This window comes from Bacteroides sp. AM07-18 (genome assembly GCF_003602695.1).
Taxonomy (GTDB): domain Bacteria; phylum Bacteroidota; class Bacteroidia; order Bacteroidales; family Bacteroidaceae; genus Bacteroides; species Bacteroides uniformis.
In genome coordinates, this window is the sequence record NZ_QTLM01000008.1 from 107,263 (window position 1) to 162,266 (window position 55,004).

Sequence of the window (55,004 nt, forward strand, 5' to 3'; positions counted from 1 at the left end):
ATGCATTCAAGTTTTTTCGCTCTTCCTCTTGGACTTGAACCAAGGACCCTCTGATTAACAGTCAGATGCTCTAACCGACTGAGCTAAGGAAGAATGTTGTTTTTTCTCAAATGCGCTGCAAAAGTAATAGGATATTTTGAAATATGCAATATCTTTGCAAAAAAAATATCGAAGATGGATAAAATAATTGGGTTGGGCAATGCTTTGGTCGATGCGCTGGCAATCATTGAAGATGATAATATTTTGACGGAGATGCAGCTTCCGAAAGGAAGTATGACTCTGATTGATGAAGATAAGTTCTTGAAAATTAGTGAGTATTTCAGCCGGATGGAGACGCATCTGGCTAACGGAGGTTCTGCCGGAAACGCAATTCGGGCAATGGCATGCCTTGGTGCGGGTACGGGATTCATCGGAAAAGTAAGCAATGACTTTTATGGTAACTTTTTCCGGGATAGTCTGCTGGAGCATGGGACAGAGGCGGATTTATTGCTTTCCACTACCCTTCCGTCCGGTGTAGCCTCTACTTTCATTTCTCCTGATGGGGAGCGTACTTTCGGCACTTATTTGGGGGCGGCTTCTACATTGAAGGCGGAAGATCTTTCGCTGGATATGTTCAAAGGATATGCTTACCTATTTATAGAGGGGTATCTGGTGCAAGACCATGATATGATTCTCCGTGCCATTGAGCTGGCTAAAGAGGCCGGCTTACAAGTATGTTTGGACATGGCGAGCTACAATATAGTAGAAGGAGACCTTGAATTTTTCTCTCTGTTGGTCAACAAATATGTGGATATTGTTTTTGCCAATGAGGAAGAGGCAAAGGCCTTTACGGGTAAGGAACCGGAGGAAGCATTGGACATCATTGCCAAAATGTGTAGCATAGCCATTGTAAAGGTGGGTGCCCGTGGTTCTCTGATTCGCAAAGGTACAGAGATGGTGCAGGTACAAGCGGCTCCGGTAGAGAAAGTGGTGGACACTACAGGAGCTGGCGACTATTTTGCGGCAGGTTTCTTGTATGGACTGACGTGTGGCTACTCGCTGGAGAAATGTGGCAAGATAGGCTCCCTTCTCTCCAAAGATGTGATACAAGTGGTGGGTACGGAGCTTCAGGCAGCACAATGGGAAAAAATCAAGGAAGAAATTTTATTAATTAATTAATGTGCTGATGTGCCAATGTGCTAATTGGCTACGCAATATTTGTTTCGCTATTACGCTGCAGGTTATTAGCACATTGGCACATTGGCATATTAGCACATTATCATAATTATGAGAAGAATTTTAAAGATACGCTGGATGGTTACCTTGCTGATTGTAGCGGGAGCCGTTTGTTTTTGGGGGTTTAAGAGTGGTGATAGCCGCAGTTTCCAAATAGCAAAGAATCTGGATATATTCAATTCCATTGTGAAAGAGTTGGATATGTTCTACGTGGATACGATTGATCCGAACAAGACTATCCGTGAAGGCATTGATGCCATGCTCTACTCGCTGGATCCCTACACGGAGTATTATCCGGAAGATGACCAAAGCGAATTGGAGCAGATGCTGAAGAATTCCTATGGTGGTATAGGTTCTGTGATTACTTGGAATCCGAAACTGAAACGTTCCATGATATCTGAGCCATACGAGAATATGCCTGCTGCCGATGTAGGCCTGAAAGCCGGAGATATTTTGATGGAAATTGACGGAAAAGACCTTGCCGGAAAGAACAACCAGGAAGTCAGCGAGATGCTTCGCGGACAAGTGGGTACCAGCTTCAAGCTGAAAGTGCAACGTCCCGGTACAGAGAAACCGTTGGATTTCGACATTGTGCGCCGTTCCATCCAATTGCCGTTCATACCTTATTATACGGTGCTGGATAATAATATAGGTTATATCAATCTCAGCACCTTCTCGGGGAATCCTTCCAAGGAGTTCAAGCAGGCTTTTCTGGACTTGAAGAAGCGGGGGATGACTTCGTTGGTGATTGACCTGCGGAACAATGGGGGGGGCTTGCTGGATGAGTCTATAGAGATAGCCAACTTCTTTCTGCCTCGCGGAAAAACACTTGTGACGACAAAGGGTAAGATTAAGCAAGCCAGCAATACCTACAAGACATTGCGTGAACCGTTGGATTTGGAAATTCCTTTGGCTGTTCTGGTCAATGGCGGAACGGCTTCTTCGTCAGAAATCCTTGCGGGCTCTTTGCAGGACCTTGACCGTGCGGTCATTATCGGTAACCGTACTTTCGGTAAGGGATTGGTGCAGACCACCCGTCCGTTACCATACGGTGGTACCATGAAGCTGACGACTTCCAAATATTATATTCCCAGCGGCCGTTGTGTGCAGGCTATCGACTACAAGCACCGGAATGAGGACGGCAGTGTGGGACGTATTCCGGACAGCCTTACTACCGTGTTCCATACGGCTGCCGGACGTGAAGTGCGGGATGGTGGAGGCGTGACTCCGGACATTGCGGTGAAGCAGGAGAAGCTGCCCAACATTCTGTTCTATCTTGTCAATGACAATCTTATTTTCAATTATGCAACGGACTATTGCCTGAAACATCCTACCATCCCTTCAGCAGAGAAGTTTGAAATTACAGATGCCGATTATGCGGACTTCAAGGCGATGGTGAAGAAGGCGGACTTCAAATACGACCAACAGACAGAGAAGATGCTGAAGAACCTGAAGGAGATGGCCGAATTTGAGGGCTATCTGACTGATGCTTCGAAAGAGTTTGAAGCGCTGGAGAAAAAATTGTCGCATAATCTGGACCGTGACCTTGACCATTTCTCCAAGGACATCAAGGGCATGATTGCGGTAGAAATCATCAAGCGTTATTATTTCCAGCGTGGAAGCATTATCCAGCAGTTGAAAGATGATGATGACTTGAAAGAGGCTGTAAAGATACTGACTGCTCCGGCAAAATACAAGGAAATGTTGAGTGCTCCGACAGTGACGTCAATGTCTCTGCAACAAAGAAAGGAGGCAGCCCCGGTTTTTCTGAGTACCGCTACGAGAGCAAATGAGCATGTTTATGATGAAATAGTATAAGGGCATTCTTAAGAGGGTTCTTTTATTTGCTCCTTAATTTATACCGGATAGTCTCTGTATAAGCCTTTTATGCACGGCTATCCGGTTAAGTTGTTTGTAGGGTATTAACTTGTTTTATATTTTTGCAGGTGATAATGAAAATATTGACAAGGTTATGAAACGATTGAATTCTCTGAAAGTATGGCTGTCTGTGGTATTGTTGCTTTGCTTCTCTCTTTCCGGACAAGCCCAGTTCCTGCGCACTTCCTACTTTATGGAAGGAAGTAACCAGCGTATGCAACTCAATCCGGCCTTGATGCCGGGACGCGGTTATCTGAATATTCCCGTGATAGGTTCGTTGAATGCTACCGTCAACTCCAGTTCCCTGGGGTATAGGGATATTATGGACATTATTGAGAACAGTGATGACAGCGACTATTTCATGAGCAATGACTTTATGAACCGACTGGATGCTACCAATAACTTGAATGTGAATTTGAGTACCGACATTCTGTCTGCCGGGTGGTATAAAGGAAAGAACTTCTGGTCAGTCAATGTGGGGTTGCGTAATGATATCGGTGCCGCCATACCGAAAACCATGTTCCAGTTTATGAATAACATGAGCAGCCGGGAGTTTGGTGACAATATTTCTGACTATTTGGGCATTAACGAAACCATTAATGGACAGAAGCTTGAGATAAATTCCTATGCGGAAGTCGGCCTTGGCTTTGCAAGGAATATCACAGACCGGCTGGCTGTGGGCGGTAAGGTGAAGATGCTGCTGGGTATCGGTAACTTAAAGCTGAACATCAACCAGATTCATGTGGAAACTCCTTCTGTCGGCTCTTCAGGAGTGACGAGTAAAGCTTCCATTCAAGTGGATGCAACTTTGGAGAACTCGTCAAAGCTGTTAGAACTTCCCGAGAATGAGAATGGTGATTATATCGATGAAATCGATTTTGGCAGTTTTGGTTTTGCCGGATATGGTGGGGCTATTGATTTGGGAGTATCTTACAAGTTACTGGATAAATTGACACTTTCTGCTTCAGTTCTTGATTTGGGCTTTATCAAATGGTCTAAATCGAATACCAGTATAGCGCGAGCCAATGCGGAGCAGACTTATGATCTTCTTGATCCGGCCTCGCAGCAGGAATTCATGAATATTGTGAACAGCGGTGAGATTCTTAACTATGACATGTTGCAGCTCAAGACGGAGGAGGCTTCTGAGAAGAGCCGTACCCGTGGATTGACTTCTACAATGGTTCTTGGCGCTGAATATGCCTTACTGAATGATTGGCTGGTAGTGGGTGCCTTGTATACCGGTCGTTTTGCCAAACCGAAAACTTTGAATGAGCTGACTTTCTCTGCCTGCATCCGTCCGACGAATGCTTTCAATGTAGCTGCCAGCTATTCCGTACTTCAAGGAGCCGGTAAAACCTTCGGTCTGGCACTGAAACTGGGTCCTTTCTTTGCGGGAACAGACTATATGTTCTTTGGTAAGAATACGAAGAATGTCAATGCTTACTGGGGTGTTTCTATTCCTTTGGGAAAACAGAAAACTGCTGAAAATTAATAAATTGGATTTGGATATTATCGCGGATTATCTTTCTATAAAAGAGGATAATCTGCGATTTTGTTTTTACGAAAACGCAAAAAGCTTTATCTTTGCTGGTAAATACCTATAAACAGTACTCATGAGAATTGCAATAACGTTTTTCTTGTCTTTGGTTTTCAGTAGTTTGCTGCAAGCTTCACCCATACCTTTTTCTCCTATAGTGAGGAGCTATTCGGTGTCGGATTATAATGCCGGTATTCAGAATTGGGCCATTGCTCAGGACGAAAGAGGGGTGATGTATTTCGGTAATAACAGTGGGCTGCTGGAATTTGATGGAAGTGCTTGGCGGCTGTATGAATTACCGACAAAAGGAATTGTGCGTGCTATATATATCAGTGAAGATGGAAGAATTTATGTAGGCTCTTACGAAGAATTCGGTTATTTTGTTCATACTCCTTATAATACCCTTGAATATCACTCGCTAAAAGATGAGGTGAAGGACTTTACTTTTCATAACGACGAAATCTGGAACATTGTTTGCGTTCAAGGGGAAATTGTATTTCAATCGTTTGGTTCTCTCTTTTTTTATAATGGAAATTCTGTGGAAGGTATTCGGGTGAAGAGCCTTCCGAACTTATTTCAGGTTGGAAATACTTTTTATTCTCAAAGAATAAATGGTGGACTTTGTGTCTTTTCCGACAGGAAAATGGAAGAACTTATTCCCAGAAAGGTATTTGGAAATAGCGATGTCTTGGCTGGGCTTCCTTATGATGATGCCGTTTTAATGCTTACCCGTAATCAGGGAGGTTTTCTCCTCTATCGAGATGGGAGGGTAGAAAAATGGGAAACCGAATGTGATGATATATTCAGGAAGCATACCATTAATCGTGCGGTGATGACCAAAGACAGTTGCTACGTTGTTGGCACAATATCCGATGGTATATATGCGTTGGATAAAAAAGGAAAGCTGATTTGGAAGGTCAATACGGATAATAAACTACAGAACAATACTGTTTTGAGATTATATTGTGATGATGACAACAATATATGGACAGTTTTGGATGAAGGTATTGCCTATATACACAACAATTCTTTAATCTATTATTATGAACCTCCATTTCGTAAAATAGGCATGGTATATGATGTTCTGGTAAGGGAAAATGAAGCTTATATTGCTTCTAATCAGGGACTTTATTGGCTTAAGGATGGAAAGACTGAATTAGTTCCGGGTTTGGAAGAACAAGCGTGGTTCGTCGATGAATGGGGAAAACAGATTTTTTGCGGGCATAACAAAGGAACTTTCCTTATATCGGGGTTGAAGTCAAAGTTGGTATCTGATGTAAAGGGAGGGATGTGTATGGAAAAGATTGAATCGAAGGAAGAATCTTTTTTATTGGAAGGAACTTATGCGCTTTTAAATCTATATACGGAAGATACTTCGGGAGCATATGGTTTTATCCGGTCTCTGCGTGGATTCAGTCATATGGTCCGTCACATAGAGGTGGACCATCAAGGGAATATCTGGGCGAAACACTTAAGGAATGGTTTGTATCGTTTTCGGATTGATCCGGATATGAAGCAGGTAAAGGATGTACGGAAGTATGAGGGCCTGGGAGAAGTGAAAGGTGGGAGTTTTACTTTGTTCAAAATCAATGGTCGGGTAGTTTTTTCTAATGGGGAATATTTCTATACTTACGAAGATATGACTGATTCGATTGTTCCCTATGAAACAATGAATGAACAATTGATGGAATTGAAGGGAATCAAGACAGTGAGTCGTGCGAACGGAGATTACTATTGGTTTGTGGGTGATAGGATAGTGTATTTAGTGAAGTGTGCGATAAATACTTTCAATATCGAACTCCGGATTCCATATTCTTTGTTTGACGGTCTGACGGTGGAAGAACGGGGAAGCGTGGCTTATGACGTGAGGAATGGCTGTTCCTATCTTTGCCTGAACAATGCCATTGCCCGTATTGAGACGGACAGTTCCTCGTTATATAAATCTCGGGTCAGACGCTCTTTATGGATTTCGGGAATGCGGGTCATTGATGAATTCAGTGGTAAGCGGAAAACATTGGTCGTGCAGCCGGGAGCCAAGGTGGAGCCTGAGTTTAATACGGTGAATTTTACATTGTGTTATCCGGTTTATAGTAATTATACTTATAAGGTAAGGTATCGGTTGGAAGGATATTCTGACCAATGGGTACCGGGTGGACGCTATTTGCAGAAGAAGTATTCTCGGCTCTCCTATGGAAGTTATGTTTTTCAGGTGGAGATATATGATACCGATAGAGTTTTGGCATCGGTAGAGCTTCCTTTTGAGATTTTGCGTCCGTGGTATTTGTCTTATTGGGCTGTGGGAAGTTATATCTTGGCAGGATTGTGTCTGTTGGCTTTGTTGCAATATTTGGTCTACCGTTTCGTGAAGAAAAAGAAAGACCGTGTGATTGAACGGCAGCGCGTAGCCCATCAGGCAGAGCTTGAGCGGCAGGAGAAGAAGATTGTTGAGTTGGAAAAGGAGCAGCTTGAGGCCGATTTGCGTTTTAAAAGCAAGGAGTTGTCCGGTGTGGTAATGACAAATATTGCTCATCAGGAATTTCTGATTTCTTTGAAAGAAGAGATACAGCGGCAAAAGTTGTTAGGACAGTATAGCCGTAAAAACTTGGATAAGCTGCTCACTTTAGTTAATAGCAATATAGTGTCCGATGAAGAGAATTGGACTATGTTTCAGGCTAATTTTGACCGTATACACGAAAACTTCTTCCGTAATCTGAAACTTCAATATACAGATTTGACTTCAGGAGATTTGCGCTTTTGCGCATTGCTTCGCTTGAATATGCCGACAAAGGAGATAGCGAAGTTGCTCAACATTTCCACGCGTGGGGTTGATGCTGCAAGATACCGGTTGCGCAAGAAATTTAACCTGCTTCCGGAAGAAAGTCTGACTGATTTTCTTATAAACTTTAAATAGCTGTTTTACAGTGAAATGTTAATGGGGGAAGTACTAATATTGTACTTCCTCTTTTGTTTTTTAGTGATGGTTGTACTTTTGTTGTAGTACGGGATGTGGAGATTGTCGCATGCTTTTCTTTTATTTGCAGTAAAATAATATTTCTATCAATTAAAAGCATGAAAGACATGAAGCATTTACTTTTCAAGTTACAATTATTTTTAGTCTTGTTGGTGTTTACTGCCGTTAGTGCGTATGCACAGAAATCTCCGGTTGATATGGATCGTTTCATCGACGATTTAATGAAGAAGATGACCCTGGAAGAGAAAATAGGTCAGTTGAATCTGCCGGTTACCGGTGAGATTACGACCGGTCAGGCTAAAAGTAGTAATGTGGCCAAACGTATTCGTGCCGGTGAAGTGGGCGGGCTTTTCAATCTGAAAGGCGTGGAACGTATCCGCGATGTACAGAAGCAGGCGGTTGAAGAAAGTCGTTTGGGTATTCCTCTCTTATTTGGTATGGATGTTATTCATGGATATGAAACGGTGTTTCCCATTCCTTTGGGATTGTCGTGTACATGGGATATGAAGGCGGTTGAAGAATCGGCACGTATTGCAGCCATTGAGTCCAGTGCTGACGGTATTTGCTGGACATTCAGTCCGATGGTGGATATTTGCCGTGATGCCCGTTGGGGGCGTGTGTCCGAGGGCAACGGTGAAGACCCGTTTCTGGGAGCAGCCATTGCGCAGGCCATGGTACGTGGTTATCAGGGAAAGGATATGAACCGTAATGATGAGATTATGGCTTGTGTAAAGCATTTTGCCTTGTATGGTGCCGGTGAGGCAGGACGTGACTATAATACAGTAGATATGAGTCATCAGCGCATGTTCAATGAATACATGTTGCCCTATCAAGCGGCGGTTGATGCCGGTGTGGGAAGTGCGATGGCCTCTTTCAATGAGGTCGATGGCATTCCCGCTACTGGAAACAAGTGGTTGATGACGGATGTATTGCGTAAGCAGTGGGGGTTTGACGGTTTTGTAGTGACAGATTATACCGGAATTACAGAAATGACCGACCATGGCATGGGCGATACGCAGACTGTTGCCGCGTTGGCGCTGAATGCTGGTGTCGATATGGATATGGTGAGCGATGCATTTGTAGGTACGCTCAAGAAGTCATTGACAGAAGGAAAAGTGACAGAAGAAGCTATTAATGCGGCTTGTCGCCGTATTTTGGAAGCTAAGTACAAGTTGGGCTTGTTCGATAATCCTTATAAATACTGTGATGTGAAGCGTGCCAAGAAGCAAATCTTTACCAAAGAGCATCGTGCCGTTGCGCGTAAGATTGCTTCGGAGAGCTTGGTGTTGCTGAAGAACGAGGGTAATGTGCTTCCGCTGGCCAAGAAGGGCACTATTGCTGTGGTAGGTCCGTTGGCAGACAGCCGCAGTAATATGCCGGGTACTTGGAGTGTGGCTGCCGTATTGAAGAATGCTACTTCTTTGGCTGAAGGTTTGAAGGCGGTAGCAGGCGGTAAAGCCGAAATACTGACTGCGAAAGGCTGTAATTTGATGAGTGATGCCGAATATGAGAAACGTGCCACTATGTTCGGACGTTCTTTACACCGTGACAATCGTTCGGACAAGGAGTTGCTGGACGAGGCTCTTGCCGTGGCTGCCAAATCGGATGTTATTGTGGCTGCGCTCGGTGAGTCTTCGGAAATGAGTGGAGAGAGCAGTTGCCGCACGAATCTTGAAATGACGGACACCCAACGCATACTGTTACAGGAATTATTGAAAACGGGAAAACCTGTGGTACTGGTGCTGTTTACCGGTCGTCCGCTGGTACTGAACTGGGAGCAGGCAAACGTGCCGGCCATTCTGAATGTATGGTTTGCGGGCAGTGAGGCAGGTTTTGCCATCGGCGATGTACTGTTTGGTGATGTGAACCCGAGCGGAAAGCTGACTACGACTTTCCCGAAGAGCGTGGGACAGATTCCTTTGTTCTACAACCACAAGAACACGGGCCGCCCTCTTGCCGACGGTGCATGGTTCCAGAAATTCCGCAGCAACTATATAGACATAGACAATGAACCGCTTTATCCCTTCGGTTTCGGTTTGAGCTATACCACATTCTTTTATAGCGACGTGGCTTTGGACAAGACTAGCATGACGGATAAGGGCGAACTGACTGCTACCGTGACTGTGACCAATACCGGCAAGAGAGACGGTGCAGAAGTGGTTCAACTTTATATTCGTGACCTTGTGGGAAGTGTAACCCGTCCGGTGAAAGAGTTGAAAGGCTTTGAAAAGATTTTCCTGAAAGCCGGCGAATCTAAAAAAGTATCTTTCAAGATTACCCCCGAATTGCTGAAGTTCTACAACTACAATCTTGATTTTGTATGCGAGCCGGGTGACTTTGAGGTGATGATTGGCAGAAGTTGCCGGGACGTAAAAAAAGCAGCGTTCAAGTTACTCTAACTGATTCCCAAGGCGGCAATATGCAGCATTCGAGCCACTGCGTTGAGATGGCATTGTTGCTGCATATTGTCTGCATTTTCACTGCAAACGTTTTGCAGCGCTACTGCAAAGGTGTTGCAGCGTCATTGCAAAAGTGATGCAGTGCCACTGCAAACTATATGCAGTATTCTTGCAGTATTTGCTTGACTTGTGTAAGATAATATGATCTATTGAAAAACATGAAGAAAATATTTTTATTAATATTGTGTCTGTCCACCATGTACCCGGTTGTCAATGCTGGGCGGGTGGTTCAGAGTTTTAATGACGGCTGGTATTATGCCGCATGTGATGACAATCGGTTGCAGGAAGTGCAACGCCATGAAGAAGGTTGGCAGCAGGTACATCTGCCGCATACCTGGAATGCGGATGCCTATTCTACCCGTAACTACCGCAGGGCTTCTTCCTGGTATAAGAAAGAGTTCCGTACGGATGCCGCGCAGATGCGGGATAAACAGCTTTACCTGAAATTTGATGGTGTCAATTCTCTGGCAGATGTGTACCTCAACGGCGAGCTGCTCACTACCCACAAAGGAGGTTACTCTGCCTTTACCGTAGACATTACGGATAAAGTAAGGACCGATGCCCCGAATCTGCTGATGGTGCACGTCAATAATCAGAACGACCGGATACCTCCTTTGTCCGGCGACTTCACCATCTTTGGCGGCATCTACCGCAATGTGTGGCTCATCAGTGCTGCAAAGCAGCACATCAGCCTTACCGACTATGCCTCTACGGGCATTTATGTCGATTTGCCTTCCGTGAGTGAGGATAGGGCAGAAATCAGTGTGCGTGGGACTTTGGTGAACCGTGATGTGCGGCGTGCGGTGTTGAAGTTGGACGTCGAGGTGCTGGATACAGATGGGAAGACCGTAGCCCAATCTTTGCGCAGCGTCCGGATAGATGCCGACGGGGCGTTCGCCTTCGAGGAACGGTTACAGTTGGAAAAGCCACAGTTGTGGTCGCCCGATTCCCCTTATCTGTACAGCGTGAAAGTTTCTTTGAAAGATGTGCGTGGCAAGGTGTTGAAAGATGAGACACGTGTCCCTTTGGGGGTCCGCTGGTTCAGCGTGGATGCGCAGGAAGGCTTCAAGTTGAATGGGGAACCCCTGAAACTTATGGGAGCTTGCCGTCATCAGGACCAGATGCCGATGGGCATAGCGCTTTCGGATGAGATGCACCGCAGGGATATGCAGTTGCTGAAAGACATGGGTGTGAACTTTGTCCGTCTGGCACATTACCCACAGGACGATGCCGTGTTGCGTGCTTGCGACGAACTCGGCATGCTGGTATGGGAGGAGATTCCGGTAGTAGATTTGATAGCTTTGGGTGACGAGTTCCGCGCGAATGCCACAAGCGCCTTGCGCGAAATGATTCGCCAGCATTACAACCATCCGTCCGTCATTATGTGGGGGTATATGAACGAGGCTGTTATCCAGCTGCAGTATCGGGTGAAGAAACAACGGCTCAACGGTTTCTACGAGAATACCTTGGCGCTTGCCCGGCATCTGGAGGAAACTCTGAAGAGGGAAGACCCCTACCGTCTGAGTACGATGGCCTACCACGGCAATCAGATTTACAATAAAATCGGTCTCAGCAATATCACCGACATTTCCGGTTGGAACCTTTATCAGGGCTGGTATGAGAACGACTTCAAGTCTTTCGACCGCTTTGTGGACGAAGAGTATCGTAAATACCCGCACCGTCCGTTAATAATCAGTGAGTTCGGTGCCGGTTCCGACCCGCGCTTGCAGTCGCTCGATCCGCAGATATTCGATTTCTCCATGCAATGGCAGCAGTTGTACCTCGAATACTATCTGCCCGCTATCATGAAGCGACCGTTCATAGTGGGCGCCACGGAGTGGAACTTCATTGATTTCAGTTCTGCCAGTCGCCAGGAGGCTACGCCGCATATCAATAATAAAGGACTGATGTACAATGACCGCCGTCCTAAAGATGTGTTCTATTATTTCCAGGCATTCCTGCGCAAGGATATTCCGGTGCTGCACATTGCTGTGGATGACTGGAAGCATCGGACTGTGGTTTCGGACGGTGAAGCGGTGGAACATCCGGTGAAAGTGTATTCCAATCTGGATAAGGTGGAGTTGTCTGTCAACGGCACGAAGCTCTCCGTGCAAGGCATCGAGAATTGCCATGCAGTGTGGCAAGTGCCTCTCGTTGCGGGGCGAAACACGCTTGTGGCTTCAGGTATCTGCCATGGGAAGAAGGTGGAGCAGGTTTCGGACATTTTTGTGAAGATGCAGCCTCGCCATATCGCGGCAGTCGGCTCCGGACAGCTGGAACTTGCAGTGAACGTGGGCAGCAACTGTTTCTTTACGGATGACAAGAGTGATCTTTGTTGGCTTCCCGACCAAGCTTATACTCCTGGAAGTTGGGGCTACATAGGTGGAGAGATTTTCCGCCGTTCTCCGGGACGTATCGGAACCACTGCCGAGGTGAAAGACACCCGTAATGTTCCTTTGCTCCAGACCAAACGCAAGGACATCAAGGCCTATCGCTTCGACTTGCCCGACGGCGACTATGAAGTGGAACTTCTTTTTGCTGACCTGAACGCACGTTCCGAGCGGGTGACTTACGATTTGGGAGCTGTCGCTACCCTAGACAATGCCGATTTCCGCGGCAGTGTCTTCAATGTTTCTGTCAACAACCGACCTTGGCTGAATCATTTCTCTCCGGCGATAGAAGTAGGCGGGAACCGTTGCATATCCAAGAAACTGCATGTTGCCGTAACCGGTGGAAACCTTACGGTGAACTTTGAGGCGGTGAAAGGGATGACGTTCTTGAATGGGATAAAGATATTCAGGATTCATTGATGTTCTATTCTTAATAATGTTGTATTAACCGATAAATTGAGTGAAATATGAAACACAAATTACTTACCGGGTCTCTCTCCTTCACAGTAGGGATGGGATTCAGCGCTTTGCCTGCCGTCGCGCAGCAATCTCCGGCTTCCACTGAGGTCAAGCCTAATGTAATCATTATCAACGTTGATGATTTGGGCTATGGCGACATTGGTTGTTACGGTGCCACCAAGGTCAAGACTCCCAATATAGACCGTCTGGCATCGCAAGGCCGTAGCTTTACGGACGCTCATTCATCCTCGGCTGTTTCCACGCCTTCACGTTATGGACTGATGACTGGTCAATATCCTTGCCGTGAGGATATTTGGGGGGCAATCTTCCTGAATCAGACTCTGCAAATTGATACGGCACGCACCACAATTGCGGATGTGATGAAACGTTCCGGCTATTCCACTGCCATCGTGGGGAAGTGGCATCTTGGATTCCGTACGGACGAGAAGATGGACTGGAACAAGGAACTGGCTCCCGGACCACTTGAATTGGGATTCGATTATTACTTCGGTGTGCCTATTCTCAACAGTCATCCACCTTTTGTTTATGTGGAGAACCATCATGTGGTGGGTTATGATTCCAACGACCCGTTTGTAAGAGGCAAGAGGGCAGAAACGGAGGAGTTCGATGAAAAATTCGGTATCAACTCTATTGGTGGAGCCACGGCTGCGCACCGTTTGTACAAAGACAGGGCTGTAGCCACTACTTTGAAAGACCGGGCCGTGCAGTGGATAAAGGAACATAAGGATTCACCTTTCTTCTTGTATTATGCTACCACCAACATCCATCATCCTTTTACACCGGCCGAACGCTTTGTAGGTACCAGTGAGGCAGGACCTTACGGTGATTCAATCCATGAATTGGACTGGGTGGTAGGCGAGATTATGCGTACCCTCGATGAGGAAGGGCTGGCAGGAAATACTCTGCTCATCTTCACCAGTGACAACGGAGGAATGCTGAATCATGGAGGGCAGAGAGCTTGGAAGGCAGGACACCATATCAACGGCAAGCTTCTTGGTTTCAAGTTCGGAGCTTGGGAAGGCGGGCATCGCATTCCTATGATTGCCCGCTGGCCGGGCAGGATTCCTGCGGGCAGCGTATCCAACCAGTTGATGTCCAATGTTGACATGCTTGCCACTTTGGCTGCCCTCACAGGATATGAATTGCAGGAGCAGGACGGGCCGGACAGTTTCAATATGCTTCCTGCCCTTATCGGAAATCCCGGGAAAATGATTCGGGACCATATTATTATCTGTCCTTCCCAAAAGAGCCATCTTTCCATTCGCAAAGGGAAGTGGGTCTATATTCCGGCGCAAAACAGCGGCGGATTTACCGGAAAGAATGTCGGTGACCATGACTTGGGCGGGGCATCTGCTTTCCAGCTCACCCATCAGGTGAACAGCGATATAGAAAATGCCCGGATAAAGCCGGATGCACCCTCTGTGCAGCTTTATAATCTGGAGGAAGACCCATACCAGACGACAAATGTGTATGAACAGCATCCCAAGGTGGCACGCAGGCTGGCGCGGATACTGGAGGAGAAGATAAAGCAATCGGATGCTACAAGAAAATAATGACTAAAATGTTAGTATATGAAGAAAGAATTACTGTTCCTTATTTTATTGTCTTTTACAATTGGAATTCATGCTCAGATATGGAAAGTGCCTGAAGGGCATGAAACGCGATGGACAAGTTTTGAAAATCCTACTGGTGGCAAAGGTGCGGCAGCTCAGGCTAATAAAGGTGCAAAAGGGAGTGCCTTCGGTAGAATTATAGCGGGAGACAGCTGTGTGTTGTTGTCTCAGCAAGGCCCCGGAATCATTAACCGTATCTGGTTGACAGTCAGCAAACGTAATCCGAAAATGCTTCGTGCGTTGCGTATCAAGTTTTATTGGGATAACTCTGTGATTCCGGCTGTGGATGTTCCTTTGGGCGATTTCTTCGGAAATCCGCTGTCACGTACGTCTCGTTTTGAGAACTGCTTCTTTTCCAATCCGGAGAGGCGTTCCTTCAACTGTTGCATTCCGATGCCTTACCGTACCGGTGCTAAAGTGGTATTTGTGAATACCTCGGATGAGAATCTGACACATCTTTTCTATGATATCAACTTTACCAGACTGCCGGAATGGGATTCGGAAATGAGCTATTTTCATGCTGTCTGGCGCGAAGATAAATCCACCGAGTTGGGAGTGGATTATACCGTTCTACCCCAACTGTCGGGTAAAGGGCGTTTTTTGGGAGTTAGCGTGGGTATCTTTGCCAATAAGGCATACCAGACCACTTGGTGGGGAGAAGGTGAAATCAAATTCTACATTGACGGAGACAAGGAGTTTCCTACGTTGAGTGGTACGGGAATTGAAGACTATATCGGTACGGCTTGGGGGCAAGGCGAGTATTTCCACCGTTATCAGGGTTGTCCGATTGCGAATGCGGACAGTTGCTGGTGGAGCATGTATCGTTTCCATGTGCAGGACCCAATTTATTTTCATCGTGATATAAGAGTTACACTGCAACAGATTGGCGGTGCTCCATATCAAAAAGTACTCGAACTGTACAAGGCGAAGATCCCCTTGATTCCGATAACCATTGATAAAGGTGATGAACTGAAGTTTTATCGTTTGCTGAACGAAGATTCCGATCTTCATATCATGGATAAAGACTTTCCGCAAGGTTTTGTCAATTTCTACCGTCAGGATCATGTAACGTCGACTGCATATTTCTATTTGGATAGGGCTGCATTATAAAATGATTATATTTAAATTTATATTCTTGATAATTAGTTTGTTACAAAATGGTGTAGTAGGGATGATGTACCATGATAGCAGCTTGTGGTATTCTTGTGGTAGCTCCGTTTTTGACGTATATCAAGAACTCTTGTATGTTTGCAGAGAAATTTTAAATCGATAAATTATGAACAGAGTTGATATCCGTGCAGGTTAAGAGAACTACCGTATTATGTTAGAATTTTAAAGTTGTTAACCAGTGATTTATATTCTATTAATTTTAAAAAAGTGATACGATGAAAGATAATACACATTCCTTGAAGTGTTTTGTGGCAAAAAAAATATTTTTGATGGCGTGTCTGCTATTAGTGATGACGCCGATGTTTTCTCAGACAAAAATAGTGAACGGTACTGTAACGGATTTATCAGGTGAGCCTTTGATTGGAGTTTCTATCCTTGTGCGAGGTACCAATAACGGCGTAATTACTGATTTAGATGGGAAATATACATTAAAGGATGTACCGGAAAACGGGATACTTATTTTCAGTTATATAGGTATGCTGTCACAAGATGTGAAAGTAAACGGAAGGACGGTTATTAATGTAATGCTGAAAGAAGATTCCCAACAGTTGGAAGAAGTGGTTGTGATTGGCTACGGAGCTGCGAAAGCTAAAGATTTGACTGCACCTATCACTGTGGTTAAGGGAGAAGCTTTAATGTCAAGCCCTTTAGCGACCCCAATGGCTGCTCTCCAAGGAAAAGTGCCCGGTGTCAATGTCGTGAACAGTGGTGCTCCGGGTGAAGGTCCCACAGTACAAATCCGTGGTGTCGGTTCATTTTCCAACAGCAAACCGTTGTTTGTGGTTGATGGTATGTTTTATGATAATATTAATTTCTTGAATAATGCGGATATTCAGGATATGACCATTTTGAAGGATGCCTCGGCAGCAGCTATTTATGGCGTACGTGCTGCAAATGGTGTTGTTATAATTACTACCAAAAAGGGAACCCGTAACCAAAAACCTACCGTTACTTACGATGGTTATATAGGGGTTCAGAAAGCTTCTAACGTACTTGAACTTTGCAATGCGCATCAATATGCGACAATGTTGCTTGAAGGAGACTATGATGCCTATCAGTCACACTTTAAGCAGTCAATTGATAAATATGGTGGAAGTTACTCAGACCCTGATTTTCACAACTGGACTTTTGGGGCAGACAATGATTGGTATGACCAGCTTTTACGTACTGCCTTGATAACAAATCACAGCATGAATATAAATGGAGGTTCAGATAAAGCAATTTATTCTGTTGGTGTAAGCTACCTATATCAGGATGGCATTATGGATGTTGAAAATAACTATAAGCGTTTGAACCTCCGCAGTTCTCTAGACTTTGATGTAGCGAACTGGTTGAAAGTTGGTTTTAGTGGAGTGTTCAGTAACTCTACCCAGCAAGTACCCAATAATACAGCATGGCAGAAAGCTTTCAATTGTCCTCCGATTGTGGCTCTTTACGATGAGAATAATGACAAGGGGTTTCCTGATAAGTTTGGTTCTCCGGATGCTATCGGCTATAGTTCGAATTTCCACAATCCTATTGCTGCAGCCAAGTATTTTGATTCCCGGAATGAAAATTATCAGGTATTGAGTAATTTTTATGCCCAGTTTAATTTGATTCCTGACAAATTGAATTTCAAGACAAACTATTCTTATAGTTTTCTGTCTACTCAAGGTCGTGAGTTTACTCCCGCTTATTATGTGAGCAGTTGGCAGCAGTCGGCTGCTACCCAGTTGAAGAAAACCGAAAATAAATATTATAATTACATTTGGGATAATACCTTGACTTACAATGAACAATGGGGTAAACACCGATTTGGTGCTATGCTTGGCTATTCCATGCGTCAGGAGCAATGGCGCTATTTCGAGGGCAAAGCCAGTAATGTGCCTGATGGTGCGGATGAATACTGGTATATCAAGAATGGTGATGCAACGGGTGCCACTGTAACCGATGACGGTTTTTGTTACAGAGGTCTTTCCTATTTTGCCCGTCTGAACTACAATTATAATGATAAGTATCTGTTGATGTTCACTATGCGTGCTGACGGTTCCAGCAAGTATCAGGAAAACTGGGGGTACTTTCCTTCCGTAGGTGCTGCTTGGGTTCTTTCGGAGGAGTCGTTCTTAAAGAATCAAAAATGGGTCGATTTCTTGAAATTACGTGCAAGTTGGGGAAAACTTGGTAACGACCAAGTGAAGGCAAGCGATGGTTTTGCCTCCATTACCACTGGTAATGCGGCATCAGGCGTGTTTGGGAACAGTACATTTGCAGGCTTTCAGAACAGTACGTATTTTAGCTGGTTGAAGTGGGAAGTTGTTGAGGAGTGGAATGCCGGCTTGAACTTTATTACTCTTAGTAACCGTCTGAATATAGATGTCGATTACTATCATCGGATGACTAAAAATGCTGTAATTTCTCCGCTTCTTCCATTCAGTACCACAACACTTGCCGGCAACTATGGCAAGATTCTCAATTCTGGTATTGATGTCAGTGCTCATTGGAGTGACCGGATTGGAAAGGATTTTACTTATAATATAGGAGTAAACATCTCCACTTTGAGGAACCGTGTCAAAGATTTGAGTGGCAACAGCATTATCAAGGGAGGCCGAACCGTAAACATAGTGGGGAAAGAAATGAACTCATTCTATGGCTTCAAGATGGTAGGCGTTTATCAGACGGAAGAAGAATGTGCTGCCGATCCTATTGCAGTAGCCAATGGTTGTGTGCCGGGTGACTTGAAATATGCCGATCTTAATGATAATGGTGTTCTTGATGGAAACGACCGTACTTGTTTAGGTTCATATATTCCTAATTTTACGTATGGCATTAATCTCGGTTTCAATTACAAAAACCTTGATTTTGAATTGACCACTTATGGGCAAACTGGCGCTCAGATGTTCAATCGTAAACGTGCGTTACGTTATGCATCTCAGAACTATAACTTTGATCTTGCCCAGTATGAAAATCGCTGGACTGGTCCGGGTTCGACAAACTCTGACCCGTCGGCAGCTGCTCTGCTGAAGACTTGGAATGTGAGTGATCAGCGTTACAGTTCATATTTTGTTGAGAGTGCAGATTATTTCCGTATTCAGAATATTACGCTTGGTTACACATTCCGTAAAATCAAGATGGGTAATTACATACTGCCTGGATTGCGTTTGAGTGTGACGGCCGACCGTCCATTCACCACCTTCAAGGCCAATACATTTACTCCTGAATTGTCGGATAGCGAGGGCTGGGATACAGAGGTATATCCTTTGACATCGACCTATACTTTCGGCTTGAGAATAGATTTTTAGAAATAACACATTAAAAGATATTAGCTATGATGAAAGCTTTAGTGAAACCATTGATATATATAACGTCTGCTCTGATGATGTTTTCAATCACATCGTGTGATGATTTTCTGGATAAAGAGCCTGAGGGCAAAGTGCCGGAGGAAAAGGTGGATTACACAAATCTTGAAAATATGTACCAGCCCGTTTCCGGTGTATATGCCAAAATCCGTACCAGCGGTATGCACTGGGTCATTTGGGAGCTTACTACGATTCGTGAGCAGGATATATATGGAGTTCAGAATGACATTTTTAAAAATGTAGGTTTCTATAAATATGATGATTCTTTTTGGGGGATTGATGAAATATGGAAACAGTATTATAATATCATCAAAGTCGCCAATTCTGCCATTGAAACCTTGGATTTGTATGCAGAGAACATAAAAAATGACGGCGATATGAAAAACTATAAGGCATATCGGGGTGAAGTCATGTTCATGCGAGCATACGCTTATTTCCGTATGGTTCAGGCTTTTGGTCCGGTTACTATCCTTCGTGATAATAATCAGACAGATTTGCAGCGCTCTACGGTTGATGCCGTTTATAAATATGCATTGAAAGACTTGCAGTATGGCATTGATAACATGCCTCGTATACGCCCTAATCAAAGTTCTCATATTGGTGCTGTAACGGCTTTTTCTGCTGCTACTTTGGCTGCTAAGATTTATCTGAATATGGGGAATTATGATAAAGTAGAGGAACTCACAGATGATATTATTTCAAACGGTAATTTTTCTCTTTATTCTGATTATTATCAGTTGTTTAAGATTCCCGGGAAGTTATGTGACGAGTCTATCTTCGAGTGCCAGTGTACTGATTTCGGTAATGGTTCCGGTGATTTGGTAGAACCGGGTGAGTGGTTTATTTGTCAAGGACCAGTCAACTCCGGGAACATTTCCGGTTGGGGACACTGTGGTGTTTATGAATCTTTCCGGGATTGGGCTTATGAGCGTGGAGAAACTGTACGTGCCACTACCTCATTTTTGCTGGCGGGTGAAACGACTCCGAGTGGTGACTATATTAATCCGCGGAAAAATCCGGCGAATGCAGATTGTTGGAACGGTAAGGCTTATACTCCAGCGAGCCAGCTTACTCCTGGACGTACGAAGTATGGTACAAATAATAATATCCGTATTTTCCGATATGCTGATGTCCTTCTTATGAATGCAGAGGCTAAAATCAGAAATGGGAAAAACGGTGATGCTCCATTCAATGAAGTAAGAAGGCGTGCTGAAATGCCGGAACTTACAAATGTAACTGTTAATCAAGTGCTTGACGAACGTCGTATGGAGTTATTCTTTGAGTGGGGTGAACGTTATACTGATCTTCTTCGTACCGGTTTAGCAGCAACGGAATTGAAGGAGTTGAATTGGACGGAAGAGAATCAATACTTTCCAGTTCCTTTTAACCAATACACTCAAATCCCGGATTTGTTGCTTGAACCGAAAGATGAATAGTTTTGAGGAACGTTAGTTGATTAGGTTTTACATATATTAAAAAGGATTATGACTATAGAAAACGTGTTTTTCAATAGTGTATTGGTTGCTTTCGCATTGCTTGTCGCTTCGTGCGGCAAGCAACCGGAAGCCGAGGTAGAGGTGATGTCGTTCAACATCCGTTTGGACCATGTGGCGTTTTCTATAAGACAGATCGTTTTGAACTTTTGAAGAACGGAGACTTCGGACTGAGTGAAACTCCTGATTCCATCGGAAAGAAAGGCTGGGATGCGGCTTGCGAGCGTATTGTGACTTGGGCGGTACTGAAAGACAAGGTGAGTGGTAGGGAAATAGCTGCTTTCAATACTCATTTCGATCATGTAGGTAAAGTGGCACGTCGCGAAAGTGCCGTGCTGATACTTGAGAAGATAAAACAAATAGCGGGTGACCTTCCGGTAATTGTTACCGGAGACTTTAATGGAACGGTAGATTCCGAGCCGGTCACTGTATTGACGGAAGGTGGAATGAAGAATGCTTGCGTTACGGCGAAAGTCGCTTACGGACCGACATGGAGTTTCCATGACTTCGGGCGCATCCCGGTAGAGAAACGTAGGTTGATAGATTTTATTTTTATAAAAGGTGCTGTAGAGGTGGAGCGTTACCGAACCATTGATGATAAGCCGGACAACGGCTATCTCTCCGATCATGCTCCCGTAATGGCTATCTTAAAACTATAAAAGCATTTACTATGAAAAAGAAATTATTGATTGGAGCTGCCCTAATACTTTCTGTGAGTACGGCATGTACTTCAGGAGCCGGTGATTGGCAGAGTTACAGCGGTGACAAACGGATAGAAGAGCGTGTCGATTCTGTACTTGCCTTGATGACACTTGAAGAGAAAATAGGTCAGATGACCCAATATTCTGCCAAGAGCGATATTGTGACCGGTCCGCAAGTAAATACGGACATTGAACCTCTATTGAAGAAAGGATACATAGGCAGTCTTTTCCATGCCACTTCTTCTGCCGCCATCCGTAAGACACAAGAGACGGCACTAGCGGAATCCCGGTTGAAGATTCCAGTGCTTTTTGCTTTCGATGTGATACACGGTTTTAAAACGATATTCCCTATTCCTTTGGCCGAGTCGTGTGCCTGGGACGCTGAACTGGCAGAAAGAAGTGCGTCCATTGCCGCTGCCGAAGCTTCGGCAGTGGGTGTTAACTGGACTTTTGCCCCCATGGTGGACATTTCACGTGATGCACGTTGGGGACGGGTAATGGAAGGCTCTGGTGAGGATCCTTATCTGGGTTCATTGCTCTCTGCCGCACGTGTACGCGGTTTCCAGGGTGAGAAGCCCGAAGACTTGATGCGGCTGGACAAGATGCTGGCTTGCGCCAAACACTTCTGTGCATATGGTGCTGCTGAAGCTGGTCGTGATTATAATACGACTGATGTGTCCGAGCGCTCTTTGCGCGATATTTATTTCCCACCTTTCAAGGCTGCCAAAGATGCGGGTGTGGCTACTTTCATGACTGCCTTCAATGAGATTTCCGGTGTGCCTTGCACTTCCAGTAAGTTCCTTTATCAGGATGTGCTTCGCGATGAGTGGAGGTTCAACGGTTTTGTAGTGACGGATTATACGGCTATCAATGAGCTTGTTCCCCACGGCGTGGCACGCGACGAGGCTCATGCCGCCGAGTTGGCTGCCAATGCGGGCATCGAGATGGATATGACCGGAGGTGTGTTTCATGCACATCTGCTGCAAGCCGTGAAAGAGGGCAAGGTGAACGAAGAAACCATTGATAATGCCGTACGCCGCATTCTGGAGATGAAATTCCTTTTAGGCATTATGGACGATCCTTACCGCTATCTGAATGAGGAGCGTGAGAAGGCTACTATCATGAAACCCGAGTTCTTGGAAGCAGCGCGCGATGCTGCTCGTAAGTCGGTAGTATTGTTGAAGAATGAGAATGACTTTTTCCCGATACAACCCTCTGAACGTAAGACTGTAGCTTTGATAGGCCCTATGGTGAAAGAACGTAACAGTGTGAACGGTGGTTGGGGTGGACGGGGAGACCGTCAACGGAGTGTCACTCTTTTTGAAGGGTTGGAAAAAAAGTACGGAAACTCGAACGTACGTTTTCTTTATGCCGAAGGCTGCGATCTTCGTAAGCCTGGAACTGCAGGATTTGCACAAGCTGTGTCCGTGGCTCGTCAGGCAGATGTCATTCTGGTTGCTGCCGGTGAAGACCAGAACTGGAGTGCCGAGGCTGCTTGCCGCACGGACATCACCCTGCCTGCTTCGCAGCGCGACTTGCTGAAGGAACTTAAGAAAACGGGTAAGCCCATCGGATTGGTATTGATGAACGGTCGTCCGCTGGAACTTACTTGGGAGGACGAGAATATGGATGCTATTCTCGAAGCCTGGTATCCGGGCACGATGGGTGGTCATGCCATTGCCGATGTCATCGCAGGCGACTATAATCCTGCCGGAAAGCTGACAATGAGTTTTCCACGTTCGGTGGGGCAGCTCCCGCTTTACTATAACCACAAGAACACCGGACGACCGCTTCCTCCGGACAATCCGAAGATGGATTACAAGTCTTCTTATATTGACTGTCCCAATTCTCCGCTTTATCCTTTTGGATATGGCTTAAGTTATACTAGCTTTGAGGTGGATAACTTGAAGTTGGACAAGGAGGAGCTGAAAAAGGGGGAAACACTTACCGTTACAGTGGATGTAGCCAATATCGGTAAAGTCGGTGGTGAAGAGGTGGTACAGCTTTATATTCGCGACCTTGTGGGAAGTGTGACTCGTCCGGTGAAAGAATTGAAGGGTTTTCAAAAGCTGTATCTCAAGGCTGGCGAGAAGAAGTCGCTGACATTTGTGCTGACTGAAGAAGACCTTGCCTTTTGTGGTGCTGATATGAAGATGCAGGTGGAACCGGGGGAATTCCGGCTCTGGGTAGGAACATCGTCGGCAGATGAGCGGAATGAATCTGTTTTTACGTTGATATGATAAATTGAAAAATCTTATAAATCATTGAAGATGATGAATCATAAACTATCTTTAGGACTTGCCATGCTTCCATTGGTTCCTGCTGTTCAGGCTCAGGAACAAGGCAGGCAAGACGGTGAACGTCCTAACATTATTTTTATCATGAGTGATGACCATGCACAGCAGGCTATGAGTATCTATGGTCATCCTATAGGTAAAGTGGCACCTACTCCTAATATTGACCGTATCGGGCAGGAAGGAGCTGTGTTCTGGAATAATTATTGCTGTAATTCTATTTCAGGCCCCAGTCGCGCCGCGATACTTACTGGCAAGCATAGCCATAAGAACGGCTTCATGAAGAATTGGGCACTAGGTTTCGACGGCTCTCAGCAGACGTTGCCTAAACTGTTGCAACAAGGCGGCTATGAGACTGCCGTCATCGGTAAATGGCATCTTATTTCCAAGCCGACGGGATTTGACCATTGGATGATTCTCAATGACCAAGGCGAATACTGTAACCCACAGTTCATTACCGAGGGGGACACTACTATTCATAAAGGATATGTGACCGACCTCATTACTCAATATTGTGAGGAATGGATGGACAACGGTCGTGACAAGAACAAGCCGTTCTTCCTGATGATGCACCACAAAGCCATTCACCGCAATTGGGTACCTGCCGAACGGCATTATCGTTTGTATGAACACGCCAAGTTCCCGCTTCCCGATAATTATTACGATGCCTATGAGGGACGTTACGCAGCACAGATGCAGAAGATGAGTATATACCGTGACATGTACGAAGGTCACGATTTGAAGATGGTTGCGGGTATCGATAGCGACAGCCTGCTCTTTGACCCTTGGCCGCACGCTTTCATGGGAACAATGACACCGGAAGAACGCCGCCGTTTCCTTGATGCTTACCGCGATCGAAATAATGAGTTCTATTCCAAGCCACGTTCATTTAAGGAAGTGGCTGAATGGAAATACCAACGTTACCTGCAAGACTACATGGCTTGTGTAGCAAGTGTGGACGAGAGTGTGGGCGAGATACTGGACTATCTCAAACGTACGGGGTTGGACAAGAATACGATTGTAGTCTATACCACCGATCAAGGCTTCTACTTGGGCGAACATGGCTGGTTTGACAAGCGTTTCATGTACGAAGAGTCTTTTGGTATGCCGATGGTGATGCGCTGGCCGGGACATATCAAACCGGGTACGCAAGTTACAGGTCTGACCCAGAACATCGACTTTGCTCCTACTTTCCTTGATATGTGCGGCATCTCCATTCCGCAGGACATGCAGGGCGTTTCGTTCAAGGAACTGGTGGAAAAAGGCAAGACACCGCGCGACTGGCGTAAGTCCTTGTACTATCACTATTATGAGTTTCCCGGCTTCCACAGCGTGCGTGCCCATTACGGTGTGAAGATGGAACGCTACAAGCTGATGCACTTCTACGTGGATGACAATTGGGAACTTTATGATCTCAAGACAGACCCTGAAGAGATGCACAATCTTTATGGGAAGAAGGGAATGGAGAAGATTACCACCGAACTGAAGGCTGAACTGGCACGCTTGCAAAAAGAATACGATGTGCCGCAGGAGTTATGCCGCTGAAAAGCTACCGGAAGACATATTGAACATTAATAACCTGATAATAAAGATAAAAGATAATGAGAAGACTGATTACTAATCTGCTGCTGGCATTATTATGCTTGGCGTCTCCCCTTTTGGCGCAGGACATGCGCATGGATACTTATTGTAATCCGCTGAATGTAGACTATACCTATATGATATACAATTCTTCGAAAGATATCTCCTACCGCTCGGGTGCCGACCCTGCCGTAGTAGAGTTTCGTGGAGAATATTATATGTTCGTTACCCGTACGCACGGCTACTGGCATTCTACGGATTTGCAAAACTGGAATTTTATCAATCCGGGGGAAAACTGGTATCCACAAGGTTGTAACGCTCCGGCGGCACATAACTACAAGGATTCAGTACTTTATGTCTGTGGCGATCCTTCGGGTGTGATGAGTGTGCTTTATACCGACAACCCCAAGTCGGGTAACTGGAAAGCCACTCCTGCCATCATCACCAACTTGCAAGACCCTGACCTTTTTCTTGATGATGACGGCAGTGCTTACATGTTCTGGGGCTCTTCCAACAAGTGGCCCATTCGCGGCATGAAGCTCAACAAGAACCATCGTTTCATACAAGAAGGCGAGAAGCTGGAACTTTTCAATCTCGACCCAGAGAAACATGGTTGGGAACGTTTTGGAGAAAATCATGCCGATACCGTGCTGGGCGGCTATATCGAAGGACCGTGGTTGACAAAGCACAACGGGAGGTATTACATGCAATATGCCGCTCCGGGCACTCAGTTCAATGTATATGCCGATGGTGTATATGTGGCCGACCATCCGATGGGACCTTATACCTATCAGAAACATAACCCCATTTCCTATAAGCCTGGCGGTTATATCAACGGTGCCGGTCATGGAAGTACGGTGCTCGGACCGGGTGGGCAATACTGGCATTTCGGTTCCATGGCTCTGCCCATTAATATGCACTGGGAACGCCGTCTCTGCATGTTCCCTACTTATTTTGACGAAGACGGCATCATGTATTGCGACACCCGTTTTGGTGATTATCCCCGTTATGCGCCTACTGTGCCTGGAAAGAAGGGTGAGTTCCGCGGCTGGATGCTTCTTTCTTACAACAAGCCTGCCAGAGGTTCTTCGGCTGTAGAAGGTCATACTGCTGCCGGATTGACGGACGAGAATTGCAAGACTTATTGGCTGGCTTCTTCCAACGATGAAACACAGTGGGTGGAGATAGACCTTCAGGCACCTGCCACTGTAAACGCTATTCAGGTGAATTACAACGATTATAAGAGTGACATGTATGGCCGTTATCCCAGCCTACGCCACCGTTATACCATCGAAGGTTCTGTGGACGGCATCAACTGGACGCGCCTCGTCAACCGCAGCAATAGTTTCAAGGATACTCCGCACGATTACGTGGAATTGGAAACCCCTGCTCGGGTACGTTATGTACGTTACAAAAACATTCATGTTCCTACACCGCACCTTTCCATTTCTGCCATCCGTATTTTCGGTCTGGGCGAAGGTAAGGCGCCTGCTCAAGTGAAGACATTTGACCCTCACCGTCACGAAGATCGTCGTGACATCACGCTGACTTGGAAACCGGTGAAAGGTGCACAAGGATACAACATCCTTTGGGGTATTGCGCCGGACAAGCTTTACAGTTCTTGGATGGTGTATGGTGACGAGTGTAGGCATCTGATGAAATGTCTCTCTACCGACCAGGAATATTATTTTGCTATCGAAGCTTTCAATGAAAGCGGTGTATCTCAAATTTCTGCCGTTAAAGAAGTGAGATAATGTGTTGTAAAATGAGGGTGTGCCATCAACCGTTTTGACACACCCTCATTTGTCGTTTTATGTGTATTTTGTTTATTGTCAGCTTAATAAAACTATGGATAAAAAGTCGTATTGCATCGCTTGGTTGATGTTGTTGTTCGTCGGTTCATTACATGCACAATATCGTACTACTACCTACTGTAACCCTCTTAATCTGGACTATACTTATCCTTTTCACAATTCCCATTTGGGCAAGTCCTATCGTTCGGGTGCCGACCCTGCTGTAGTGGAGTTTCGGGGGGAGTATTATATGTTCGTTACCCGTTCCTGGGGTTACTGGCATTCCAAGGACTTGCTGAATTGGGACTTTATTACTCCCGAAAAATGGTATTTCGAAGGTTGCAATGCTCCTGCTGCCCATAATTATAAAGATTCCGTACTCTATGTTTGTGGGAATCCATCCGGAGCCATGAGCATACTTTATACCGATAATCCCAAACGGGGGGACTGGAAGGCAGTGCCATCGGTACTCCACGACCTTCAGGATCCTGCCCTTTTCATTGATGATGATGAACGTGCTTATATGTATTGGGGGTCTTCCAACCGTTGGCCTATCCGTGGTAAGGAACTTGATATGAAGAATAAATTCCTGCCGATAGCGAAAAAGCCGGATTCACTGCTCTTTCTCCGTCCTGACATTCATGGGTGGGAACGTTTTGGCGAAAATCATACCAGTGACATCAAGCCATTCATCGAGGGTGCGTGGATGACGAAACACAATGGGAAATATTATTTGCAATATGCCGCTCCGGGCACTCAGTTCAATGTGTATGGTGACGGTGTTTATGTAGGAAAATCTCCTTTGGGTCCCTTTCAGTATGCGGCTCATAATCCGTTCTGCTACAAGCCGGGAGGATTTGCTACCGGTGCCGGGCATGGAAGTACGGTTTGTGGTCCGGGAGGAATATACTGGCATTTCGGTACAATCCATCTGTCCATTAATTATAAGTTTGAGCGTAGGTTATGTATGTTTCCTACATTTTTTGATGAAGACGGTGTGATGTACTCTGATACTTACTTCGGTGACTATCCTCACTATTCTCCCGACCAGGTTTCGCGACAGACGACAAGCGGTGGTTTCCGGGGCTGGATGTTGCTTTCTTATGGCAAACCCGTGAAGGCTTCTTCGCAATTGGAAAGTTATCCGGTGGAAAATGTGACGGACGAGAACTTGAAAACCTTCTGGGTGGCCGGAAAAAATGACGATAAGCAATGGGTGGAGATAGACCTTGAAGAAGTGAGTGACGTGTATGCCTTGCAACTGAATTTCTTTGACTATGAGGAAACCGGATTTTGGGGACGTATGCCAAACCTCCGGCAACGCTATCTTGTAGAAGCTTCGGTGGATGGTGCCCGTTGGCGGGTATTGGTGGACTATCGCAACAGTTTCCGTGATGCCCCTCATAATTACATAGAACTGGATCAACCGATAGAAGCACGCTATATTCGTTATCGCCACCATTACGTGCCGGGCAAGAATCTGGCAATGGGGGATATTCGCGTGTTCGGTTTGGGACGTGGGAAAAAACCGGCTACGGTAAAAGGTTTTACGGTAGTGCGTGAAGCGGACGAACGTAATGCCCGCATTTCTTGGAAATCGGTGAAGGGTGCGCAAGGCTATAATGTATTGTGGGGTGTTGCTCCTGATAAATTGTATAGTTCGTGGATGGTATATGGCGATAATTCATTAGACTTACGTGCCCTCACGGTGGGACAAAAATATTATTTTGCCATCGAATCGTTTAATGAAAATGGTATTTCGCAACGTGTCTTTCTTCGAGAGGCTCACTGATTATGTAAATTGAGTAATAATGAAACAGATAATACACTCTTTTTTGTGTGGTGGTACCGTTTGGGCAGCTTGTGCTGTATCGCAGGGAGTAAAGGCCGGTGGAACTTCTGTTTCTGCTGCAGAGGATGGCGAGGTTGTTCGTCCCAACATTGTTTGTGTGGTATGCGAAGACATCAGTCCTTGGCTACGCTGTTTTGGTGACAGTGTGGCAGTGACTCCCACTATTGACGCCCTTGCGGCAGAGGGCGTACGCTATACCAGCCTTTACGAGACAGTGGGTGTCAGTGCTCCTTCGCGTGCGGCACTCATCACGGGAATGTATCCCACACATATTAAAGCTAATTATATGCGTACGCAAGGGGGGCAGATTGCACGTCCGCCAGCAGTAACCGGTTACGATATTGTGTTGTCTGAAGGAATTAAATGCTATACTGAGCTGTTGCGTGCCGCTGGTTATTATTGTACGAACAATCCGAAGACCGACTATCAGTTTCTATCGCCTTTGACAGCTTGGGACGAATGCGGTAGGCAGGCGCATTGGCGCAATCGTCCTAAGGGAATGCCTTTTTTCGCTATATTCAATACCCTTGCTTCGCATGAGCAGAAGGTATGGGAAAGTGCAAAGGATACGCTATACGTCTCTCCCGACGATGTGGTACTGCCTCCCTATTATCCTGAGGACAGCATTGTGCGCCGCGACATAGCTGTCATGTACAGCAATATTTACCGCATGGACTGTTTTGTCCGCCAGATGATTGATGAACTGAAGGCTGCAGGCGAGTGGGATAATACTATTCTTATCTTTTATTCGGATAATGGCGGACCGCTTCCTCGGCAGAAACGTGAAATAACAGAGGTTGGTACCCATATTCCTCTCATTATCCGTTATCCGGACGGACGATTGGCCGGCAGTATTGATGATGGACTTCGCAGTGTCATTGACATTCCACCCACGATTCTTTCATTGGCGGGTATCAAGCCTCCTGCCTATATGGATGGCAAGGCATTTGCTGGGAAATATGCTTCGCCATCGCGGCGCTATGTTTTTGCCGCACGTGACCGTATGGATAAGTGCTATGACCAGCAGGGGGGCGTGCGCGATTGCCGTTATCGTTATATCTGTAATTATACTCCCAATCAGCCCGGCTATCAGCCGGTAGGATTTCGTCTGAACATGCCGATGATGCGCCGTATGCTTCAACTCCATGAAGAAGGCGCACTCGATGAGAATCAAGAAAGCTGGTTTGTCTGGCCCCGTCAGCGTGAAGAGTTCTATGATTTGGAGAAAGACCCTCATGAGATGTGCAATCTGATTAATGATTCGGCTTACCGGAAAGACATTGACCGTTTGCGGAAGGTGTATCGGCAGTGGGAAAGGAAATATTGGCAATGTCGTCCGCTGACAGAACCGGAAATAGTATAAACTATGTGGCCGGACGGTGTACAGCCGCTCGTGTCAGCTCCGCAGATTGTACAGAGGGGGGCAGGTCAAGCTGGAGTGTTCCACTCCTGGAGTCTCTTATGCCTATCAGTTGAATGGTCGGGGACGGAATGGAGAGAAACATTGGAGTCTATATGTTGAGCCGTTTGCTGTCCGTAAAGGAGACCGGGTGGCAGTGCAGGCTTTCCGGGTAGGATATAAGAAAAGTGAGATAGTAAACTTCTTGATTGAACATTAATTTTATAAAATATGAAGAATATAGTTTGTACAGCCTTGATGCTGTTGATGTCTGTGTGTATGTATGCGCAGGAGTTGTATGGAGAGTATGAAAAGAAAGTGTATGTCTCTTCGCAGGGAGATTCGTTGAAGTACCGTTTGCTGCGTCCCGAAGCAGAAAAGGCAGGGCAGAAATATCCGTTGGTGCTTTTTCTGCATGGTGCGGGCGAACGAGGAGATGATAATCAAAAGCAATTGGTGCATGGTGGGCAGATGTGGCTCAATCCGGTGAACAGAGAAGAATATCCGGCTTTTGTATTGGCTCCCCAGTGTCCTAAGGAAGATTATTGGGCTTATGTGGGTCGTCCCAAGTCGTTTGTACCTGGAGAAATGCCCGAGGTACAGGAGCCTACGCGTATATTCCGCACATTGAAGGAGTTGCTGGATACCTATTTGGCTATGCCCCAGGTGGATAAAGACCGGATTTATGTGATGGGACTTTCCATGGGCGGTATGGGGACGTTTGATTTGGCGATACGTTATCCCGAAGTTTTTGCCGCAGCCGTTCCCATCTGTGGTATTGTGAATCCGGCAAGGCTTTCTGCCGCCAAAGACGTGAAGTTCCGTATTTATCACGGAGATGCCGATAACATTGTTCCGGTAGAAGGTTCGCGTCAGGCTTACAAGGCCTTGAAGGCTGCCGGTGCCGATGTTGAGTATATCGAATTCCCTGGAGTCAATCATGGCAGTTGGACACCGGCGTTCAATGATTCTGAGTTTATGGAGTGGCTGTTTAATCAGAAGAAAAAATGATGAGAATATTGTCTGTTATCGGAGCGCTCTTTTTAGGGGGCGCTTTTTTAACTTCTTGCACCACTTCCGGTCGGGTAAGTACTTTTGTGGTATTGCCGGATACGCAGACTTATCTGGAGCAATGTCCGGAGGTCTTCGATTCGCAAGTGGACTGGTTGGTTGCCAACTGTAAGAAAATAGATGCCGTGTTCCAAGTGGGAGATTTGACACAAGATAATTCTCCGGTGGAATGGGCATATATGCAGAAAGCTTTTCATCGTGTCAGCCAAGCAGGAATACCTTATTCTGTCGTATGGGGAAATCACGATATTGGCAGTAAACCCGGTAAGTTTTCGGACATACATAACACTGCAATGGCCAACAAGTATTTTCCTCTTTCTGACTATAAGCAGAAGAGTTATTGGGGAGGCAGTGCGGATGGAAAGACATTGGATAACTATTACATAAACCTTAGGTCGGGCGATACCGATTGGCTGGTCTTGAATCTGGAATTCGGGCCTTCTGATGAGGCTCTGCAATGGGCCGATTCCATAGTGGGTATTCATCCGGATAAGCTTGTCATATTGAATACACACGCCTATTTGTATTGTGACAGTACGTTGCATGACGGGAAAGACTGGTGGCGCCCTCAAGGATATGGCATCGGCAAAGAGTCTGGGCGCACAGTGAACGATGGTGCTGGAATCTGGGAGAAATTGCTTCTCAAACATCGCAATGTGATAGCTGTCTTTTGTGGGCATGTCTTGAAAAGCGGAGTCGGCACGCTGGTCTCTATAGGGAAAGAGGGAAATAAAGTGTATCAGATGCTGGCAAACTATCAGCGTGGTGTGGAAGGCAGTAGATTGGGAGGTGAGGGCTACTTACGCATTGTAACTTTTAACCAGAAGACAAGGGAGATAGATGTGAAGACCTATTCGACTTGGAATAAAGCCTACCACCCCTCCGAACATCATAACTTTAAGTTCAAAGAGGTGGACTTTGATAAATATCTACGCTGAAATTTTTCAGAAAATAGATTCCTGTGTCTGTGTGGTCAGCAGTTCCAAAGCCTTGATGCCCATAACGGAATTCCCTTTCTGGTTCAGTCTTGGGCTCCATACTGCGACTGAATAACGCAGTGGATAAACTGCAGCTATGCCGCCTCCTACACCACTTTTTCCAGGAAGGCCTACTAGATAAGAGAACTCTCCGGCTTCGTCATAAAAACCACATGTTTGCATGATGGCATTGATCCTTTTTACCTGAGAGGAGGTCAGAGTGATGTTTTCGAACGCAAAGGCTTGTTTATGGTTGGCGAAAGGTAAAAATGCCTTAGACAAATCATAACAGCTCATCTCTATGGAGCATTGCAGGAAATAGAAGCGGAGTACGCGTTCTATGTCATTGTTTATGTTATGATGATATTTCAACAGATTGGTAATTGCCGCATTCAGGTAGCCGTTTTCGCGTTCGGATAGGGCTACTTCTTCATTATAATCAATCTGGTTGTTTCTGCTGAGTGAACGGACAAAACGGATATATTCCTCTTTTGGATGCTTTAAATGGCTCAATAGAATGTCGGTCATCACAATGGCGCCGGCATTGATAAATGGATTTCGGGGAATACCTTTTTCTACCTCTAGTTGCACTAGCGAGTTGAAAGCAGTGCCCGAGGGTTCTTTACCCACTCTTTTCCATAGATTGTCTCCTTCAAGGCTTAGGCACATGGCAAGGGAAAATACTTTCGAAATACTTTGTATGGAGAAGCCGGTAGTAGCTTCTCCATGCATGAAGGTTTCGCCTTGTATGGTGTGAATGCACATTCCGAACTGGTCCGGATTGATTTTGGCGAGTGCCGGAATGTAATCAGCTTGCTTGCCAATAGTGGCATAAGGCTCTATTTCTTGATGAATACCTTTCAGTATTTTCTGATAATCCATATTATAGTTCTTTTATTTCTCTATATAGTCGCCATTGTCCCTAATGAGTTCTATCAGCTTTTCCACCGCCTCTTCTTCGGGAATGTTCTTTTCGATGCACTCCTTCTTCTTGTAGAGGCTGATTTTGCCTCGTCCGGCGCCTACATAGCCATAATCAGCATCGGCCATTTCTCCGGGACCGTTGACAATGCATCCCATGATTCCTATCTTGAGTCCTTTCAGATGGCCGGTGGCTGCCTTGATACGGGCAATGGTACTTTCCAGGTCGTAGAGGGTGCGTCCGCAGCCGGGACAAGAGATGTATTCGGTCTTGCTGGTACGTACACGTCCGGCTTGCAGGATACCGAAAGCAGTGGCATCCACTACTTTGCCGCTTATGGTTTCTCCTTGGTTGAAGAGAAGGATACCGTCACACAGACCGTCGAAGATGAGTGCTCCCATGTCTGCCGCCGCTTTGATTTGCAGATTTTCCAATTCGCTCTCTGCGTAGTGTTCAAAGAATGCTACCGGATTCTTCAGGCCTTCCTTCATCATCTGGTGTACCAGGGCGCGTTGTTCTCCCAATCGGTTGGGATGATTGCTTTGCGAAACCAATACGACTTCCGGATGATACTTCAGGCAGGCGATGGCTTCGTCATTCAATCCCATATACGTGATGAAGAGGAATTTCAAAGAAGCGCCGCAGCTGCTTAGGAAAGGAAGCTGGTCTCCTTTAAAGGCAGGCCAGGCATTGTCCGGTTCCGTTCCGCCGTTACTGTGCTCCATCCAGACATCGGCATCGATGATGCATTGCATGCCTTCCGGAAGTTGTTTAGGGATGGAACGTCCCGTATAGATATAGTCCGGCACGAATTGCGGATTGAAGTCCATGTCCCCGTCCAGGCGTGCGGCAATGACCACGGGCAGATTGTCTCCGCCGATATTGTGTACGGCGGCAGTCTCGCGGCGGGTGGGAGAGAGATAATTGAATTCCGGCACATCTGCTCCGGGGATATAAGGATGGTCGTGGCGCTGCACGATATAGTCCACCAATTTGCGGGCTACGGGGATTTCCGCCTCCGGAGCTTCGCTCAGGGAAACCCGGATGGTGTCACCCAAGCCGTCTGCCAGCAGGGCGCCGATGCCCAAGGCCGATTTGATGCGTCCGTCTTCTCCGTCTCCGGCTTCCGTTACACCGAGATGCAGCGGGAATCGCATACCTTCCTGCTCCATGACGGTTGCCAGCAGGCGTACTGTCTTTACCATGACCACTGTATTGGATGCCTTGATGGAAATGACTACATCCGTGAAATTCTCTTGTACGCAGATGCGCAGAAACTCCATACAAGATTCCACCATGCCTTCCGGTGTATCGCCATAGCGCGACATGATGCGGTCGGATAATGAACCGTGGTTTACGCCGATGCGGATGGCAGTATGGTTCTCCTTGCAGATATTAAGGAAGGGGACAAAGCGGTCGTGTATCTTCTGCAACTCCTGAGCATACTCTTCATCGGTATACTCCAGATGTTTGAAAGTACGTGCTGCATCCACATAGTTTCCCGGATTGATGCGTACTTTTTCTACATACTGTGCTGCCACGTCCGCTACCTTCGGGTTGAAGTGAATGTCGGCCACAAGCGGCACCATATATCCGTCCTGGCGTAGGCCTATGTTGATATTCATCAGGTTTTCAGCCTCTTTGATGCCTTGGGCCGTGAGGCGTACATACTCTCCTCCGGCGTCGACAATACGTTTGGCTTGCGCCACACTGGCTTCTGTGTCCTGCGTAGCGGTGTTCGTCATACTTTGTATGCGGATAGGATTGGAGCCGCCCATAGGGGTGGCTCCGATGTTTACTTCTGATGTTTCCCGTCGGGAATAGTTGAATAAATCCACGGTAATAAGTGATTAGCGTTTAGTGATAAGGGATTAGTGATAAGGGATAAGGACTATATCTCATCTTACTAATCCCTTATCCTTAATCTCTAATCCCTCAATTGGTTTTGTATTCGTACTTCACATCCTTCAAGTCCTCATTTGCCTTGACTATTTTCTTTTTCAGCCCTTCTTTATAGGCGGCGAATGTTTCAGCCAATGAGGAATCGCTCAGTGCCAGCATCTGTACGGCAAGGATGGCAGCGTTCATGGCACCATTAATGGCAACGGTGGCTACTGGTATGCCCGGAGGCATCTGGATGATGGAGTAGAGGGCGTCTACGCCATCGAGTGCGGACCCTTTTACGGGAACCCCGATTACCGGCAGTGTGGTGTTGGCAGCAATGACGCCGGGCAGGGCGGCAGCCATACCGGCAGCGGCAATAATCACTTTAATGCCGCGTTGGCGAGCATTCTTGGCAAATTCCTCCACTGCTTCCGGTGTGCGGTGAGCAGAGAGAGCGTTCATTTCGAACGGTACATGCAGGTCATTGAGCAATTGCGCGGCCTTCTCCATAACGGGGAGGTCGGAAGTGCTGCCCATGATGATGCTAACGATTGGAGACATGAATCTTTAAATTATTAAAGGGTTAATTTTATAAGGGTTAGGGATTAACGATTAGGGGGTAGGGACTGCGCTATCATTCCATCCGGTGCTAACCCCTAATCCCTAATCCTTTCATTCGTTTATCAGCGCTTTGTAGGCTTCGGCATCCAGCAGGCTGTCGAAGTCGGCATCAGCGGCGGGTTTGATTTTGATGAGCCAGCCTTCGCCGTATGGGTCCTGGTTTACCAGTTCCGGCTGGTCGGCAAGGGCTTCGTTTTGCTCCAGAATCTCACCGGTTACGGGCAGGAAGAGGTCTGATATGGTTTTTACTACTTCGATGGTACCGAACACTTCGTCGGCAGCCAATGTCTCACCTTCGGTCGGGATGTCGACAAACACAATGTCGCCCAGTTGCTCTTGTGCATAATCGGTAATACCTACATAGGCTACATCACCTTCCAGGCGAATCCATTCGTGTTCTTTGGTGTACTTTACATTAGTCGGGAAATTCATGATCATTAGTTTTTAAGGGTTGATACTATGTAAATTAAAAGTTGAAAATTAAAAATTAAACAAGGCTCTTAAAAGAGGAAGATTCGGAACAGTATGTTGCTCAGCGGGTGGAGTACCAGCAACGAGCAGATAAGCCCTACGGCAAAGCCTCCCATAACTTCGCCCAGTGTGTGGTGTCGCAGGATGATGCGGGCGGTGCCCAGCACGCCAGCCACCAGTATAAAGAGGCATAGCCACCATACGGGATTGTAGCTGAACAAGGCGCTGAAAGCTACCAGTCCACCAATTACGGCTCCGGCGCCTGCCATGTGTTCGCTCAGTTTCCATTTTAAGTTGACAATGACGCAGATTATCATCACTACCAGGGCGGAGAGTATGATACCGGTCATGTACCACGGGATATTGAGCCGGTGCATCATGAGCAGGCAGAATACATAAGAAGTGATGGTCAGAATAAAGGGAATGTATCTCCTTTTTCGTTCCACCAGTTCTTCCGGACTGAAACCGTTGATTTTGCGGAAGATGAAGATAGTCAGTGTAGGCATCAGGATGGTGAAGCAATACACCACGCCCAATACTATCAACTTGTACTGCAACGGCATGATGCGCAGGTACGAGAATATAAACAGAACCAGAAATGCCAGGAAAGGGATGGAGAACGGTGTGAATACCGCCGAAATCACTTTCGCTGTTCTGATTAAAGTTTTATCTGCTATAATATGCTCTTCCACAACCTAATTTTATTTACGATTTGACTATTTACAATTTACTATTTGAATGCACTAATCTTTAAACCTTAATCCCTAATCGCTCATCCTTTTCTCTCATCTTCTCAGTCTTGCCACGGGGATATTCATCTGTTGGCGATACTTTGCCACCGTGCGGCGGGCTATGGGATAGCCTTTCTCCTTCAGCAGCTCGGTCAGTTCGTCATCGGTCAGAGGCTTTTTCTTGTCCTCGTTGTCAATGCACTCTTTGAGTATCTTGCGTATTTCGCGTACAGACATCTCTTCGCCGTCTTCGGTTGTGTAGCCGTCGTTGAAGAAGAATTTCAGCGGGTAGATGCCGTAGTTGGTCTGTACATACTTGCTGTTGCTCACACGGGAGATGGTCGAGATGTCCAACCCGGTACGTTCGGCAACATCTTTCAGAATCATGGGGCGGAGCAATGACTCGTCTCCTTCGAGGAAGAAAGGACGTTGCAGGTCTATGATGGCCTGCATGGTGGTCATCAGCGTATTCTGGCGTTGCTTCACGGCATCGATGAAACCTTGTGCGGCATCCATTTTTTGTTTGAGGAACATCATGGCTTCGCGGGATTCCTTAGACTGGTTGGCCCGGTTCTTGGTGTGTTCTTCCACCATCTCGGTGAAGTCGCGGCTCATGCGCAGTTCCGGCACGTTGCGGTTGTTCAGTGTCAGGTTGATGGTACCGTCGTCATAAGTGTCTACCAGGAAGTCGGGCACAATCTGCTGCATGTTCTTGCCGATGGCTTCGCCGAGCGAGGCACCGGGACGGGGATTCAGCTTGCAGATTTCCTTAACGGCTTGTTGCAGGGTATCTTCGCTGATACCTAATTTCTGCATAATCTTGTCCCAATGCTTGCGGGTGAACTCTTCGTAGCACTGGGTAAGAATATCTTCTTCTATATAGTATTGTGGAGGCGAGGGCATGGGCCGTTGCGCTTCCTTACGTCGAATCTGGATGAGCAGGCACTCTTGTAGGGTACGGGCGCCCAGACCGGCGGGGTCGAAGTCTTGTATAATCTTCAATACTTCTTCCAGCTCTTCGGGAGAAGCGTCGATACCGGCGTAGATGGCGAGTTCGTCGCTGATACTGTCCAGCGATTTGCGCAGCAGGCCATCGTCGTCCAGCGAGCCGATGAGATATTCGGCCAGTTCGCGCTGGTGCGGAGTCAAGTCCTGCTCGCCGAGCTGCTGGCGCAAGGTTTCATAGAAGGAGGTGGCGTCGGAGAAAGGAATTTCTTCTGCCTGCTCCCCTTTGCTGCGGTTGTTCTCCTGCAGCTTGTAGTCGGGGATATCGTCTTCGTTCAGATAATCGCTTAAAGAATCATAGCTAGTGTCTCCACCATCTTCTGAGCCGGTTTCCGCATCGGGTGTGTCGGGGTATTCGTCGCCGGGAGTATCCTCCTTACCCTCTTCCAGTGCCGGATTTTCCAGAAGTTCGGCACGTACGCGGTCCTCTAGTTCCACGGCGGGAAGTTCCAGCAGCTTTACCACCAGAATTTGTTGCGGCGACAGCGTTTGTATCTGCTGTTGCGCTTGGGTCTGTACTTGTCGGGAGCCTTGTGCCATATTTTTATAAATTATTCAATGCACTCATTGTGCATCTTCTTTCAGATATTTACCGCAAAAATAGTGAATAGTTCGATAACACGAAACCTCTCTGATGATATTTAACAAGAAAAGAGAAAACAAGCTTTTGCCAATAGCTTGGCAAGCTTTTGCCATGCCTATGGCAAGACTTTGCCAAAGGCTTGAAAAACGTTGGCAAAATAGTCTTCTGATTATGAACTATATAGATTAATCTCCTTTTTGTATTATCTTCTTTCAAAGATTATCTATATCTTTGTCCTATAACTACTAAAACAAGGAATGTTATGTTTGCTAAAGAAACGTATGTGCAGCGCAGGGCCCAGCTGAAAAAAACGATAGGCTCCGGAGTGTTACTGTTTTTGGGTAACGATGAACAAGGTTTGAACTATGAGGACAATACTTTCCGTTACCGCCAGGATTCCACTTTTCTCTACTATTTTGGCTTGTCGTTTGCCGGGCTGTCAGCTCTCATCGACATAGATGAAGATAAAGAAATCATTTTTGGCGATGAGCTGACCATCGACCATATTGTCTGGATGGGTACCCAGCCCACCCTTCACGAAAAGGCTTCTGCTGTGGGAATTTCCGAAACCCGTCCTTTTGCCGACATCGTCGGTTATCTGCACAAGGCTGTACAGAAGGGACAGACCATCCATTATTTGCCCCCTTATCGTGCCGAGCATAAGTTGAAACTGATGGACTGGCTGGGTGTTCCTCCGGCACGTCAGGAAGGGTCTGTGCCGTTTATCCGTGCGGTGGTGGCACAGCGCAACTACAAGTCGGCAGAAGAAATAGCGGAAATAGAAAAGGCATGCGACGTGACTGCTGACATGCACATCACCGCAATGAAGGTGCTTCGTCCGGGCATGTACGAATACGAGGTTGTGGCCGAAATGAACCGTATCGCCGAGATGAACAACTGCGAGCTGTCTTTTGCCACGATTGCTACTGTCAACGGCCAGACCCTGCATAACCACTATCACGGCAACCGGGTGCAACCGGGAGACCTTTTCTTGATTGATGCCGGCGCCGAGCTGCCTTCGGGTTACTGTGGTGACATGTCGTCTACCGTGCCGGCGGACAAGACTTTTACTCCACGCCAGCGTGCCGTTTACGAAATCCAGAACGCCATGCATCTGGAGTCTGTTAAAGCGCTTCGCCCGGGCATTCCCTATATGAAGGTGTACGAGCTTTCCGCCCAAGTGATGGTGGAGGGGCTGAAAGAGCTGGGGTTGATGAAGGGCAATGCCGAAGATGCCGTGCGCGAAGGGGCGCATGCCTTGTTTTATCCCCATGGACTGGGTCATATGATGGGGTTGGATGTGCACGATATGGAGAACCTGGGTGAGCTCTGGGTAGGCTATGACGGTCAGCCCAAGAGTACGCAGTTCGGCCGCAAGAGCCAGCGTCTTGCCATCCCTCTGGAACCGGGCTTTGTGCATACGGTTGAGCCGGGCATCTACTTCATCCCCGAGCTGATTGACTTATGGAAAGGAGAGAAGAAGTTCATGGACTTCATCAACTACGATAAGGTGGAAGAATACCGCAATTTCGGCGGCATCCGTAATGAGGAGGATTATCTGATTACCGAAACGGGAGCACGTCGCTTGGGCAAGAAAATTCCGTTGACACCGGAAGAGGTGGAAGCGTTGCGTTGACAACCACATCCTTAATATACACAGAGAGCCGTTTGTCCCGATAATGCCGGTGGCAAGCGGCTCTCAAATTTAGGGGTCATACAGATTGTATTATGTATGGTTTATGCGTGCAGTTCCAGTACGAACCGTGCTCCCTTGTTGTAGCTGCTGTCTAGTGTCAAGCTGCCGTTCATCTTGGTGGCAATCAGTGAGCAGATGGGGAGTCCCAGGCCGTCGCCTTGCGTCAGGTCTTTCACTTCGGTGAAAGGCTTGAAGATGTTTTCGCGTTGCTCCTCGGGGATACCGCAACCGGTGTCGCTGATGATGAACTGGTGGGTGTGCGCACCGCGTTTCTTGAAGTCCAGCCATATTTTTCCTCCGGCAGGGGTGTACTCGGCGGCGTTTTCCAACAAATGCAGCAAGACGCGTTCCAGTTGCTCAGGGTTGATTTTCACATTCAATTTGGGGGCATTCACGGTCAGGGTGACATCTTCTTGTGTCATTCCTTTGATTTTGTCCATGATGCCTTCACAGAAAGTGGAGATATTCTTCTCCTGCACTTCGTAGGGTTCGGACAAGGTGGTTTCCAATTCGGACAGTTCCTGGATATGGTTGGAGAATGCATGCAGGGCTTTTACGCCCGGCAGTGAGGCGTCGAGCGTGTCCAGTGTCGGTTCCATTTGGGCGGAAATGTTCTGGATAAATTTGGTTTTCAGCTCATTGTGCTCATTAGCAATGCTGATGGCCTTCTTCTGTTTACGGGTGAGGATGATGAAACGCAGCAATACGATGGCGCCGAATACCAGTGCGGCGGCAAGGATGGCGGCGAGTATGCAAAGCCCGATGATGATGTACTGCTTGGCGCTTAGGGAATCATCTTTCTCCTGGATAGTGGCCAGGCTTTCATCGTATTTCTTCTTCAGGGCGTTCAGTTCCTCTTGGGCGGTAAGCGCCTTTACGGAGTCGGTCCATAGGATGTACTTGTCGTAGGTGCGTGCCACCAGTCCGGCATTGTTTGCTTTGCGGGCGATACTGATAAGAGTCTTGTAGCATTCGTCTACTTTGGCGTAGTTCTTCTGTTCCTTATATTGCCCTATCAGGCGGTTGGTAGCCGCATCACCTTGTGTGTTCATGCCGAAGGTGTAGTAATAGTTGGCCTGCGTATAAAGCAGGTCGTTGCTCAGAGAGTCGTTGTGAGAGGCTTTGGCGGTCTCTTCCAGTTTGGTCAGCTGTTCCTTGGCACGTGCGGGATTTTTCAGGTTGATGTACATCTGCAGGCGTTCCTTGTTGATGCGGAAACGTAGGTTGGGCATGGCCTTGCCCGTTTTCTGTTCGCCGGTTGCCACCACTTGCTCGGCACCGCGCAGCAGTTCAAAAGCTTCTTTATAGTAATTCTCCCGATGGTAGAGGGCGCTGGCATTGACGCCGCATTCCACTGCCTGGGCATACTTGTCTTGCGTGGCAAAGGCATTGTAGGCTTGCAGGAATAGATAGCGGGCTTTGATATATTCTTTTTTCGTAAGATTTTCTTGTGCTTGTTTCATCAATTCGTCTGCACGGTTTTGCGCATGGAGTTGAGTAAAGATGCAGAAAGTCGCTAAGAGAAGTATCGAAATAATTTTTTTCATGTGTACGTTTGTTTTATTTGCTCACAAAGTTAGAATAAAAACTTAGTATTTGAAGCTACTGCCTCCTAAAAATTCTCTCAATAAGGATGTCGGTGGAATTTCTTTGTCCTGCACGGGGGTGAAATATTTGATGAATTTCAGCAACCGGTAGGCTTCTGCGTATTCCGGACAGTTCCGTGGAACACTGGTAAGGATGGGCTCTGCGTGGCAGCGGAGCACGGCAAATTCGAACAAGAGGGCGGAGTTGAACATGACATCGGCATTTTCCTGGTAGGGGAATATCCATTTGTCCTCGCCGGCACGTACACTGGGCCAGCGTGAAATGGTCTCTTGTGCCGAGTAGCCGCGGTAGTTGAAGTCGCGGATGATGCGGCGCAGCAGGCGGTTGTCCGTGGTGGGAATCCAGTTGTGGTCGTCCAGCGAGATGGTGGTCAGGGCGGATACATAAATCTTGTATTTGCTGGCGGCGGGAATCTGTGGTGTCAGTTCAGGGTTCAGGGCATGGATTCCTTCCAGGATGAGGATGGTATGCTCGTCGATGCGAAGTTTGTCGCCCTTGTACTCTTTCTTCCCGAGGTTGAAGTTGAAGCGGGGCAGCTCCACTTCTTCGCCACGGAGCAATGCCTGCAGCTGGGTGTTGAAGAGTTCGAGGTCGAGGGCGTAGAGTGATTCGTAGTCGTAGTTTCCGTTTTCGTCGCGTGGGGTGTCTTCACGGTCTACGAAGTAGTTGTCCAGCGAGATGGGATAGGGACGCAGGCCGTTGGTCATCAACTGCACGCTGAGCCGCTTGCTGAAAGTCGTCTTTCCGGAGGACGATGGACCGGAGATGAGTACGAGCTTCACCCGGTTTCCGTTTTCGCCGCGGTGGTAGATGTCGTCAGCTATTTGGGCTATCTTTTTCTCCTGCAGGGCTTCGGCTACGTTGATGAGGTCGGTGGCATGGCCTGTCTCGCAAGCCAGGTTGAAGTCGCCCACGTTACTCAGCCCCATGATGTAGTTCCAGCGCAGGTGTTCCTTGAATACGTCGAGCATCTTCTCCTGTTTCACCACTTCTTCCAGTACATTCGGGTTCTCCTTGTTGGGGATACGCAGCAGCAGGCCGTCGTAATACTTCACGATGTCGAACAGCCAGATGAACCCGGTACTGGGCAGCAGGTTGCCGTAGTAGTAGTCTACGGTGTCGCCCAATGTGTAATAATAGGTATATAGCGAGCCGGAGGTTTCCAGCAGCTTAACCTTGTCGTTCATGCCCCGTTCGCTAAAGATACGCACAGCCTCGGTGGTGTGGCATTCTACACGATGGTAGGGGATGTTTTCGGCGATGATTTCCTGCATCCGTTTCTTGATGGCGGTCACATCTTCCAGCTCTATGGAACGGCCGATGCGCAAGTTACAGAAGTAACCTTTGGATACCGGATGCTCTACGAACAGTTTTCCTTCCGGAAACAGCTCGCTGACAGCTTTGTAAAGAATGAAGCAGAGGGAACGGACATAAGTGCGCATGCCTGAGGAGTCACGTATGTCGAGAAACTCTACATCCTTATTGTTGTATACACGGAAATTCAGTCCTTCGGAACGGTTGTTGACTTTTGCACTGACTACCTGATAGGGGAAATTTAGATTAAAACCGTAATAAATATCCAAAAGTGAGCTCCCTATAGGGAATTCTTTAGAAATATTATTATTTTTGCAACAAATTTGTAACATGTGTTTCATGATGTCTCGTTTTTAGTGGGTTGACACGTTAAATATAGGACATTATAACACGTGAAGGAATGAAACACCTTAAATAATTAAAGATGGAATATTCTTTTTATGATTTTTTAAAGCTACTCGGCTCATTGGCACTGTTTCTTTACGGAATGAAGATTATGAGTGAGGGGCTTCAAAAATTTGCCGGTGACAGACTGCGGAAAATATTGACCGCAATGACAACCAACAGAGTGACCGGTGTGTTGACGGGCGTGCTGATTACAGCACTTGTACAATCTTCCTCTGCAACCACGGTGATGGTTGTAAGTTTTGTCAATGCGGGGTTGTTAACGCTTTCACAGTCCATAGGTGTCATAATGGGTGCTAATATCGGTACGACTGTTACGGCATGGATTATTTCAGCTTTAGGTTTCAAGGTGGACATTGCCGCCTTTGCTCTTCCTCTTCTTGCTTTCGGCATTCCTCTCCTCTTCTCTCAAAAAAGTAACCGCAAGTCTGTCGGTGAATTTATTTTCGGTTTCTCATTCTTGTTCATGGGGCTTTCCTATTTGAAAAACAATGCTCCTGACTTGAGCCAAAATCCTGATATGCTGTCATTTGTGCAGGACTATACCGACATGGGCTTTATCTCCATACTCCTTTTTGTGGGTATCGGTACGGTGTTGACCATGATTGTGCAGGCATCTGCGGCAACTATGGCCATTACGCTTATTATGTGCGCCAACGGCTGGATTAGTTTCGAATTGGGGGCAGCACTGGTTTTGGGAGAGAATATCGGTACAACCATCACGGCAAACCTTGCGGCGCTGACCGGTAATACGCAGGCGAGGAGGGCTGCTTTGGCTCATTTGGTATTCAATGTGTTTGGTGTGATATGGGTGTTGTGTCTTTTCACCCCCTTTACCGAGGCTGTGTCATGGTTCGTAGAGAACGTGATGGGTACTAAAGATCCGGCTGTGGCCGTATCCTTCAAGCTTTCGGCATTCCATACTTGCTTCAATATCTGCAACGTGCTGATATTGATATGGTTCGTGAAGTTTATCGAACGTACGGTCTGTGCCATTATTCCAATGAAGGAGCAGGACGAGGAATATCGCTTGCGTTTTATCTCGGGCGGTATGCTTTCTACGGCAGAGCTGTCCATCCTGCAGGCAAGCAAGGAAATACATCTCTTTGCCGAACGTACCCGCCGTATGTTCGGAATGGTGCAGGACTTGCTGCATACGGAGAAGGATGATGATTTCAACAAAGTGTTCAGCCGTGTGGAGAAGTACGAGAATATCAGTGACAGCATGGAGCTGGAGATTGCCAATTATCTGAATCAAGTGTCCGAAGGGCGCCTGAGTTCGGAGAGTAAGTTGCAGATACGTGCCATGCTGCGTGAAGTGACGGAGATAGAGAGCATCGGCGACAGCTGCTATAACCTGGCACGTACCATCAACCGCAAGCGCCAGACCAATCAGGATTTCACCGAGAAGCAGTACGAGCATATTCATTTCATGATGAAGCTGACGGATGATGCCTTGGAGCAGATGATTGTCGTGGTGGAACATCCGGAGCATGCAGGCGCGGATGTGAACAAGTCCTTTAATTTGGAGAACGAAATCAATAATTACCGCAATCAGCTGAAGAACCAGAATATTTTGGATGTGAACAACAAGGAATATGATTACCAGATGGGTGTTTACTATATGGACATCATTGCAGAATGTGAAAAGCTGGGCGACTATGTGGTGAATGTAGTGGAGGCTAGCAGCGATATAAAAGAAAAGAAAGCGTCTTAGGACGCTTTCTCAAATTCTTCTTTGCCTACTCCACACAAAGGGCAAACCCAATCTTCGGGAAGGTCTTCGAAAGAGGTTCCCGGTTCTATTCCATTTTCAGGGTCGCCCAGTTCAGGGTCATAGACATAATCGCATACAGTGCAAATGTACTTTTCCATAAATTTCTTTTTTAGGTTTATTCTCCTATAATAACGTTTAAAAGCCCTTTTTGTTTTATTGTTGAACAAAAAAAGTTTATATTTGTTCTCTATTAAAACAACATTTTATGAAAATGACCGACAAGCTGTTCAGGGCGATTATGCGGAATCTGCACGCCTATGTACTGCTGATAAACCGCGACTTCACTGTATTCTACACCAATTACTACGATATTACCGGAGCTGTAAAGCCTGCCGAAACTGGACGGGTGGGAGATATTCTGCGCTGTAACAATGCCTTGTCGGCAGCAGGAGGTTGCGGCACTCACGATTTGTGTGAGCACTGCCCCGTGCGGAATGCCATAGAGAATGCCTTTGTGGTGCAAAAGAACTTCACGGATTTGGCAGCTATTCTGAATCTTAGGGATAGCGAAGGCAGAACTACGGAATGCAATGCTTATGTTTCCGGCGAGTATATGGAGATTGAGGACCGCGACTGCATGGTGATTACCGTGCATGACATTACCCGGCTGAAACAAGTGGAAGCTGAATTGAAACTGGCACGTGAGAAGGCAGAGAATGCCGACCGCTCCAAATCGGTGTTCCTGGCGAATATGAGCCATGAAATCCGTACCCCGCTGAACGCAATTGTCGGATTCTCGGAATTGCTGGCCTCTGCATCGACAGACGAAGAGAAGACACAGTTCCTGGAAATTGTGCAAAGTAACAATGAAATGCTGCAACAGCTGATTGCTGATATTCTGGACCTCTCGAAGATAGAAGCCGGAACATTGGAATTTGTGTTCTCGGATGTGGACATCAACCAGATGATGTCCGATTTGGAACAACAGTTCCGTATGCGGGTGGCCGAGCTGGGTAGTGGAGTGCAGATTGTCCGGGAGGCTTCTGAGAAGGAATATACCATGCATACAGACAGAAACCGGCTTGCACAAGTGATATCCAATTTTATGACGAATGCCCTGAAGTTCACCCAGGAAGGCAGTATTACCCTCGGATTCAGACTCTATGAGGAAGGTCTCTATTTCTACGTAAAAGACACGGGAACCGGTATTCCCCAGGAAAAGTTGCCACATGTTTTTGAACGTTTCGTCAAGCTGAAGCAGGAAAAGAACGGTACCGGACTGGGACTCTCCATTTGCCAGACCATTGTCCGCAAATTGGGGGGCGAAATAGGCGTGGAATCGGAAGAAGGGGCAGGTTCGACTTTCTGGTTCACATTGCCGTGGGAGCCTGCAACCAGACCGAAACTGGTGAGGGAAAAAGAGAATCAATGACAGTCAATTAATCACTAATCATTATATAGGTATTGTTTTCCCGGATTATTATTGTATTTTTGCGTTCCAAAATTAAACCTAAAGACTTGCATGACTGCAATAAAGGATGATTATTATCATGTCGGACTGACCGACGAACAAGTGCGGAAGAGCCGCGACGAACATGGAGTAAATTTATTGACGCCTCCTAAACGGCCTTCCTTATGGAAATTGTATCTGGAGAAGTTTGAGGACCCCGTAGTAAGGGTATTGCTGGTTGCCGCTCTGTTTTCTTTGATTATTTCCATTGTAGAGAATGAATATGCCGAGACTATCGGCATTATAGTAGCCATTCTGCTGGCTACCGGTATCGGTTTCTTCTTTGAGTATGATGCCGGAAAGAAGTTTGACCTGCTGAATGCAGTGAACGAAGAAACTTTGGTGAAAGTAATTCGTAACGGACATGTGCAGGAGATTCCCCGTAAAGATGTAGTGGTGGGTGATATAGTGGTGCTGGAAACCGGTGAAGAGGTTCCGGCGGACGGTGAATTGCTGGAAGCCATTTCCCTGCAAGTGAACGAATCGAATCTGACCGGTGAGCCGGTAGTGACGAAAACTACCGTAGAAGCTGACTTTGACGAAGAGGCTACGTATGCTTCCAACCGCATTTTGCGCGGTACAACGGTGGTGGACGGACATGGCACCATGCGTGTGGAGGCTGTGGGCGATGCTACGGAAATCGGTAAAGTGGCACGTCAAAGTACCGAACAGAATACGGAACCTACTCCGCTGAATATTCAGTTGACCAAATTGGCCAATCTGATTGGAAAGATTGGCTTTTCCGTAGCGGGTCTGGCTTTTCTCATTTTCTTTGTAAAGGATGTGGTACTGGTCTATGATTTTTCTTCATTCCACACCTTCCGTGATTGGCTGCCGGCCTTGCAGGCTACTTTGCAATACTTTATGATGGCAGTTACCCTGATTGTGGTGGCTGTGCCCGAAGGATTGCCGATGAGCGTGACACTCAGTCTGGCGTTGAACATGCGGCGTATGCTCTCCACCAACAATCTGGTGCGCAAGATGCATGCATGCGAGACGATGGGAGCCATTACAGTGATTTGTACCGACAAGACCGGGACATTGACCCAAAATCTGATGCAGGTGCATGAACCCAACTTCTATAGTTTGAAGAATAACGGGCAGCTGGGGAATGATGACCTCAGCAAGCTGGTAATGGAAGGTATCAGTGCTAACTCCACTGCTTTCCTGGAAGAAGAGGTGACTGGAGAGAAGCCGAAAGGGGTGGGTAATCCCACGGAGGTGGCACTGCTGCTTTGGCTGAGCAGTCAGGGATGCGACTACCTGGCACTGCGTGAGAAAGCTACGGTTATCGACCAGCTGACTTTCTCTACGGAAAGGAAATTCATGGCTACCCTGGTGCAATCTCCCCTGATTGGGAAGAAGGTGCTGTATGTGAAGGGAGCTCCCGAGATTGTTTTGGGTAAATGCAAGGATGTCATGTTGGACGGCAAGCGTGTGGATGCGGTGGAATACCGTTCTACAGTGGAGGCTCAGTTGCTCAACTATCAGAATATGGCTATGCGTACACTTGGCTTTGCATTCAAGATTGTGGATGATGCGGAAGCGTCTGATTGTGTGTCATTGGTTGCTGAAAATGACTTGTCGTTCCTCGGTGTGGTTGCCATCAGTGACCCTATCCGTCCGGATGTGCCTGCGGCCGTTGCCAAATGCCAGTCGGCAGGTATCGGAGTGAAGATTGTGACGGGAGATACACCGGGTACGGCTACCGAGATAGCACGCCAGATTGGTCTGTGGAAACCGGAGGATACGGAAAAGAACCGCATTACGGGAGCTGCATTTGCCGAATTGACGGATGAGGAGGCATTGGACCGTGTGATGGACTTGAAGATAATGTCGCGTGCACGCCCCACAGACAAACAGCGTCTGGTGCAACTGTTGCAGCAGAAAGGTGCGGTAGTGGCTGTGACGGGTGACGGCACGAATGATGCTCCTGCGCTGAACCATGCGCAAGTGGGACTTTCGATGGGTACCGGAACCTCCGTTGCCAAGGAGGCCAGCGACATCACGCTGCTGGATGACTCCTTCAACAGTATAGGCACGGCCGTGATGTGGGGACGTTCTTTATATAAAAATATACAGCGTTTCATTGTTTTTCAGCTGACTATCAATTTTGTGGCTTTGTTTATCGTTCTTCTGGGCTCACTGGTGGGTACGACGCTTCCTTTGACCGTCACGCAGATGTTGTGGGTGAACCTGATTATGGATACGTTTGCGGCCCTGGCCCTGGCGTCCATTCCACCCAGTGAGAGCGTGATGAAGGAAAAGCCGCGTAAGAGTACGGATTTCATTATAACCAAGTCCATGAGGTATTACATTCTGGGAATGGGGACTGCCTTCCTGGTGTTACTTATGGGAATGCTCTTCTGGTTTAACAGTGAGGAGGGAGGGATGACTACCTATCGGCTGACTGTGTTCTTCACATTCTTTGTTATGCTTCAGTTCTGGAACTTGTTCAATGCGCGTGTGTTCGGCACTTCGGACTCGGCGTTCAAGGGCATTTCCAAATCTTATGGCATGGAGCTGATTATACTTGCCATTTTGGGCGGACAGATACTGATTGTACAGTTTGGTGGAGCTGTATTCCGCACAGTGCCGCTCGATTTTATGACTTGGATGACGATTGTCGTTTCTACTTCGTTTGTTTTGTGGATAGGTGAACTGGTTCGCCTTATCCGACGTTTAACACAGAAATAGTGATGAAAAGAAGAGGAATCAAGAACCTTATTATTGATTTTGGCGGAGTTCTGATTGATTTGGACCGCCAGCGCTGTTTGGAGAATTTCAGAAAGCTGGGATTGCCGGACGTGGAAGTCATGTTGGACCTCTATCACCAGCAGGATTTCTTCCAGAAATATGAAAAAGGGTTGATTACCAGTGCGGAGTTCCGGGAAGTGATTCGTGGAAAGATAGGGAAACCGGTGACTGATGCCCAGATAGATGACGCCTGGAACAGTTTCCTAGTGAGTATTCCTACTTTTAAATTGGATTTACTGTTGGAACTGCGCAAAAAATACGTTGTCTATCTGCTGAGCAACACCAATGAAATCCATTGGCAATGGTCGTGCCTGCACGCGTTTCGCTACAAGACTTTCCGTGCGGAGGACTTTTTTGAACATATCTATCTCTCTTATGAGATGAAGATGGCAAAACCGGATGCCGATATATTTCAGAAAGTACTGGATGAGACCGGTATTCTTCCCAACGAGACTCTTTTCATTGACGATTCTGAGGCCAATTGCCGGACAGCGGAGGCGTTGGGTATTTCTACCTATACGCCAAAGGCCCACGAGGATTGGAGACATGCAGTTGTTTTGTGAAACATCGGACATTGGTTCCCGTCCAAGTGTAGCCACTATCGGTTTCTTTGACGGAGTACATCGGGGACACCGCTACCTGATAGAGCAAGTGCGTGCGGTAGCTGCCGGGCGTGGGCTTGCTTCGTCGGTCGTGACTTTTTCGGTACATCCGCGTAAAGTGATGCAGGCCGATTATCATCCGAAGTTATTGACCACCTGTGATGAGAAAGTTTCCCTACTAGCCAAGACTGGGGTGGATTATTGCATGATGCTTGATTTCACTCCTGAAATAGCCCGGCTTTCGGCACGGGAATTCATGTTCATACTGAAGGAACGCTATCAGATACAAGCTTTGGTAGTGGGGTACGACCATCGTTTCGGGCATAACCGCAGCGAGGGTTTTGAGGACTATGTGCACTATGGTCGCGAATTGGGTATGGAGGTGCTTCTTGCGCGCGCGTATGCTTATAGTAAGGAAGCATCGGTAACGGAGGTTACTGTCAGCTCCTCGGCTATTCGCGGTCTGTTGCTGGAGGGAAACGTTTCGGAAGCTGCCGAGTATCTGGGATATGATTTTTTTTTGGACGGTACGGTTGTCGGCGGCTATCAGGTGGGGCGTAAGATAGGTTTTCCTACGGCTAATCTCCGTGTTTCCGATTCTGACAAGCTGATTCCCTGCGATGGTGTGTATGCCGTCCGTGTCTGTGTTGAAGGCAAGGAGTACGGCGGTATGCTAAGCATTGGCTACCGACCTACGTTGGAGAACGGCCCCGATCGCAGTATTGAGGTCCATATATTCCGGTTTGATGCTGACATTTATCAGCAGCCGATGCGTCTTTCCTTTGTGCGCCGCACCCGTCCTGAACTGAAATTCGACAGTATAGAAGAACTTATTGCCCAGCTTCACCGTGACGAGGTGGAGATTAAATCCATTCTTGCTTTATAAACATAAGGCAATAAGGTCATTTATCCCCTTGCAGTTCTATGTATTTTCCCGTTTGAAGTGTTTGCTTTCTGTATATTTATCGTAAAACGCGTTTTTTTTATTGTTTTTCGATAAATATTTTCTGTTTTTCTTTGTCATACCAAAAAAAGGTCTTTTATTTGCATATCGAAAAACGATAAATGATTATCGAAAAACAAAATAAAGAACTAATAAAACAATAACGGTATGAAAACTTTAGTAATGACAACAATCTTTGTAGTGACAGTAGTGATAAATGCTTTTGGTGGTAATATCCAGGAAAACTTTGCCTATAATGAAGTGATGAACGGAAATCAGGTGGAGTCCCAGATTGTATATAAAGTAGAGAACGGTAAGTTTCTGCAGAACCATTTGAAATACAATTTCATCTATGATACCCAAGGGCGTACGATACAGAAGGAAGCGTTGAAATGGAACGAGATTGAGCAGGCGTTTGAACGCTTCTATTGCTTGAACTACAATTATACAGAAACCGGTACGGATGTGGAATATGCCTTGTGGGACAACAAGACGCATGCCTACTCCGATGTGAAAGAAAAAGCAGTTTATCTGCAGGCGGGAGATGACATCAACTACTTGAGTTACAAATGGAGTAAGAAGGACAACGACTGGAATCTGTTGGTGGAACATGCCACTGCAGAGGAAGACGTATTGCTCCTGGCAGTGAAATAAATGAAGAACAAATATAGAAATGAGGGAGGGGCTTAGGTTATGAGAAGAGCATTTATGAGTATTACACTATTGGTATTGTCACTTTCTACAGTGATGGTGCTGCTGATGGGACTTGTTGCCACAGCTTGACGGATTGACAGAGAAAATGTGTATCTTTGCGAACTTTTAGACGAATAGAACAATGAAAACGGCAATAAAACTAGTATTGATTTACTTTTTGATGCAGCTTATAGGAGCACTGTTTGCAGGACCTTTCTGTCTGCTGTATACGTATTTCGCTTATGGAACTTTCGACATGGACAAGGCTGGTCAGATTGCTGTGGCGCCTACCATGCTGCTGGGCTTTGTTTTCATGGGACTGTACTTGTGGCGCAAGAACTACCTGACGGGAGACAAGCATCTGTATTCTCCGGTGTCAGTCCCTTATCTGGCATGGAGCCTGCTTGCCGGAATGACTTCCATATGTATAATAGGTCTTCTGATGTCCGAACTTACTTTTTTGCCCAATTTGTTGGACCAGACATTTGATATACTGCAATCCGGTTGGCTGGGTATTCTCTGTATTTCTGTTTTGGGACCCGTACTGGAAGAACTGCTTTTCCGTGGTGCCATTACCAAGGAGCTGCTTCGCAGATATAGCCCGGCAAAGGCTATCTTGTTTTCCGGGTTGATATTCGGTATCTTTCATCTGAATCCGGTTCAGATAATAGGTGCTTGCCTCATCGGTTTCTTGCTTGCCTGGCTTTATTATAAGACACGGAGTCTTATGGCATGTATTCTGATACATATCATGAATAACGGCTTGTCTGTCTATCTGAGCCTGAAACATCCTGAAATGGAGGATGTGACACATCTGCTGAGTAACCCGTATGTACTGGTTTGGGCAGTGGTTTTCATATTGTTGCTTCTACTCTCCTTGAAACAACTGAATAAATATAATATATCTGATACTAATACAACAACTGAATTATGAAAAGAAGATTGAACATTCTCTGCCTGGTGGTAATGCTTGTACTGAGTTACTCGGTATTGGAGCAGGGGTACTATATCTTTCTGGGAGCCAAGATGGGGGCGCAGACCGGACTGGAGCTGGGAAAGAAAGGGAGTGACATTGCTGCCTACAAGGAACTGATGAACCTGAAGGTTGTCAACCTGATACCTTCTTCCATGGAGTCGTTTGATTTCTTCAGGGATTCCGTCTACAATGAGAAAAGCAGGAGTTATGTGCCTGCAGCCTACTCTTCGTTGATGGTCAGCGTAGATTCTCATGATTCTGTCGGGAAAGTGGTGGCAAAGTATTTGCTGATATATCTGCATTTGGGCTTTTCCCTTTGGGCGGTAGTATTGTTTATCCGCTTGATAATCTCTATCAACAAGTCCGACATCTTCAACTGGCGGAATGTACGTCGGCTGCGTCGATTGGGAATGGCACTGGTTGTCAGCTTCTGCTGTACCTTTGCGTCATCATATCTTGATTTTATAGGTATCGATACCGTATTCTCGCTGCATGGTTACGAGCTGAGCCTCTCAGAATTGGTGAGCACTACCACGCTGGTACTTGGGCTTTGTTCGCTGATTGTAGGTGAAGTGTTTGCCATTGGATTGAAAATGAAGGAAGAGCAGGATTTGACGATTTAATAATAAGAAGAACGGACAGAGATATGAATAAAATCAGAGTATGTGCCTTCCTGGCTTTGGTAGTGTTTATTGGTAGTGTTGTAACGGATATGTTTAGTGGATTTATGGACGGCTGGAATGAGGCGGGCGACCAGAAGGATTTTCATGCCTTACCCTCCGTGTCACTTTTGGTGCGGGCAGATGATACGCTGCCTGCTGATACTTTGATTAGTGCGGCACAGGATACGCCCATGTATTGCAATACAAGTGAGGTATCGGTGCAAGGTTTCCGTAGTACGAAGTGGCGGTGGGTATCGTTCTTGCTGTTTCCTGCGGGACTGTTTGCGCTTTACGGGTTCTATAGTGTGGCGCGGCTGGTGCTTACTGCCACGAAAGGCGAGGTGTTTGTGCACAAGAATGTGCGTCGGATGCGCATCTTTGTCTATGCGCTGATTTCGGTGAGTCTTTTATTCGAGTTGCAGCAATGGGGCATCTATCATGACTTGGCTTCTCAAGTGCGGCTGGAGGGATACGAGGTGTTGCCTTATTCTTTCAAGTATGCTTGGTTCAATTATATGCTGTTGGCATTGTTCACCGAGATATTCGCCATCGGCGTGAAGATAAAGGAAGAGCAGGATTTAACGGTTTAATGTGGGGGGAGGATTATGAAAAAGATAAGTATATTGGGTATCCTGGCTATATTGGTCATTGTTGCAGAGTTTACCTATGCGATGATAGCAGGCTGGGTGGATATGAAGAATAGTTTTCTTGAGGGTTACAATAGTGTAAATGTGCATTCGGGAACTCCACAGCCGGAGTATTCCGGTTTATTTGATAAGGTATATGTGGATGTTAGACCTTTGGAAACGACAGCAGTCGATTCCTTGACGAATCGTTTTGCCGATAAGTCAGTACCTTATCAGGTAAAGAGAATAGGCACTGTGATTGTCCCCACTGTCTGGAGTTCCATAGTGAACTTCTTTGCCATGTTTGCCATCATTCCTTTCTTTGTAGGAATCTATTGTCTGATACGTTTGCTGGTATCCATCTCAAAGCGGGAAGTGTTTACTTCGGATAATGTAGCCCGGTTGCGTTTCTTTACTTATTCGTTTGCTGCATTGTACGGCTTGATGACTTTGCACGATTGGCTGAATCATCTTGAAGCAGTGAAGCAAGTGGCTCTGCTGGGCTATGAAGTGGTTGCATCGCATGATACGGATTTCACATCCCTGGTTATTATAATTCTTTTCACCGAGATATTTGCCGCTGGGGTGAAGATAAAGGAAGAACAGGACTTGACTATTTAGGTGTGAGTGGGAAAAGAATAATTGATAAATAGAACACAATTATATGATTATAGTAAACCTTGACATAATGATGGCCCGAAGAAAGATATCTTTGGGCGAACTGGCGGAGAAGATTGATATTACGCCTGCCAATCTCTCTATTCTCAAAACCGGAAAGGCTAAGGCCATCCGTTTCTCTACACTGGAAGCAATCTGTAAGGAACTTGATTGCCAGCCGGGGGATATACTGGAGTTTAAGGAGGGATAAATAGGGAGAAGAAGGCGCAAGTAGAGGTTGAAATGCTTACCGCCTTAAGAAACTCCGTTTACGTACTACAGTAAACACCTTTACATACTACGGTAAACGCCTTTACATACTATGGTAAACGTCGTTACTTCATAATGTAAAAACCGTTACATTCTGGAGTAATGTCTTTTCCTGATTTAGCTAGACGCTTTTTCTTTTTAT

The 55,004-nt window shown here is 46.6% G+C and carries 41 protein-coding genes and 1 tRNA gene; 32 read left to right on the forward strand and 10 right to left on the reverse strand.

The window, feature by feature from the left end; translation table 11 throughout:
- Positions 1–19 precede the first annotated feature (19 nt).
- Positions 20–93: transfer RNA gene (locus tag DW096_RS11725), tRNA-Asn, on the reverse strand.
- An 81-nt stretch (positions 94–174) separates the two neighbouring features.
- Here DW096_RS11725 and DW096_RS11730 point away from each other — a divergent pair.
- The 20 genes from DW096_RS11730 to DW096_RS11815 all read left to right on the forward strand — a co-directional run bounded on the left by DW096_RS11730 (position 175) and on the right by DW096_RS11815 (position 32,170).
- Positions 175–1,158, forward strand: coding sequence for an adenosine kinase (locus tag DW096_RS11730; protein WP_005834458.1), 984 nt, complete (start codon positions 175–177; stop codon positions 1,156–1,158).
- 108 nt (positions 1,159–1,266) lie between these two features.
- The gene (locus DW096_RS11735) at positions 1,267–3,033 is read left to right on the forward strand and encodes a S41 family peptidase (protein WP_118931202.1); all 1,767 of its coding nucleotides are present in this window, start codon (positions 1,267–1,269) and stop codon (positions 3,031–3,033) included.
- Between the two features lie 154 nt (positions 3,034–3,187).
- Positions 3,188–4,585, forward strand: a complete 1,398-nt coding sequence (locus tag DW096_RS11740) for a DUF5723 family protein (RefSeq protein ID WP_199711488.1) — start codon at positions 3,188–3,190, stop codon at positions 4,583–4,585.
- A 121-nt stretch (positions 4,586–4,706) separates the two neighbouring features.
- Positions 4,707–7,541 (forward strand): triple tyrosine motif-containing protein, encoded by a 2,835-nt coding sequence (locus tag DW096_RS11745; protein ID WP_118931200.1) that lies wholly within the window; start codon positions 4,707–4,709, stop codon positions 7,539–7,541.
- A gap of 167 nt (positions 7,542–7,708) precedes the next feature.
- Positions 7,709–10,000: a beta-glucosidase BglX gene (bglX, locus tag DW096_RS11750; RefSeq protein ID WP_057281418.1), complete on the forward strand. Its 2,292-nt coding sequence runs from the start codon at positions 7,709–7,711 to the stop codon at positions 9,998–10,000.
- 218 nt (positions 10,001–10,218) lie between these two features.
- Positions 10,219–12,870, forward strand: coding sequence for a glycoside hydrolase family 2 TIM barrel-domain containing protein (locus tag DW096_RS11755; protein ID WP_057281417.1), 2,652 nt, complete (start codon positions 10,219–10,221; stop codon positions 12,868–12,870).
- 47 nt (positions 12,871–12,917) lie between these two features.
- On the forward strand, positions 12,918–14,483 hold the full coding sequence (locus DW096_RS11760) for an arylsulfatase (RefSeq protein WP_118931199.1): 1,566 nt from the start codon (positions 12,918–12,920) through the stop codon (positions 14,481–14,483).
- 18 nt (positions 14,484–14,501) lie between these two features.
- A complete protein-coding gene (locus tag DW096_RS11765) occupies positions 14,502–15,653 on the forward strand; it encodes a glycoside hydrolase family 172 protein (RefSeq protein ID WP_227212842.1) in 1,152 nt (383 codons plus the stop codon).
- Between the two features lie 275 nt (positions 15,654–15,928).
- Entirely contained in the window at positions 15,929–18,991 is a 3,063-nt protein-coding gene (locus tag DW096_RS11770) for a TonB-dependent receptor (RefSeq protein WP_120028765.1), read from the forward strand.
- A 29-nt stretch (positions 18,992–19,020) separates the two neighbouring features.
- Positions 19,021–20,484, forward strand: a complete 1,464-nt coding sequence (locus DW096_RS11775; RefSeq protein ID WP_120028767.1) for a RagB/SusD family nutrient uptake outer membrane protein — start codon at positions 19,021–19,023, stop codon at positions 20,482–20,484.
- Positions 20,485–20,532: 48 nt separating this feature from the next.
- On the forward strand, positions 20,533–20,694 hold the full coding sequence (locus DW096_RS19570) for a hypothetical protein (RefSeq protein ID WP_227212838.1): 162 nt from the start codon (positions 20,533–20,535) through the stop codon (positions 20,692–20,694).
- Complete coding sequence (locus tag DW096_RS11780) at positions 20,691–21,200, forward strand: endonuclease/exonuclease/phosphatase family protein (protein ID WP_227212835.1); 510 nt, start codon at positions 20,691–20,693, stop codon at positions 21,198–21,200. Before DW096_RS19570 ends, DW096_RS11780 begins: the two co-directional genes overlap by 4 nt.
- 11 nt (positions 21,201–21,211) lie before the next feature.
- On the forward strand, positions 21,212–23,482 hold the full coding sequence (gene bglX, locus DW096_RS11785) for a beta-glucosidase BglX (RefSeq protein WP_118931198.1): 2,271 nt from the start codon (positions 21,212–21,214) through the stop codon (positions 23,480–23,482).
- A gap of 33 nt (positions 23,483–23,515) precedes the next feature.
- Positions 23,516–25,081 (forward strand): sulfatase, encoded by a 1,566-nt coding sequence (locus DW096_RS11790; protein WP_118931205.1) that lies wholly within the window; start codon positions 23,516–23,518, stop codon positions 25,079–25,081.
- Between the two features lie 56 nt (positions 25,082–25,137).
- On the forward strand, positions 25,138–26,871 hold the full coding sequence (locus DW096_RS11795; RefSeq protein WP_117990937.1) for a family 43 glycosylhydrolase: 1,734 nt from the start codon (positions 25,138–25,140) through the stop codon (positions 26,869–26,871).
- 94 nt (positions 26,872–26,965) lie between these two features.
- Positions 26,966–28,702 (forward strand): family 43 glycosylhydrolase, encoded by a 1,737-nt coding sequence (locus DW096_RS11800; RefSeq protein ID WP_057256699.1) that lies wholly within the window; start codon positions 26,966–26,968, stop codon positions 28,700–28,702.
- A gap of 19 nt (positions 28,703–28,721) precedes the next feature.
- On the forward strand, positions 28,722–30,125 hold the full coding sequence (locus tag DW096_RS11805) for a sulfatase (protein WP_227212833.1): 1,404 nt from the start codon (positions 28,722–28,724) through the stop codon (positions 30,123–30,125).
- Between the two features lie 16 nt (positions 30,126–30,141).
- Positions 30,142–30,381: a hypothetical protein gene (locus tag DW096_RS19575; RefSeq protein ID WP_229095737.1), complete on the forward strand. Its 240-nt coding sequence runs from the start codon at positions 30,142–30,144 to the stop codon at positions 30,379–30,381.
- A gap of 11 nt (positions 30,382–30,392) precedes the next feature.
- Positions 30,393–31,172, forward strand: coding sequence for a prolyl oligopeptidase family serine peptidase (locus DW096_RS11810; RefSeq protein ID WP_118274610.1), 780 nt, complete (start codon positions 30,393–30,395; stop codon positions 31,170–31,172).
- Positions 31,169–32,170 (forward strand): metallophosphoesterase, encoded by a 1,002-nt coding sequence (locus tag DW096_RS11815; protein WP_120028766.1) that lies wholly within the window; start codon positions 31,169–31,171, stop codon positions 32,168–32,170. Before DW096_RS11810 ends, DW096_RS11815 begins: the two co-directional genes overlap by 4 nt.
- Before the next feature lie 6 nt (positions 32,171–32,176).
- Here DW096_RS11815 and DW096_RS11820 read toward each other — a convergent pair whose 3' ends face one another.
- The 6 genes from DW096_RS11820 to rpoN form a co-directional block, all read right to left on the reverse strand.
- Positions 32,177–33,091: a glutaminase gene (locus DW096_RS11820; protein WP_005834492.1), complete on the reverse strand. Its 915-nt coding sequence runs from the start codon at positions 33,089–33,091 to the stop codon at positions 32,177–32,179.
- Between the two features lie 12 nt (positions 33,092–33,103).
- On the reverse strand, positions 33,104–34,969 hold the full coding sequence (locus DW096_RS11825; RefSeq protein WP_118274606.1) for a 4-hydroxy-3-methylbut-2-en-1-yl diphosphate synthase: 1,866 nt from the start codon (positions 34,967–34,969) through the stop codon (positions 33,104–33,106).
- A 97-nt stretch (positions 34,970–35,066) separates the two neighbouring features.
- Positions 35,067–35,576 carry a 5-(carboxyamino)imidazole ribonucleotide mutase gene (gene purE, locus DW096_RS11830; protein WP_117963244.1) on the reverse strand — a complete coding sequence of 170 codons (510 nt, stop codon included), beginning with the start codon at positions 35,574–35,576 and terminating at the stop codon, positions 35,067–35,069.
- A 111-nt stretch (positions 35,577–35,687) separates the two neighbouring features.
- Positions 35,688–36,068, reverse strand: a complete 381-nt coding sequence (gcvH, locus tag DW096_RS11835) for a glycine cleavage system protein GcvH (protein ID WP_005834498.1) — start codon at positions 36,066–36,068, stop codon at positions 35,688–35,690.
- 68 nt (positions 36,069–36,136) lie between these two features.
- Complete coding sequence (locus tag DW096_RS11840; protein WP_005830565.1) at positions 36,137–36,799, reverse strand: membrane protein; 663 nt, start codon at positions 36,797–36,799, stop codon at positions 36,137–36,139.
- A 93-nt stretch (positions 36,800–36,892) separates the two neighbouring features.
- Positions 36,893–38,383 (reverse strand): RNA polymerase factor sigma-54, encoded by a 1,491-nt coding sequence (rpoN, locus tag DW096_RS11845; RefSeq protein WP_118274604.1) that lies wholly within the window; start codon positions 38,381–38,383, stop codon positions 36,893–36,895.
- Positions 38,384–38,688: 305 nt separating this feature from the next.
- Here rpoN and DW096_RS11855 point away from each other — a divergent pair, with 305 nt between their 5' ends.
- Positions 38,689–40,062: an aminopeptidase P family protein gene (locus DW096_RS11855; RefSeq protein ID WP_005830557.1), complete on the forward strand. Its 1,374-nt coding sequence runs from the start codon at positions 38,689–38,691 to the stop codon at positions 40,060–40,062.
- Positions 40,063–40,163: 101 nt separating this feature from the next.
- Here DW096_RS11855 and DW096_RS11860 read toward each other — a convergent pair whose 3' ends face one another.
- Positions 40,164–41,669, reverse strand: a complete 1,506-nt coding sequence (locus DW096_RS11860; protein WP_005830555.1) for a HAMP domain-containing sensor histidine kinase — start codon at positions 41,667–41,669, stop codon at positions 40,164–40,166.
- A 42-nt stretch (positions 41,670–41,711) separates the two neighbouring features.
- Positions 41,712–43,385 (reverse strand): nucleoside kinase, encoded by a 1,674-nt coding sequence (locus DW096_RS11865; protein WP_005834505.1) that lies wholly within the window; start codon positions 43,383–43,385, stop codon positions 41,712–41,714.
- 83 nt (positions 43,386–43,468) lie between these two features.
- Here DW096_RS11865 and DW096_RS11870 point away from each other — a divergent pair, with 83 nt between their 5' ends.
- A complete protein-coding gene (locus DW096_RS11870; protein ID WP_005834507.1) occupies positions 43,469–45,166 on the forward strand; it encodes a Na/Pi cotransporter family protein in 1,698 nt (565 codons plus the stop codon).
- On the opposite strand, the gene rd is transcribed toward DW096_RS11870, so the two are convergent.
- Positions 45,163–45,324 carry a rubredoxin gene (rd, locus tag DW096_RS11875; RefSeq protein ID WP_005830549.1) on the reverse strand — a complete coding sequence of 54 codons (162 nt, stop codon included), beginning with the start codon at positions 45,322–45,324 and terminating at the stop codon, positions 45,163–45,165. The genes DW096_RS11870 and rd overlap by 4 nt on opposite strands.
- Before the next feature lie 107 nt (positions 45,325–45,431).
- On the opposite strand from rd, the gene DW096_RS11880 reads away from it, so the two are divergent.
- The 10 genes from DW096_RS11880 (at position 45,432) to DW096_RS11925 (ending at position 54,803) form a co-directional block, all read left to right on the forward strand.
- The gene (locus DW096_RS11880; protein WP_098031790.1) at positions 45,432–46,598 is read left to right on the forward strand and encodes a HAMP domain-containing sensor histidine kinase; all 1,167 of its coding nucleotides are present in this window, start codon (positions 45,432–45,434) and stop codon (positions 46,596–46,598) included.
- A gap of 90 nt (positions 46,599–46,688) precedes the next feature.
- A complete protein-coding gene (locus tag DW096_RS11885) occupies positions 46,689–49,373 on the forward strand; it encodes a calcium-translocating P-type ATPase, PMCA-type (protein WP_117704106.1) in 2,685 nt (894 codons plus the stop codon).
- Between the two features lie 2 nt (positions 49,374–49,375).
- Complete coding sequence (locus tag DW096_RS11890; protein WP_057259167.1) at positions 49,376–49,996, forward strand: HAD family phosphatase; 621 nt, start codon at positions 49,376–49,378, stop codon at positions 49,994–49,996.
- Complete coding sequence (locus DW096_RS11895) at positions 49,980–50,921, forward strand: bifunctional riboflavin kinase/FAD synthetase (RefSeq protein WP_117879156.1); 942 nt, start codon at positions 49,980–49,982, stop codon at positions 50,919–50,921. The genes DW096_RS11890 and DW096_RS11895 overlap by 17 nt, the downstream gene beginning before the upstream one ends.
- Positions 50,922–51,146: 225 nt before the next feature.
- Positions 51,147–51,632: a DUF3836 domain-containing protein gene (locus tag DW096_RS11900; RefSeq protein WP_117704104.1), complete on the forward strand. Its 486-nt coding sequence runs from the start codon at positions 51,147–51,149 to the stop codon at positions 51,630–51,632.
- A gap of 181 nt (positions 51,633–51,813) precedes the next feature.
- Complete coding sequence (locus DW096_RS11905) at positions 51,814–52,605, forward strand: CPBP family intramembrane glutamic endopeptidase (RefSeq protein ID WP_117879157.1); 792 nt, start codon at positions 51,814–51,816, stop codon at positions 52,603–52,605.
- Positions 52,602–53,270, forward strand: coding sequence for a DUF2975 domain-containing protein (locus DW096_RS11910; RefSeq protein WP_005830532.1), 669 nt, complete (start codon positions 52,602–52,604; stop codon positions 53,268–53,270). The genes DW096_RS11905 and DW096_RS11910 overlap by 4 nt, the downstream gene beginning before the upstream one ends.
- Positions 53,271–53,293: 23 nt before the next feature.
- Positions 53,294–53,899: a DUF2975 domain-containing protein gene (locus tag DW096_RS11915; protein ID WP_005830530.1), complete on the forward strand. Its 606-nt coding sequence runs from the start codon at positions 53,294–53,296 to the stop codon at positions 53,897–53,899.
- Between the two features lie 15 nt (positions 53,900–53,914).
- Entirely contained in the window at positions 53,915–54,556 is a 642-nt protein-coding gene (locus DW096_RS11920) for a DUF2975 domain-containing protein (RefSeq protein ID WP_005830526.1), read from the forward strand.
- A gap of 43 nt (positions 54,557–54,599) precedes the next feature.
- Positions 54,600–54,803: a helix-turn-helix transcriptional regulator gene (locus DW096_RS11925; protein WP_005830522.1), complete on the forward strand. Its 204-nt coding sequence runs from the start codon at positions 54,600–54,602 to the stop codon at positions 54,801–54,803.
- The last annotated feature ends 201 nt before the right edge of the window (positions 54,804–55,004 follow it).

Excerpts from the sequence above, each read along its gene's own strand:
- DW096_RS11730 (WP_005834458.1), top strand. The coding sequence starts at position 175 with ATGGATAAAATAATTGGGTTGGGCAATGCTTTGGTCGATGCGCTGGCA.
- DW096_RS11735 (WP_118931202.1), top strand. The coding sequence starts at position 1,267 with ATGAGAAGAATTTTAAAGATACGCTGGATGGTTACCTTGCTGATTGTA.
- DW096_RS11740 (WP_199711488.1), top strand. The coding sequence starts at position 3,188 with ATGAAACGATTGAATTCTCTGAAAGTATGGCTGTCTGTGGTATTGTTG.
- DW096_RS11745 (WP_118931200.1), top strand. The coding sequence starts at position 4,707 with ATGAGAATTGCAATAACGTTTTTCTTGTCTTTGGTTTTCAGTAGTTTG.
- bglX (WP_057281418.1), top strand. The coding sequence starts at position 7,709 with ATGAAGCATTTACTTTTCAAGTTACAATTATTTTTAGTCTTGTTGGTG.
- DW096_RS11755 (WP_057281417.1), top strand. The coding sequence starts at position 10,219 with ATGAAGAAAATATTTTTATTAATATTGTGTCTGTCCACCATGTACCCG.
- DW096_RS11760 (WP_118931199.1), top strand. The coding sequence starts at position 12,918 with ATGAAACACAAATTACTTACCGGGTCTCTCTCCTTCACAGTAGGGATG.
- DW096_RS11765 (WP_227212842.1), top strand. The coding sequence starts at position 14,502 with ATGAAGAAAGAATTACTGTTCCTTATTTTATTGTCTTTTACAATTGGA.
- DW096_RS11770 (WP_120028765.1), top strand. The coding sequence starts at position 15,929 with ATGAAAGATAATACACATTCCTTGAAGTGTTTTGTGGCAAAAAAAATA.
- DW096_RS11775 (WP_120028767.1), top strand. The coding sequence starts at position 19,021 with ATGAAAGCTTTAGTGAAACCATTGATATATATAACGTCTGCTCTGATG.
- DW096_RS19570 (WP_227212838.1), top strand. The coding sequence starts at position 20,533 with ATGACTATAGAAAACGTGTTTTTCAATAGTGTATTGGTTGCTTTCGCA.
- bglX (WP_118931198.1), top strand. The coding sequence starts at position 21,212 with ATGAAAAAGAAATTATTGATTGGAGCTGCCCTAATACTTTCTGTGAGT.
- DW096_RS11790 (WP_118931205.1), top strand. The coding sequence starts at position 23,516 with ATGAATCATAAACTATCTTTAGGACTTGCCATGCTTCCATTGGTTCCT.
- DW096_RS11795 (WP_117990937.1), top strand. The coding sequence starts at position 25,138 with ATGAGAAGACTGATTACTAATCTGCTGCTGGCATTATTATGCTTGGCG.
- DW096_RS11800 (WP_057256699.1), top strand. The coding sequence starts at position 26,966 with ATGGATAAAAAGTCGTATTGCATCGCTTGGTTGATGTTGTTGTTCGTC.
- DW096_RS11805 (WP_227212833.1), top strand. The coding sequence starts at position 28,722 with ATGAAACAGATAATACACTCTTTTTTGTGTGGTGGTACCGTTTGGGCA.
- DW096_RS11810 (WP_118274610.1), top strand. The coding sequence starts at position 30,393 with ATGAAGAATATAGTTTGTACAGCCTTGATGCTGTTGATGTCTGTGTGT.
- DW096_RS11815 (WP_120028766.1), top strand. The coding sequence starts at position 31,169 with ATGATGAGAATATTGTCTGTTATCGGAGCGCTCTTTTTAGGGGGCGCT.
- DW096_RS11820 (WP_005834492.1), bottom strand. The coding sequence starts at position 33,091 with ATGGATTATCAGAAAATACTGAAAGGTATTCATCAAGAAATAGAGCCT.
- purE (WP_117963244.1), bottom strand. The coding sequence starts at position 35,576 with ATGTCTCCAATCGTTAGCATCATCATGGGCAGCACTTCCGACCTCCCC.
- gcvH (WP_005834498.1), bottom strand. The coding sequence starts at position 36,068 with ATGAATTTCCCGACTAATGTAAAGTACACCAAAGAACACGAATGGATT.
- rpoN (WP_118274604.1), bottom strand. The coding sequence starts at position 38,383 with ATGGCACAAGGCTCCCGACAAGTACAGACCCAAGCGCAACAGCAGATA.
- DW096_RS11855 (WP_005830557.1), top strand. The coding sequence starts at position 38,689 with ATGTTTGCTAAAGAAACGTATGTGCAGCGCAGGGCCCAGCTGAAAAAA.
- DW096_RS11860 (WP_005830555.1), bottom strand. The coding sequence starts at position 41,669 with ATGAAAAAAATTATTTCGATACTTCTCTTAGCGACTTTCTGCATCTTT.
- DW096_RS11865 (WP_005834505.1), bottom strand. The coding sequence starts at position 43,385 with ATGAAACACATGTTACAAATTTGTTGCAAAAATAATAATATTTCTAAA.
- DW096_RS11870 (WP_005834507.1), top strand. The coding sequence starts at position 43,469 with ATGGAATATTCTTTTTATGATTTTTTAAAGCTACTCGGCTCATTGGCA.
- rd (WP_005830549.1), bottom strand. The coding sequence starts at position 45,324 with ATGGAAAAGTACATTTGCACTGTATGCGATTATGTCTATGACCCTGAA.
- DW096_RS11880 (WP_098031790.1), top strand. The coding sequence starts at position 45,432 with ATGAAAATGACCGACAAGCTGTTCAGGGCGATTATGCGGAATCTGCAC.
- DW096_RS11885 (WP_117704106.1), top strand. The coding sequence starts at position 46,689 with ATGACTGCAATAAAGGATGATTATTATCATGTCGGACTGACCGACGAA.
- DW096_RS11890 (WP_057259167.1), top strand. The coding sequence starts at position 49,376 with ATGAAAAGAAGAGGAATCAAGAACCTTATTATTGATTTTGGCGGAGTT.
- DW096_RS11895 (WP_117879156.1), top strand. The coding sequence starts at position 49,980 with ATGCAGTTGTTTTGTGAAACATCGGACATTGGTTCCCGTCCAAGTGTA.
- DW096_RS11900 (WP_117704104.1), top strand. The coding sequence starts at position 51,147 with ATGAAAACTTTAGTAATGACAACAATCTTTGTAGTGACAGTAGTGATA.
- DW096_RS11905 (WP_117879157.1), top strand. The coding sequence starts at position 51,814 with ATGAAAACGGCAATAAAACTAGTATTGATTTACTTTTTGATGCAGCTT.
- DW096_RS11910 (WP_005830532.1), top strand. The coding sequence starts at position 52,602 with ATGAAAAGAAGATTGAACATTCTCTGCCTGGTGGTAATGCTTGTACTG.
- DW096_RS11915 (WP_005830530.1), top strand. The coding sequence starts at position 53,294 with ATGAATAAAATCAGAGTATGTGCCTTCCTGGCTTTGGTAGTGTTTATT.
- DW096_RS11920 (WP_005830526.1), top strand. The coding sequence starts at position 53,915 with ATGAAAAAGATAAGTATATTGGGTATCCTGGCTATATTGGTCATTGTT.
- DW096_RS11925 (WP_005830522.1), top strand. The coding sequence starts at position 54,600 with ATGATTATAGTAAACCTTGACATAATGATGGCCCGAAGAAAGATATCT.